This window comes from Paenibacillus sp. ALE3, assembly GCF_054113405.1.
The window spans coordinates 5,222,501-5,280,171 of the sequence record NZ_CM134214.1; the positions used below are offsets into that span (position 1 = coordinate 5,222,501).

Consider the following 57,671-nt stretch of genomic DNA (forward strand, 5'->3'; position numbering starts at 1 on the left):
TACAGAAACGAAGTAGCAGGACTGGTTCTAGTGGATGCTAGGCCTGAGAATGATGCTCGCCGGACCAATAAGATCTATGCCAAAGAAAGACCTAAGGGCAATCCCTCGCCACTCATATCCATTCTCCTAGAAAAAGCAGGGGCTTTCCGTCTGTTTCCCAATTTTATGCTAAACGGACGGGTGGAGTATCGAGATAGAAAATCTTTTGTGAATATTGTTGCTTCCCCTAAGTACTTCCGCTCTGTTGCCGAGGAGGGTGATCTGGCGAGCACTACCGAAGATGCCATACGCGGCCAGCATTTGGGTAACCTCCCTGTGCGTGTGATAGCCCGAGGCATTCAGCAAGATTTAACTCAGTTTGGTATTAGCAAGCGTGGAAATGATCAGATCGAACAAAGCTGGCAAATTGGGCAACGCGAGATGCTCAATATCTCTACCAATAGTAAATTTATTGTTGCCAAGAAGAGCGAGCATATGATTATTCATGATCAACCAGAGCTTGTCATTCAAGTCATCCGTGAGCTCATCTCCAATATCCATTATTCTCGGTCAACCGTTGCTAAAACAAACACTGATCATTAGAGGCACTACTCTCTGCATGTTGAGGATTTCATAAAATAAAAAAGACGCCCGGGTCCCTCCTATATATGAAGGAACCCGGGCGTCTTTGCTGCCCACTACTATTTTGTTGATTGTTCTCAGGACAAAATAGGTTTGTTTTTAGTTGAAGCTTCTGCAATTTTACCAAGTATTTCTCTCAGTACTTTAGCATTTTCCCCAACAAAACCGGAATCAAGCAGCACATCATGCGTTCCGATGACCCCGTATTCTTTGTATTGGCCAAGTGTTGCCTGTTGCCATAACAATTTATCTAATGATGTATCCGGACCAATACTATCATCCTCTGCAATCATAGCATGGATATTCGCATGAACTTCACCTGCGTTAATAAGCTCATCGCGGTAGGTGGAGTAAACCAACATTTTGTCCATGACTCGCTCCCTGTCCGCTGGATCTGCGAGGAATGCTTTGTACTGCTCTCTAATGCTGTCCAGCACTGTCTCGACAATCTCTTCAAGCTCCTCTGGTGTCGATTCATCCTTGGACATCTTTCTCATAGCATCTACCATAATAATGTCGCCAACATGGTGACCTCGGATTTCCATGGCTTTAGCTACCTCAAAGGCAAGATTTCCTCCAAGTGAGTATCCCAAGAATATATATGGGCCCTCTGCTTGAATATCCACGATGGCATCGATGTATCGATCCAGCATATCTTGACCCTGGAAACGGTCGCCGATAAATTCCATCCCGTACACCTCGCAAAGCCCATCCAGCTCCTTGGCCATCTCATAGTACCCCAGAGAGTGACCTACCCGAGGAGGGAAGCAAAATACTTTAAGCGTTCCTTTCCCTGGGAAGTGGATAATCTCCATCTCTTGTTCATCGGCAGCATTTGTTGCCTGCAGCTTGAAAATTTCATGTGCCATTTCTTCCACAGTCGGCAGATTAAACACGACCTGGAGTGGGAGATGGACGCCCATACTGGATGAGATCCTTTGGATCAAGCCCAACACTTTCAGGGAATGGCCCCCAAGCTCGAAGAAATGATCTCTGATCCCGATTTCCTGTACGCCGAGCACCTCGGACCAAATCTGAGCAAGCTCTACTTCTGTCTGCGTACGTGGCGCGATATACTCCGCTGTGCTCCGCAGAAGGGTTTCTGGTGCCGGTAGCGCTTTACGATCCAATTTGCCATTTGGATTCAGCGGCATTTGTGCGAGCTGTACGAAAGCAGACGGAATCATATAGCTTGGCAGCTCGCTGCCCAGTGCCTCGCGTAGAACGCCGGCTGCGAGCCCTTCCTCGGCTACAAAGTATGCGCAAAGCTGAGTACTTCCGCTGGAGTCAGCCAGTGCTAGAACAACCGCTTCTTGTACCGACGGCACCCTCAGAATTTGTGCTTCCACTTCTCCCAGCTCAATGCGGTAACCGCGGATTTTTACCTGGTGATCGATCCGTCCCAAATACTCAATATTCCCGTCTGGCAACCACCGGGCCAAATCGCCTGTTCGGTAAATCCGTTCTCCTGGCTTGTATGGATGAGGAATGAACTTCTCTGCCGTCAGGTCCGGCTGGTTGAAGTACCCTCTCGCTACCCCTTCACCTGCAATGCATAGTTCTCCCGGTACACCTACTGGTGATAACTGAGCAGCGCTATCCATCATCCATACTTGGACGTTAGCGTACGGTTTGCCGATAGGCACATGCGTTAGAGTCGCAGTCTCAGGACTCGTTGTATATCGAGTCGCATATACAGCCGCTTCCGTAGGACCGTAGATGTTCTCCAGTACTGCATAAGGAGACACTTTATAGTACTCTTCCACAAGCTTGGCAGGCAGAGTCTCGCCGCAGGCAAACAAATACTTCAGAGTAAGGAATCCTTGGGTACTGCTTTCTTTCAAATATTGAACGAGCACGCTGAGCATCGAAGGCACCAAATTAAGATGCGTGATTTGGTTCGTATCTACAGCCTCCAGCAGTGCCACCGGATCTTTGTCCACGCCCTGCGGCAGGATTACGAGCGTCCCCTGTCCAAAGAACCAGCAGAACAGCTCCGGCACAGAGAAGTCGAAGGTGAATGTCGTTTTAAGCAGGAATCGGTCACCTGCCAACATCGGATATTCAGCTTCCAACTGACTCAGTGTATGGACGGCGGAGCGATGCTCAATCATTACACCTTTCGGCTTGCCGGTTGAACCCGACGTGTAAATGATATACGCCAGATGCTCTGGCCCTGCAATTGGCTCCAGATTGGAGTCATCCGCATGATACGCCTGCGGATCATCCAGTGCCAGGATCGTGCCAGTGAATGGGAAACGATCTTTGAGATGGCTCTTCGTCAGCAGCAGCTTCGCTCCCGAATCCTCCAGCATGTGGCGAATACGATCCTCAGGGAATTCCGGATCAATCGGAACATAAGCGCCGCCCGCTTTTAGAATGGCATGGATGCCTATGATCATCTCAAGCGAACGCTCGACCATGATGCCGACTGGCTGATCCGGTCTGACCCCTTGCGCACGCAGCGTACGTGCGAGGCGGTTGGCCTGCTGATGAAGTTCTCCGTAGGTAAGCTCCGTTTCGCCGAAAATAAGTGCTGTATGATCCGGTGTGAGCACAGCTTTTTCCTCAAATATACCGTGAAGGGTCTTCTCACGCGGATAAGGAGCTGCTGTGTCTCCCCATACCTCTATAATTTGTGATTTCTCTTCTGGCGTAATCAGCTCCAGCTCATCAATACGGATAGCAGGTTGTACAGATACGCTTGTCAGAATTTTCGTCAAGTGTCCTTGAATCCGTTCCACGCTCTCCCGGTCATAGACACGAGCATTATAACGATACAAGAACTCTAGACTACGTCCCGGCAGCACAATGAGGTTAAAGTCATAATTCGTCTGTTCAAACATCTGAACATCCGTAATTTTGTATTCGGCCTCATCATTGGCAATTTTCTCTTCCAGATGCTCTTCTACCGGGTAATTTTCAAATACCATGATATGGGAAATCAAATCTTGCTTTTGTTCGCTCTGTGCCTGAATCTCATAGAGCGGATAGGAATCATAAGCATGTCCTGCCAAATATAATTCCTGCTGTCTCTTCATTACATGCGAGAACGATTCGCTTCCCTCGGCTTGAACCCGAACTGGAACTGTATTAATGAAGAGACCGATCATGCTTTCGATACCCGGAATCTCGGCAGGTCTGCCTGATACCACACTTCCGAAGACGACATCCTGGCTTCTATTATAGCGTTGCAACACGATTCCCCAGGCTGCTTGCATCAGTGTGTTCATCGTCACCTGGTGCTGCTTGGCCACTTGTTCCAGGCGCTCGGTCAATTCCGCATCCAACGTGAATACCAGCTTCTCTGACAAGTAGGCTTCTGCTTTGGCCGATGGCTGTGTAATAGCCTGTGGCAGCTTCGTCTGCTGCTCGTAGCCTTCCAGGTATCCTCTCCAGTAAGAGGATGCCTCTTCCTCGCCTTGTTTCTCCAACCATTGAATGTACTGGCTGTACGATGCTGCTGCAGGAAGCTCAGGTTCCTTTTGCTCACGTAGAGCTCCGTATGTTTCAAACACTTCCTGAAGCACAAGCGGCATACACCAGCCATCCAAAATGATGTGATGAGAGCTCCACAACAGATGGTAATGCTCTTTTGCAGTACGTAGAATAGCAACACGCAGCAAGGCTTCGTTCGCAAGATCAAAGCCTCTTGCTTTGTCTTGGGCAATGTAAGCTGCAAGACGCACTTCTATTTCACTGGATTCCAGCTCATGCAAATCCTCGTATACGAAATCGCATGCTCTTTCTTTGAACACAATCTGTATGGGGAAATCGCCCCATCCGGCATGGAAATTCGTTCTCAATATGGCATGCCGTTTCATCAGATGCTGTAAGCTGCGTTTGAAATCCTCAGGATAGAACACTCCCTGGATTTCAAATGTGGCCTGCTCAAAGTAGACCTCTGAATGAGGCTCCAGCAAGCTGTGGAACAACATTCCCTTTTGCATTGGTGTAAGTTTATACATATTTTCAATGCTACCGATGTGCCGTGTCTGCTCTTCCAGCTCCTCGATTTCCTCCAAGCTGATATCTTTGAGGAGTACATCGCTTGGTGTAAGTTCGGTTCTTTCCTTGCGCACACAGTGCCCAATAACTTCACTGAGACGCTCCTTCAGGATACCGACAAACTTCTCTACCGAATCTGCATGGAACTGCTGATGGTTATAGCTGACCGAAAGCTGAAGCTGTCCTTCGGTAATCAGCCCATTGATGTTCAATGCCTGATGCTGCACCATCTGCTCACTGACCTCAGATCCTGCCGAGTAAGGTGATACCTCCATCGTTCCCTCTGCAAGATCCTGGTCAAACTGCCCTAGGTAGTTGAAGATAATCTCCGGTTCTGCCGAGAAGGAGGAGCCAACCGATACGTCGCTCAAATATTTCAAAATACCATATCCTACACCTTTGTTCGGGATACGACGCAGATCTTCCTTAATACGCTTGATTCTGGCGCCGATCTCCATTTCGCCTCCCATCTCAAGGGCGACAGGATACTGACTTGTAAACCAGCCTATCGTGCGAGTGATATCCAATTCTGGTACTACAGGCTCCCGTCCATGTCCTTCCAGCAGGATGCCTACACGTTCGATCCCTGTCCACTCTTGAACTGCCATACCGAGGGCCGTCAAGAGCAGATCGTTAACTTCCGTATTGTAAGTGCGATTCGCCTCTTTCAAGAACTGCTCTGTCTCTTCTGCCGACCATGTTACCGTAACAGCCTCGCTGTCTTTTATAAGAAGAGTAACGTCCACCTTGTCTTTTGGAAGAAGGGCAAATCCCTCTCCTTCCACCTCTGCCCAAAAGCTGCGTTCTTGTTCAGCCGCCGGGCTGTTGGCGTATTGCGTGATTCCATCAACCCATGCACGGTACGAATCCGTCTTCTGTGGAAGTTTGACCGCTTCTCCACGTGCTGCCTGCTCGTAGCCTTCCTGTAGGTCCTCAAAGAGAATACGCCAGGATACGCCATCCACAGCCAAGTGATGAATAACGATCAACAAATGTTCGCCTTCCGTACAGCGGAACAGACCTAGTCTAAAGAGAGGTCCATCCTCCAGAGAGATGCTGCGCTGAATGGCTTCTGCACCTGCTTCTATTGCCAAAGCCGGATCTTTTTCATCCCGCAAATCGTGGATTTGGAGGCTGTACAGTTCACCTTCTCCCAAGCTACGGTTCCAGGCTTCTACTCCGTGCTCTCCTTGGCGGAACACCAGTCGCAGCGCATCATGGTGCTCTGCAATTTTTTGAATAACCTTGGCGAGCGCATCGGTATCAAAGCCTTCACGTCGGTACAGCATAACCGACTGATTAAAGTGATGTAGATCCTTTGACTGCTCTTCGAAAAATCTGCGCTGGGCAGGTCCTAGTTTTACCGTTCCGTGTACCTCGCGCTGATCTGCAATTCGGCTGACCGCTCTAACGCGCTGAGCCAGTTCAGCAATTGTTGGATAGCTGAACAAGTCCTTCATTTCCAGCTTGTAGCCTGCATGGAGAAGTCTTGATGAAACCTGAATCGATTTGATCGAGTCGCCTCCAAGTTCAAAGAAATTATCATGTATGCCAACAAGCGGCACGCCGAGCACACCTTGCCAAATCGAAGCCAAAATGTTCTCCACATCCGTCCGCGGAGCAGCAAAGGCAGCTCCTGCCTTCACACCCACGTTTGGTTCAGGCAGTGCCTTGCGATCCAGCTTGCCATTCGGTGTCAAAGGCATTACGTCCATTTGGACAAAGTAAGACGGAATCATATATGCAGGCAGTTCAGCAGACAGTTCATTTCTCAGCTCGCTGACAGACATTTCCCGATCCGCTACAAAGTAAGCACATAGAGACTTCTGTCCATTGGCATCTGCCCACGCAACAACGAGAGCTTCCTCAACAAGTGGCATATCCAGCAACTTGGCCTCAATCTCACCAAGCTCAATACGATAGCCCCGGATTTTGACTTGATGGTCAATACGCCCAATGTACTCAATGTCTCCATTAGGAAGGCGACGAGCTAAATCTCCGGTCCGATACATATTTCCTTCCGCGGCGAACGGATTCCTAATGAATTTTTCGGCGGTAAGATCCGGACGGTTCAGGTATCCACGGGCTACTCCGTCCCCGGCGATGTACATTTCGCCCTCCACACCTAACGGTACGAGACGAAGCTGTTCATCCAAGATATGAATGTATATGTTATCGGACGGCAATCCAATCGGTACGGATTCCCGTGTATCCTTCGCAGGATCGTACAGGTGAATCATGCAGCCGACGACGGTTTCGGTTGGACCGTATTCATTGTAAATCTTGATGTTGCCGCCAAAGAGGTCGGTAATCGTTTTTGACAAATGCGTGGTCAGATTCTCTCCACCCACAATGAGCTGCTGAATGCGACTTTCCGCTGGAATGGTCATGTCTTTTATGAGACTGAGATGTGTCGGCGTCAGCTTGAGAATATCGACCGCATTTTCGCGCAAAATATGCTGAACAACCTCCGCTTTATCTATACCATCATAAATCCGTACTATTCCTCCGTTTATTAACGGAGTAAACATTGACGTCATCGTTAAGTCAAACGAAATGGATGAATACAGCGGGAAGTCCGTTGGTTGCCCTGCACAATAGACTTTATTGGCCCACCAGATGTAGTTCACGATTCCTTTATGGTTAATCATGGTTCCCTTCGGATTTCCTGTTGTACCCGAAGTATAGATTAAATACACCAAGTCGTTTCCTCTCACAGGAACATTAGGATTATTCGCTCCAGTTCCGTAGATGTGCGGAGAATCCAATTCCATAACCATTCCCTCAAAGAAAGCTAGCTTCGTCAGGTGGCTCTGGGTGAGCAGAATCTCAGCGCCAGAGTCCTTCAGAATATACTGTATCCGCTCCTGCGGATATTCAGGATCAATCGGTACATAGGCTCCGCCCGCTTTGAGCACGCCCATAATGGCAACCAGCAGTTCCACTGATCGATCCGCCAATAGACCCACTACTTGTTCGCTCCGCAGTCCTTGGGCTATCAAGGTCGAAGCCAGTCTGTTTGCCCGCTCGTTCAGCTCCCGATACGTGATCTGGATGTCACCGCTTATTGCCGCAATCTTATCCGGCGTACGGGCAACCTGTTCTTCAAACAAGGTGTGCAGACCCTGATCACTTGGATAGACATGAGCCTTGCCACCCCAGTCTAGCAGGTTCGTCCGTTCCTCTGTTGTTACAATCTCCAGCTCCTGTATCGTTGCTTGCGGACGAGTAGCTACCTGATCGAGCATTTGCAACAAATGTCCTCCGATTCGCGCAATACTTTCTTGCTCGTAGACCGAAGCATTGTAGCGAATGCAGACCTTAATGTCCTCGCCTGGAATGACAACCAGGTTAAAGTCATAGTTGGTTTGCTCAAACATGGCGAAGTTGGCGACTTCGAGATTGTCCTCTGTTTGATTACCCGACTGTTCTACCTGTTCGTCAAGCGGATAATTTTCAAAGATCATAATATGAGAAATCAGGTCTTGCTTTTGAGTTGTTTTCCCCTGAATCTCATACAGCGGATAAGTGTCGTAGGCACGACCAGCCAACGAATGTGCCTGTGTACGTTTCATCACCTCGACGAAGGCCTCGTCTTTGGATGACTGTACACGGATAGGTACTGTATTAATAAACAGACCCACCATATTCTCGATCCCTGCAATCTCGGCAGGTCTACCCGATACAACACCGCCGAAAACTACATCCGAGCTGGCATTGTAACGCTGGAGAATCAGTCCCCAGGCTGTCTGCATGAGTGTGTTGACCGTCACATGATTGCGCTTCGCGACAACGTCCATTTTGCGGGTCAAGGCTGTACCCAAATGGAGAACATGCTCATTCAGAACGTAGCCCTCTACTTTAGCTTGAGATTTCGTTTTAGCTTCCGGCAATACGGTATTGCCGTCATAGTCTTCGAGATATTGGCTCCAATATGTTGAAGACTCTTGATCATCCTGTGCATCAAGCCATTCTATATAACGGCTGTAGGGCTGAGCCGGTGGTAGTACAGGCTGTACTTGCTGACGCAGGGCAGAATAATAATCGAACAGCTCCTGTGTAATAATCGGGATGCACCAGCCATCCATGACAATATGATGGAAGCTCCACAATACAAGGTGGCTTTGTTCTTTTTGCATGACAGTCACTCGCATCAGCGGATCTTCTGACAAGCTGAATCCCTTAGCCATATCTTCAGTAGTATAAGCCTGAATTTGGGCTTCTTGCTCCTGCAACGTACCGGCACGCAAATCTACGTAGTTCAGAGGGATTGGCCGTTGCTTAAAGACAACTTGCAGCGGTACATCAGTGATATTGTTGTAAAAGCCGGTACGCAATATGGCATGTCGTTGCGCCAAAGCCTGGAAGCTCTCGAAGAAGATATCTACATCGAAGCTGCCACGTAGCTCAAACGTTGCCTGCTCAAAGTATGAAGAGGAGTCCGGCTCCAGCAAGCTGTGGAAGAGCATGCCCTTCTGCATTGCCGTTAGCTTGTACACATCCTCAATCTCTCCAATATGGGTCGTTTGGGCTGTGAGTCGATCAAGCTGCTCCAGGGTCAGTTCTTGGAACAGAACATCACTCGGCGTAAGCTGCGAACGCTCCTGAGTCACACAATGCTGGATGACCTCGCTAAGACTTGACTGTAATAATTCAGCAAAATGACTTACCGTCTCCTTACGGTACTGCCTGTTGCTGTACGTAATCGTCAGTGATAGCTGGCCTTCGGCAATCATGCCATTCACATCCAGAGCATATTGCTGTGGTGTGTGATCACTGAGCGCCTTACCGACTGAATGTGTAGACAGGCTAAGAGCATTGCCTTCCAAATCCTGATCAAACTGTCCAAGGTAGTTGAAGGAAACCTCCGGTTCTACGCTGAATCGAGTACCTTTTTCCGGTGCCATATACTTCAGCAGACCGTAGCCGATGCCTTTGTGCGGAACTTCTCGCAAATTCTCCTTGATGCGCTTGATTTGGGCAGATACTTCCTGCCCACCTTGCACGTTCAGCAGAACAGGGTATTGGGTGGTGAACCAGCCCACGGTACGGGTAATATCCAGATCTGGTACGATCATTTCCCGGCCATGCCCTTCAAGGTTAACCAAAATCTGTTCCATGCCTGTCCAGCGCTGAATAGCTGCTCCCAGCGCAGTCAAGAGCAAATCATTCGTCTCCGTATGATAAGCCCGGTTTGCTTGTCGCAACAGCAGGTCGGTTTCTTCAGCAGACCACGTTACCGTAACCGACTCGGTATCCCGAATGGTGCCCGGCTCCTGATCCTGATCCTTTGGCAGTGGAGTCAGAATCGTCTCCTCAATCTGCTGCCAGTATGAACGTTCCTTGTCCAGAGCAGGGCCTGCTGCATACTTCGCCGCTTGCTCGGACCATACAAGATACGAATCGGTCTTTTGCGGAAGAACAATCACTTGTCCGTTCAACGCCTGCTCGTATCCTGTTGCAATGTCCTCAAACAGGATGCGCCAGGACACGCCGTCAACCAAGAGGTGATGAATGACAATCAACAAATGATCGCCATCCTTACAATGGAACAAGCCTAGCTTGAACAGAGGGCCGGCTTCCAAGTGGAAGCTTGCCTGTATGGCATCGCCCTGGGCTTGAACAGCAGCTGCCTCGTCATCTGCCTGTCGCATATCGGCGATGTCCAATGTGTAAAGTTCGCCTTCGTCAATTCCCCGATTCCAGGCCGCGTATCCAGCTTCTGTAGGCCGGAAAACCATACGCAGCGCATCATGATGGATCGCAATTTGGTCCATTGTTAACCGGAGTGCAGCCTCATCAAAGCCGTCTTTCCGATGGAGCATGACAGCATGATTGTAATGATGCGGCTCTGCTGTGTGGCGTTCAAAGAACCAGCGCTGAATTGGCATTAACTCCGCTGCACCTTTGATTTCACCCTGCTCTGCTGTGCGCCCAGCTACTTGAAGATACGGGCTTAGCTCGGCAATGGTCGGATATTTGAAGAGATCCTTCATCTCTAATTTGTATCCAGACTGGAACAATCTGGAGGATACCTGAATCGCCTTAATAGAGTCACCACCCAGATCGAAGAAATGATCATGGATACCGATCTGCTGTGCTCCCAGCACACCTTGCCATACGGAAGCCAAAGCTTCCTCAGCTGCGTTCCTCGGCGCTTCATACACCGCTCCAGTCTGCACATTGGCCTCTGGAGCCGGAAGCGCTTTGCGATCCAGCTTGCCATTTGGCGTCAACGGCATCTGTTCCAATTGCATAAAGTAAGATGGAATCATATAAGCCGGCAGTTCAGCAGCCAAGGCTTTTCTCAATTCGCCTACCGTCAGCATCTGATCCGCAGTAAAATAGCCGACCAGCACTTTTTGTCCAATTCCATCCTCTCGGGCAAGCACAACGGCCTCCCTTACAGACGGAGCATGGAGCAGCTTCGCCTCCACTTCGCCCAGCTCAATGCGGTAACCCCGAATTTTAACCTGATGGTCAATCCGTCCGAGATACTCCATGCTGCCATCCGGCAGCCAGCGTGCCAAGTCACCTGAGCGGTACATACGCTCGCCCGCTTCAAACGGATGAGCTACAAACTTCTCTTCCGTCAATTCCGGTCGGTTCAGGTAGCCACGCGCCAGGCCTTCGCCCGCCACATAGAGTTCACCCGGAATGCCAATCGGTTGTGGACGGCGTTGTTCATCCAGAATGTACGCACGTAGTGTCGGAATCGGTATACCGATATTGCTGCGGCCCTGTCCAATTTCCAGTTCCGTAATTTCCTTATACGTTACATGCACGGTCGTTTCCGTGATGCCATACATGTTGATGAGCTGCACTTGCGGATATTTCGCTCTCCAGTCCTTGAGCAAGGCCGGGCTTAATGCCTCCCCGCCGAAGATAATCATGCGAAGACTCAATTCTGCCGCGCGATGACTAAGTTCTTCTTGTAGTAACTGATAGAAGTATGTTGGCGTCTGGTTCAACACGGTAACCTTCTGGTCCTTAAGCAACTGCAAGAAACGCTCTGGGCTCTTCGCAGTAAGCGATGGAACGATGACTAGACGACCTCCGTTCAGCAATGCCCCGTACATCTCCCATACGGAGAAGTCGAAACAGAACGAATGGAACAGCGTCCACGTATCCTGAGGACCGAAATCAAACATATTTTTATCATTAAAGAGCAAGCGGACTACATTTTTGTGCTCGATCAGCGTTCCCTTTGGCTTGCCTGTCGTACCCGATGTGTAGATAACGTAGGCAAGATGATTCGGTCCAGCCGTAGGCTCCAGATTTGATACATCTTCCTTGTAGGAAGCCGCCTCGTCCAGATTAACGATGTCCCCGGTGAAGGAGATACGTGTCTCCAGATGCGCTTGTGTCAGCAGCAGCTTGGCTCCCGAATCCTCAAGCATAAAGCGAATGCGGTCCTCCGGATATTCAGGGTCGACAGGGACATAAGCCCCGCCTGCCTTCAAGATGGCCAAAATCCCAACGACCATTTCAAGGGAACGATCCGCCATGATTCCAACCAGACCATCTGGTTGCAGACCACGCTCGCGCAGTGTTCTGGCAAGTCCGTTGGCCCGCTCATTCAGCTCGCTATAAGACAGGGTTGCCTCTTCACATACGACTGCTATTGCATCCGGATTACGAACAGCCTGTTCCTCGAACAGTGCATGAATCGTTTTGTCACGAGGATAATCTGCTTTGGCTTCGTCCGCATCTTTCATCAACATCGATTTTTCCTGCGGTGTCACGATATCAAGGGATGACAACGACAATCCCGGATTGGCGATAGCTTCCTGAATAAGCTGTACAAAGTGGCCTGCCATCCGCTCAGCGGTCTCCCGCTTGTAGATTGCAGTCGCGTATTCCAGCGTGCAGTTCAATGTCCCATCCGCTTCGCTCACCGTCAGTGTGAGGTCAAACTTGGCAGCAGGATGTACATGATCGTAAGGAGTGAAACGCAATCCCTCGATTTCTTGTTCTCCCTGCTCGATATTTTGCAGAACAAACATGGTATCAAATAGTGGGTTACGACTTAGGTCACGCTGAAGCTGCAGCTTCTCTACCAGCTCCTCGAACGGATAATCCTGGTTTTCATAGGCCCGCAGGGCTGTTTCCTTCACTTCCTGCAAGTAAGCCTCGAAGGACTTTTCGCCCTCTGGATAAGTACGCAGTGCCACTGTGCCTACGAACATACCGATGAGACCTTCGAGTGTGGCATGGGATCTTCCCGCCACTGGTGAACCGACAATGACATCTTCCTGACCCGTGTACTTATGCAAGAGCGTCGTATAGGCTGCCAGCAGCACCATGAACAGCGTAGAACCTGTTCGGGTAGCCAGCTCCTGAAGTGAAGCGCTCAGAGAAGCATCAATCTGGAAGTCAATCCGATCTCCCGCAAAGCTTCGTACCGCAGGACGAACTTCGTCCACTGGCAAATCCAGCACTGGCAAGCTTCCGCGGAATGCATCCAGCCAGTAAGCTTCCTGGGCTTTGAGACGCTCTCTTCCGAGCTGCTCTTGCTGCCATACCGCATAATCTGCGTACTGGATTTGTAGCGCAGGCAATACGTCCTCTTCTTGGTAGAAACGGAGAAACTCCTCTATGAGAATATTCATAGAAACCCCATCTGAGACAATATGATGCATGTCAAACAACAGTAAATGGCGCTCATGTGCAATTCGAATCAGACCCACCCGCAGCAATGGAGCTTCACCAAGATCGAAAGGACGGACAAATTGCTGAAGGGTAGCTTCTGCCTCTGACTCGCTCAACTCCGCATATTCCACCGTAAACGGAACATCCGGTAGGATTTGCTGTACAGGTTCACCGTTAACGGTCACAAAACGGGTGCGCAGTGAACCATGACGACGAATCAGACGACGGAATGCCTGCTCCAGCCGTTCCCGATTCAGGTCTCCCTCAACCGTAAGGATACCTGGCATATTGTAGCTCAGCTCTCCACCTTCCAGCTGACTAAGGATAAACAGCCGTTTTTGGGCTGAGGACAATGGATAGTGCTCGCGTGCTTCGGCTGTAGGAATTTCTTCGAAATTCAGCGGTGTATAGCCTTCAATGGCCCGAGCCAATCCTTCAATGGTAGGCGACTCGAACACTTCTCTTAGACTAATCTCGCGATTCATCTCCTTACGAATTCGTGAGACTAGCAGAGCTGCACGCAGTGAATGGCCTCCAAAATGGAAGAAATTATCCTTTACTCCCGCGCTCTCTACACCGAGCACCTCTTGCCAGATTTCGGCTAATTGGATTTCTACAGGTGTCTGTGGAGCCTCAGATGAAGTCACTGCCCATCCACGCTCGCCTTGCAGCGCTTTTCGATCTATTTTTCCGTTCGACGTTAAAGGCATGTCCTCCAGTTGTATGAAGCGAGAAGGGATCATATATCCAGGCAGCATCTCCGACAGATCTGCTCGGAGCTCGGATACCTCAAGTTTCTGAGCAGCTACGAAGTAAGCGACTAGATCCTTGTAGCCGTCATCACTCTCCACAGCCAAAGCCACGACTTCCTGAACGGACGGCACTCTGAGCATATGTGCTTCGACCTCGCCCAGCTCGATCCGATAGCCACGAATTTTGACTTGATGATCTATTCGACCTAGGTACTCGATGGTTCCATTCGGTAACCAGCGAACCAGGTCGCCCGTCCGATACATACGCTCTCCTGGAGCATACGGATTGTCCACAAATTTCTCATCCATTAACTCAGGGCGGTTATGGTACCCCCGTGCTAACCCGATACCCGAAATGCACAGTTCTCCAGCTACGCCGACAGGCAGCAATCTGAAATGGTCATCCAAGATATACACACGATGGTTGGCAATTGGTTGTCCAATGGATACGATTCCTACGGTTTCTTCACTGTTCTGGGCATTCCATATGGTAGTGCATACGGAGTCCTCAGTTGGACCATATGCATTGAAGTATTGTACATGCTTTCTCCACTTTTCGATCAATTCGACCGATGTGGCTGACCCAGCTGTTAGCAGGCATCGCAGTGTCGGCAGACGCTCTGGCTCGAGATGGATAGCGTAGGCTGGTGGCAAAGTCGCTACCGTAATCCCCTTATCGTTCATGAACTGCTCGAACAAAGCATGATCCAAAATCTCTTGTGTAGAAGGAATACACAGAGTAGCTCCGTGGCTCAATGTCGTTAAAATTTCCGAAACCGATGCATCGAACGACAGGCTTGCAAACTGAACAATCCGATCCTGCGGTGTAACTTCGAAGAGTCCGCGGTATACGTCCGACAGATTTTGTAGTCCCCGGTGTTCCACTAATACGCCCTTAGGCCGACCTGTCGTGCCTGAGGTATAGATCACGTAAGCCAAATCATCAGGGTCGGCCGTATCCTTCAAATTCGAAGTGTCGGCATCATAGGTCGACGGTTCATCCAGCAACAGGACATTCCCCGTCCAGCCTCTATGCTCCAGCAGATGAGCTTGAGCAAGGATCATCTTCGTCCCCGAATCCTCAAGCATGTAGTTGATCCGCTCTTTCGGATACTCTGGATCAATAGGAACGTAGGCGCCTCCGGCTTTCATAATGCCGTACATCCCAACGATCATATCGGTTGACCGTTCAACAATCAGCCCCACCAGGTCTCCCGTTTTGACTCCTTCAGCGCGCAGTCTTCTCGCCAATCCATTGGCTTTTGCGTTCAGCTCGGCGTAGGTCAGTACCTCGTTCTCAAATACAATGGCCGTGGCGTCCGGCGTTCGACCTGCCTGCTCCTCCAACAGCCCGTGAAACGTAGTACGGTGTTTGGAACTGGCCCCCGTGTCTCCCCATACGTTCAGAATCTGCTCTCTCTCCTGTGGTGTAACCAATTCCAGAGCATCCACGGAAATTGCAGGATTCTCCACAATTTGTTCCATCAGGTGGAACAAGTGGCCCTTGATTTGTTCGATCGTGGCTGGATCATAGACGAGCGCATTGTATTGGAACAACAATCTCATCTCTTTGCCCGGTAGAACAATTAAGTTAAAATCGTAATTCGTTTGTTCAAGAAGCTCCGCTTCCTCAATCTCAAAGGCAGCCTCGCCACCTCCCAGACGTTCTACTTCCTCTTCCACAGGATAGTTCTCAAATACCATAATATGAGAGATGAGATCCTGCTTTTGGTCCGTCTGAGCCTGGATTTCAAACAACGGGTAGGTATCGTACATATGAGAAGCCATATACTGCTCCTGCTGTTGCTTCATCAGGACTGTGAAGGGGAGATTTTCTTCCGTCTTCACACGAACTGGAATGGTATTAATGAACAGACCGATCATCCGGTCAATACCTGGGATTTCAGCTGGTCTGCCTGATACCACACTTCCGTATACAACATCCCGACTACCGTTATAGCGTTGAAGCGCAACGCCCCAGATAGACTGCAGCAATATATTCATCGTAACATGAGCATCTCTGGCCACCTTTTCCAGGCGTTCAGTCAATTCCCTGCTGACAGGATAATTCAGCTTCTCTGCTACATAACCTTCTCTTTTAGCTGCTCCATCGACTTGAGGTAAAAGCGTCTGTTGTTCGTAACCGGCCAGATATCGGCTCCAATAGTCGGCCGCAGCTGCCTCATCCTGCTGTTCCAGCCATTCAATATACCGGCTATACGGCTGAACCTCTGCCAGCTGAGGCTCTCTTCCTTCCAGGAGGGCAAAATAGTGTTCAAACACCTCCTGTGTAATTAATGGAACACACCACCCATCCATGACGATGTGGTGAAAGCTCCACAAGAGACGGAAGCTCTCTTCATCTGTGTGCAGAATCGATACACGCAGAAGCTCATCTTCAGCCAGGTTGAAGCCCTGCGCTTTATCCTTAGCCGCAAATGTCTTCAGGTAAGCTTCACGCTGCGATGCATTCATCTCACGCAGGTCTTCATACACCAATTTGGCGCCTCTATGCCGGAATACAACCTGTAAAGGCTCACCGCCCCATCCGCTGTAGAAGTTCGTACGCAGGATAGCATGGCGCTCCACCACTGCATCCAGACTGTGTCCGAAAGCGGTCGGATCAAAGCTACCCTTAAAGTCAAAGGCGGCCTGTTCAAAATAAGCCCCTGTATGCGGCTCGAACATATCATGAAACAGCATGCCCTTCTGCATCGGCGTCAGACTGTATACATTCTCAATATCGCCTATGTGATTGGTCTGCTTAGAAAGCTCCTCCAGATCAGCAATACTCAGTCCCTTGGCAAGCACGTCACTTGGCGTCAATACAGTTCTTTCCTGGGTTACACAATGCTGAAGCAGCAGCCGTAGGCTTTCTTCGATATATCCAGCGAGCTGTTTCATTGTGGATGACTTATACTGTTTTCCGTTATAACTCATCGTCAGAGTCAAGGCTCCGTCTGTCACCATACCATTGATATCTAGCGTATAGGCTGACTCTCCCAGCAAGCTTTGCGCGCTTCCGGTTGGATAAGGAGAAACCTGCAACGAGCTTCCTTGCAAATCCTGATCAAACTGCCCCAGATAGTTAAAAGAAATCTCAGGCTGCAAGTTGAAACTGTCTGCGTCCTCCTGACTGGCCATCGTTTTGAGCAACCCATACCCGATACCTTTATTCGGAATACGGCGTAGCCCCTCTTTCACAGACTTGATCAAGGCTGACAATTCAGTATTATTTCCCATGTCTAAAATGACTGGGTACTGACTTGTAAACCAGCCGACAGTACGGGTAATATCGATATTCGGCACAATCGGTTCACGACCATGCCCTTCAAGATTCACAGCAATCTTGCCAATGCCAGACCACTTAGATACCGCCATGCCCAGAGCGGCCAATAGCAGATCGTTCGTTTCCGTTTGGTAAGCACGATGGGCTTTTCTCAACAGTTGATCGGTTTCTTCCACAGTCCACTCTGCTGTCACCATTTCGCTATCCTTCAGTAAAAGGCTTTCCACAGCCTCATCCTTCGGCAACTGCTCGAGCGGTTGATCCCCCAGTTCTCTCCAATACACCCGATGAATCTCGATTTCTGGGCTTTCCGAATAACGGGCAAGGGCATCTCCCCAGTCACGGAAGGAATCCGTCTTCTGCGGGAATGTCAGTGCTTGTCCTTGAATCACCTGCTCATAGCCTGCTGCGATATCCTCAAACAAAATCCGCCAGGATACTCCGTCCACCACCAAATGGTGGATCACAATCAGCAGGTGGTCGCCATCCTGACAATGGAAAAGCCCTAACTTCATCAGCGGACCTTCTGCCAGATTGATGCTGCGCTGGATGTCGTCCGACAGCGTTGTAATGGCTGCAACTGGGTTGGATTCGTTCCGTAAATCAGCAGTGAACAGACTATACAGCTCTCCTTCTTCAAGATCACGGTTCCAAGCCTCGTAGCCATGCTCGGTCTGACGGAAAACCATACGAAGGGCGTCATGGTGCTCGGCCAATTTTCTCAGCACATGATTCAAAGCCTTTTCCTCAAATCCCTCTTCACGATACAGCATGACCGCTTGATTAAAGTGATGAGGCTCTGCCTGATTCCGCCCAAAGAACCACTGCTGGACTGGAGTCAAGCGAGCCGCTCCACGCACAACTCCCTGTTCAGCCATATGCACAGCCGTTTGTATTTCTGCACCTAGCTCGGCAATGGTTGGGGATTTGAACAGTTGCTTCATCTCTAACCGATAGCCAGCCTGCAGTAACCGTGACGACACCTGAATGGCCTTGATGGAATCTCCGCCCAATTCAAAGAAATTGTCATGGATACCCACCTGTTCAGCACCCAGCACCCCTTGCCAGACAGACGCCAAAGCTTCTTCAGCCGGTGTACGAGGAGCTGTATACTTCCGTCCTGTATGCGCACCTACTTGCGGAGCTGGCAGAGACCTGCGGTCTACTTTTCCGTTTGATGTTAATGGCATACGATCCATCTGGATAAAGTAGGATGGCATCATATAGCCCGGAAGTACCTGCGATAGGGCAAGGCGTACTTCGCCTGCCGTGAGCGCACGGTCCGCCACATAATAAGCGCAAAGCTGCTTCTCTCCAAGCTCATCTGCACGAACGACGACTACGGCTTCAACTACTGACTCCACCTTGGCTAATTGAGCCTCGATTTCGGGGAGTTCGATACGGTAACCGCGTATTTTGACCTGCTCATCAATTCTTCCCTTAAACTCCAGGTTCCCATCTGGAAGCCAGCGAACCAAATCACCAGTTCGGTAGCAGCGTTCCCCTTCCTTAACAGGACTAGGGACAAATTTTTCTGCTGTGAGGTCAGGACGATTGAGATATCCGCGCGCTACACCTTCACCGCCGACAATCAACTCGCCCCAAGCACCAATGGGCTGTAATTGCAGCGATTCATTGACTACATAAGCGGTCGAGTTACTAATCGGGCGACCAATCGGCACGCCCCCTTCAACACGACCCGGAATCTTGTAGGTGGTGGAGAAGGTCGTATTTTCTGTCGGACCATAGCCATTGATAGGGACAAGATCAGGATTAGCCTCGATGACACGGTTTATATGAGATATGGACAGTACGTCACCACCTACCAGCAATGCTTTCAGTCCTCTGAACAGGTACTCATCCTGCAGTGAAAGCTGATTAAAAAGCGGTGAAGTAAGCCACATGGTTGTAATTCCGTATTTGGCAATAGCTGCTTTAAGCCGATCGGCAATTAGGATGTCATCGTTCTCCACAAAATAAAGCTGTCCGCCGTTAAGCAATGCCCCCCATATCTCAAAGGTCGAGGCATCGAAGGCCACGGCTCCTGTCTGCAAAATTCGCGTGGATTCGTTTAGTTCCACATAATTGGTTTCTTTGACCAGACGGACCACGTTCCGGTGTTCAACCATAACGCCCTTCGGTCTACCTGTCGTACCCGATGTATAGATAACATAAGCGAGTCCCTGTGGTCCCTGAACTACCTCCTCAGCTTGGACAGGCTCAGACGCATAAGCCTCTGCACTGCTGAGGTCAACAATCGGTAGACCGTAGTCTACATTTATAAGCTCGCCCTTTTGTACCAGTAGTAGCTTGGCATCGGAATCTTCGAGCATATAACGAACCCGATCTTCCGGGTAATCAGGATCGATCGGCACATAGGCTCCACCAGCCTGAAGCACTGCGAGCATACCAACCACCATCTCGATACTCCGTCCGCCCATAATAGCCACTGGTTGCTCCCTTAGTGTCCCCAAACGACGCAGTGTTTGGGCCAATCGGCGTGCCTTATCTTCCAATTCAAGGTACGTTAATCGGACATCGCCGAATACCAGTGCCGTCTGCTCCGGTGTACGCTTGACTTGTTCAGCGAACAACTCATGAATAGTCTTATCCCTTGGATAAGGAGTAGCTGTCGCGTTGAATACTTCAATGATCTGTACTTTCTCCTCTGGTGTGATCATCTCAATCTCGGCCAGTTGCAACTGAGGATTAGCCGCGACTGCATGCAGAACCCGAAGCAAGTGCGTTGCCAATCGCTCTACAGTTTCCCGCCGATACAAAGCCGTACTATACTCAAGGCCAAAGGCTAGTTCAGCACCCTTCTCCTCTACATTAAGGGACAAATCAAACTTGGCTGTGACGGTGTCCATTGGGTAAGGAGTAAAGTGCACTCCATCCATGTCCTGCTCTTCTTGCTCCGTATTTTGTAATACCAACAGGGTGTCAAAGATCGGATTGCGGCTCACATCACGTCCTACGCCCAGTTTTTCGACCAATTTTTCAAAAGGGTAATCCTGATGCTCGAACGCCTTGAGTGCTGTTTCCTTGACTTCCAGAAGATAATCCTGAAAGGTTTTCTCTCCTGCCGGGTAACTGCGCAAGGCCAGTGTATTGACAAACATCCCAATGATGCCCTCAAGCTCCGCCCGTGGTCTGCCGGCTACTGGAGAACCTACGACGATATCCTTCTGCCCCGTATATTTGTGCAGCAACACCGAATAAGCGGCCAGCAATACCATGTACAGTGTAGTACCTGTACTGGATACAAGCTCTTGTATCGCCTTATTGCCAGACTCGTCCAATGTAAAATCAATTCGGCTACCCTCGAAGCTCCGAACCGAAGGGCGCTGGAAGTCCGTAGGCAAATCCAATACTGGCAACTCTCCTTCAAAGGTTTGCAGCCAATACGCTTCAAGGTCTTGCCATTCTCTTTCCGACTGTTCCCGTTGCCATACCGCATAATCCTTGTATTGAATATGCAGTTCCGGTAGTTGTTCTCCTTGATATAATTGCGTGAGTTCCTTCACCAGTATTTGAATGGAAACACCATCTGAAATGATATGGTGCATATCAAACAGCAACAAATGACGCTCCTCCTGTAGCTTCACTAAGCTAACGCGAAGCAATGGAGCCTGGCTCAGATCAAAAGCACGGGTAAAGCTGTGAATGAGCGTATCCGTCTCCTCCGCCGAAGCCTCTGTGTAGCCCAACGCGAACGGAACATCCTTATGCACATGCTGAACAAGCTCTCCATCCTGCATATAAAAGCCGGTTCTCAGCGATTCATGACGCTGGATCAGTGCCTTGAACGCAGACTCCAGCCGTACGCGATCCAACGGCCCGTCCACGGTGAAGGCCCCCGGCATATTGTAGCTGAGCTCTCCCCCGTCCATCTGTCTCAGCACGTATAACCGCTTTTGCGATGAGGACACCGGGTATGCTTCGCTTTCTTCAGCCTGTGGGATGGACTCGTACACAGTTGGAATACGTTCTTTTACCAGTCGTGCCAGGGATTCAACCGTAGGCGATTGAAATACTTCACGCAGTGAAATGCTGCATCCCAGCTCTTTGCGAATCCGCGTAACGAGCAATGTTGCCCGTAGAGAATGACCACCGATCTCAAAGAAATTATCGCGGATGCCCACGCGGGCAACTCCCAGGATATCCTGCCAGATGAGAACCAATTGTGCTTCCACTGCAGTTCTTGGAGCCAGGTAATCCTCGCTGGATTGTACGCTGCCTTCAGGTGCTGGCAATGCACGGCGATCCAGCTTGCCATTAGGTGTAAGCGGCATTTGCTCCAGCCGGACAAAATATGAGGGAATCATGTAAGCTGGTAATTCCGTTGCCAACTGAGACCGCAATTCCCCCGGCGAAAGATCGCTGGAGGCTACATAGTAGGCGCACAGCAATTTTTGCCCCTGTTCATCGTCCCGCGCGAGGACAATCGTTTCCCGTACGTCCGGAGCCTTGAGAATTTGGGCTTCGACCTCGCCCAGCTCAATTCGGTAGCCGCGAATTTTGACCTGATGGTCGATCCGGCCCAAATATTCAATATTACCGTCAGGCAACCAACGAGCCAGGTCCCCGGTTCGATACAAGCGTTCACCCGCCCGATACGGATGTTCTACAAATTTTTCAGCCGTCAAATCTGGTCGGTTCAAATACCCACGGGCCAGACCGTCCCCCGCAATGTATAGCTCCCCCGGAACCCCGACAGGCTGCAGGCGTCTGTGCTCATCAAAGATATAAGCGCTAAGCGTTGGAATGGTTCTACCAATATTGCTTTTGCCTGCTTCAATCTCATGTTCTGTGATTTCCTTGTAGGTGACATGAACCGTTGTTTCTGTAATTCCGTACATGTTAATCAATTGCACACCAGGATACTTTGCCCGCCAGTTTTTCAGAAGAGATGGGCTCAAGGCCTCTCCGCCAAAAATAATTTTTCTAAGGCTAAGCTCTGTGGATGAGTGCGCTAATTCTTCCTGTATCACCTGATAAAAATAGGTCGGCGTCTGGTTCAAAATAGTAACTTGATTGTCTTTCAACAGCTCCAGGAAAGCTGCCGGGCTCTTGGCTGTAAGGGATGGGACAATTACCAGTTTCCCTCCGTAAAGAAGCGCTCCATACATCTCCCATACAGAGAAATCAAAGCAGAACGAATGGAATAGCGTCCATGTATCCTGGGAACTGAAATCAAATAAATTGTTATCATTAAAGAGCAGACGAACTACATTTTTATGCTCGATCAGCGTTCCCTTTGGCTTGCCAGTTGTACCCGATGTGTAGATAACATAGGCCAAATGACTTGGTCCCGAAATGCTCTCCAGATTGGAAGCATCTCCTGTATACGTTGCGGCTTCGTCCAAACTCACAAGCTTCCCGTCAAACGTGGTACTCTCCCATAGATGGCTTTGGGTGAGCAATAAGCGGACTCTTGAATCCTCTAGCATGTAACGAATACGTTCTTCAGGATAGTCAGGATCAATTGGCACATAGGCCCCTCCTGCCTTCAAAACCGCCAACATGCCGATGACCATCTCTAGGGAACGATCAGCCATAATCCCCACGAGTACATCTGCACCCACGCCTTCAGTGCGTAAATATCTCGCAAGCTGGTTAGCCTGCTCGTTTAGAGCTAGGTATGTAATGCTCTGCTCGCCCATCTGAACAGCTACATGGTCCGGCGTGCGCGCGGCTTGTTCCTCGAATAAGCCATGAATCGTTTTCTCACGCGGGTAATCCACTACATCACCTTCCGAAAGAGCCAGAATGGATTGCTCCTCTGCTTCTCCCAAGAGGTTTACCTCTGCGATGGTAAGCTGCGGTGTATGAATGATTTGCTCGGCGATCGTAAGCAGCTGGGACACCATGTCCGTTACTTCACTGCGTTCGAACAGCTTCGTCCGATAATCGATATCCAGTACCAGCTCGCCTTCATCCAAGATCTCCACGATATGAAGCACAAAATCATTCACTTCATCGCCGCAAAAATCATAATCCGTCAAAATGCGCACGTCATCCAAATCGACCCAGTTGATAAGGCGGTATTCCATGGAAACACCAAAAAGCCGCTGAATATCCTTGTTGCCGTGCATTTCTCTAAGATCCTGAATTAACTGATTGTATGGATATTTCTGATGTCGCAAGACTGACATTTGGTCCCTGGCTACATCCTGCAGGAAACTCAACACTTCTACATCCTTGTCAACGTAGGTTCTGGCTGCGGCCGTGCTGACAAACATACCGATCTTTTGCTTCTCTTTCTTGTTCCCCCGGTTAGCGAACGAGGTGCCGATCACCACATCCGGCTGATTCGTCACTTTGTGTATGTAGATATACATCGCACCCATGAAGAATTGGAACAGAGAAATCCTGTTTTGCTGGCAAAATGCCTGTAGCTCGCGATATAGCGCCTCTGGCACAGTAAAATGCTCCCGAACAGCTTGGGTACTTAGCGATAACGGATTATATGATTTCCAACCTGTCAGTTCAGGCAAATCAGAAAATTTGTCCAGCCAGTACGCTTTATCCTTCTGGTATCTATCAGAAAGCTCATAGGCGTTCTCATCTGCAATATATTCAATATAAGAGCAATCATCGCTCAGCTTAGGTTCATTTCCTTGAATTAAATCCATATAAAAGGCTATCAGTTGATTGCCATAGACCACCATAGAAATCCCGTCAGAAATGATATGGTGCATTTTGATATTAATCCAATATTCTTCCTCACTAATCTTTACAATTAAAAACTGGAAGAGTTCAGAGTCCAATAATGGCAAAGGTTTGCTTTTGTGCTGCTCAAGCAAGGCTTCGACCTCGGAAATGCTTTCGATGTGGGTAAGATCCAGACACTCCAACTGTCTCTCTTCATAAGGAACGACATACTGCTTAGGTACTCCATCCACTGAGGTAATACGAATGCGGAACGCATCATACTGTTTGATAATCAAATTGATGGACTGCATGAAGGCAGCGATATGAATATGACCCTTCATCTTGGCTGTACCAGATAGCTGTGATACGGACGTATCCGGGTAGAGTAATTCGGTATACCATATACGCTTTTGCGCATTCGTTAAATCAAATAACTGCATGTTATTCATCTCATTTCACTCCTATATCCGTGATGTGAAATCCTCCCGCTGCACCTTGGCAGTCAGGAGGACAAAAAGACAGTTTAACGCGCGCTTCCACTCCGTCATTGATCAAGTGAAACAATTTCCTCCGCCTCAGCCACCAGTCGATCGCCTACGGTAGCCCGACCACTTCCGAGAATATAACCACGCCGACGCTTGACCACTTCAAAATAGAGGTCAATTCGGTCCCCAGGCTTCGCGAAGCTATGGAAACGAACGCCATTGAGGTTGGTCAGATATGAAATACCCCTTTTGTCAATCGCAGCGAATGCCGCTAATTGTGCAAGCGACTCCACGATCAGCATAGGAGGCATGTATGGATTAGCCTCTGTAATAAACCACTCACTCCGGGTAACAAGCTTGTACCCCTTCGCCCATTGCGACGTTTCGTACCCGGTCACGCCATCGAGCAGAAGAAATGGGTACCTGTGCGGAAGCACATCCTCAATACGGATTAGCTCTTCGCTCACAGGCTTATACCCCCTCCCACTTACGAACGGCAAGACAAACGTTGTGCCCTCCAAAGCCAAAAGAGTTACTAATCGCCGCACGGACTTCACGTTCCTGATATACATGCGGTACAAAATTCAGTTCAGGGGCTTCGGGATTGTCGCAATTGAGTGTCGGTGGTACTTTGCTGTGGATCATACTCTGTACCGTTGCAATTAATTCGACTGCCCCTGCACCGCCCATTAAATGGCCTGTCATGGATTTAATAGACGATATCGCCAAACGGGGAGCATGCTCTCCAAATACTTTTTGAATAGCGTTAATCTCCATTCGGTCATTAAACGGCGTACTCGTACCGTGGGCATTGACATAGTCAATCTCCTGCGGTGTCAAGCCGCCATCTTGCAGTGCTATATTAATCGCTTCTGCCGGGCCGGAGCCTGAGGGATCTGGAGCCGTGATATGATATGCATCTGTTGTGCATCCGTAACCCGCCACTTCAGCCAAAATGGTGGCCCCCCGGTTCAAGGCATGTTCCAACTCCTCCAACACTAGAACCCCTGCTCCTCCACCGATGACAAAGCCATCGCGATCCGTATCAAACGGGCGACTGGCCTTCTGTGGCTCTTCATTACGTCTGGAGAGAGCGTGAATATTCGCAAAAGATGCCAAATCAAGCTGACTAAAGTTGGCCTCTGCTCCTCCAGCTACTACGACATCAGCCGTGCCATACTGGATCGTACGTAATGCTTCGCCGATGGCATTGCTTCCTGTAGCACAAGCTGTAACTACGGCAAACGAGGGTCCCTTTGCTCCAATAGCAATAGAGATTTCGCCAGGCGCAGAATTAATCATCATTGAGGAAACAAAATAAGGCGAAACCCTTTTAGGACCCAGATCTGTTAGTTTCCGGTAGTTCTCCTCTATGACATCAAGACCGCCTGCCCCAGAACCGACGATAACACCCACACGACCTGCATTCCGTTCATCAATGACTAACTTCGATTGCTCGACTGCCTGTCGGGCAGCCGCCAAGGCAAATTGAGTAAACTGCGCAACCTTTTGCGCTTCCTTTTTGCTCATATACTCCAACGGGTCAAAGCCCGTAACCTGCGCACCAATTTTTGTTGGTATATTTGCTGTATCGAAAACAGTGACAGGTCCGATTCCACTTTTTCCTTCCAGCAATGAATTCCAGAAATCTGTAAGATGAAGCCCGACCGGCGTTACGACTCCCTGTCCTGTCACTACAACACGTCTTCTCACCATACCCACGTCCTTCGCTGAAATTAATTCTTGGAAGCCTGTTGCTCGTAGAGAGGAAAGTCGCCATATACATGACTAATTTTCTCATGCACATCTGCAAGATCAGCAAATACCTCGACGACCACAAGCTTGTTCTCCTTGTACTTTTGCCAAGCAAGCTGAAGCTGTTCCCGAGCCTCCCCCTTGCTCCGGATCGCCAGACTTTCGACAAACTCATACTGGGGAATTTGGATTCCTGTTTTGACCGCCTCCGAAACAAATGGGAAGTCCTGTCCTGAGATATGCTTATAATTCATCTGATTTTGCAGCCAACCGTAGCCGCCATTATTAAGTACAAGATAAATTACTGGTATTTGATACTGTACCGCCGTCATAAAATCTGAACAAAATAGATTGAATGCACCGTCACCTACAAGCGCTACTACCGGGCGTTCTGTCGCCACACTTGCCCCCAGAGCAGCGGCCGCACCGAAACCGAGACTCGTTTGATCACTGGGAACAATCGAAAGTGAGCCTGAGGCAAAACGGAAATATGGATAAAAGTAAGACCACATATCCTGCAATCCGTTCTCTTGTAAAAGCACCAGGTCTTCAGGGAACTCTGCCTGAATCATGTCCAACAGCTCTGGAACGTGGATGCCGGGGGCCCTTTTCAGCTCTTCCAGATAATTAGCCCTCTGAGAAAAAGCCTTCTGTTTGCATCTTCCGATCGTTTCAAGCCATGCCTCATCAGGCTCTTGCCCGCGTCGTTCAAGCCATTGCTCCACTGCCGCATATCCGTCACCAAGCAACTTGATGCCCCTGAATTCGTGAGCGAAATCCTCCAGCTCTACATTGACTTGAATCAAAGGCGTATCCTGCAGCAAAATATCCCACTCGAACGTAGCCGTTTCTTCCAATCGGCTGCCCAGTGTAATAACTACATCAGATTCATTCCAGATTTGCCTCAGACTCAGATCGGTATAAAGCCCGGCAACACCACAGAAAAGTGCATGATCTTCATTAATTACGCTTCTTCCCGAGGCAGTCGCGAACAAGGCTGCTCCATGTTGGCTGGCGAACCGCTCAATGACATCACCTGTTCCTGACTTCATTCCACCCCCGACTAGAATGAGAGGCCTGCGGGCTGTCTCAATAATGCTCCATGCCGCATCCAACTCCCGAAGTGATGGAGAGCACGACAGCTTTTCTGGCGGGGCAAACTGAAGCTCTGTGGGCACAGGCTGGTCCATCAGGTTTTCGGGTAGTTCGATATAGACAGGTCCCGGTGCTCCATTGATAGCCAAAAAGGCAGCCCGCTCCATTGCCCATACAAGCCGATCCACATGCTCGACACGGTAAGCCCATTTTACGAGTGGCTTCACGAGTGAGATTTGATCGGCTTCCTGAAAGGATCGGGTACCCAGCTTGTCTCCTCCGGTGCCAAGCGCCAAAAGCAGTAGCGGGGCACCCAGGTTCTTGGCTTCCAGCAGCCCCGTAAGTGTATTACTAAGCGCAGGACCTTTCCCCACAACACACACGGACATCTGGTTAGTTGTGAGCGCATAGCCTGCGGACATAAATACAGCATTGCGCTGATCTTTGCAGAGAATAAAATCCATACCGGATGAGGGGAGTGACGCTACGATATTGAGATCGTCACTTGGTAATCCAAAGAGGTGCTGAACCCCAGCCGACTGTAAGTAGCCAATGATGGCATCCCAGGGGGATATACTTGCGGTCATACCAAACTCCTCTTTTCTGACAAATATTCTGCGACAATTTCCGAGATCAAGATCGGCTTCGAAACGAGCTTATAATCATAAAAAATATAGTTCGACATCGTGCCATAGCCACCAAAAGGCTTATTGCCTTGATCCACATCCTCAAGTGTTTGATTAATGGTCAATGTGTGCTTCTTTCGTAGAACATCAGTCAGATGCTCCGACCCGTATAAGCTGCAACCCATTGCCCGTTCGCTGAAATAACTGGAGGAAATGCGTTTGATCAATTGCTCGTCGTCTTGGTAGCTAACTACATTGAACACTGGTGAAAAATACTCAATAATCTCCAAGTTCTGATCCAATTCGCTATATACAACCGTTGGCTCCATCTTTTTCGTACGGAAATCAATGCCGCCGCCATAAATAATAAACTTATCGTTTGTATTAAAATATTCAGAAACCGAATATAGCGTGTCTTTATAGAATATAGGGGAGTAGTTCGCATTCGGGTCATTGTTGGCTCCAAATACGAGTTCGTCAAGCCGTTGAATCAGCAAGTTTTTGAATGGCTCACTCACCTCTTGATGTACCAGGATGATGTCAGGTCCCAGGCAGTCCTGTCCAGAGTTGAACAATCTCATGCGGATCACATCAGTAACCGCCAGCTCCAGATCGGCATCTGGCCCAATGATGAAAGGATTGATCCCTTGCCCATAAAAAATGTAGAGCTGATCTTTGCGGATCTGCTTTTTGATCTTCTCCGCATTGGTGTAGCTTCCGGTAAACACCACAATATCAGCCGGCATCACGGAGTTTTCCATGAACACCTTCTGGCTAACTTTACGAATATAGATGGGTAATTCATGTACAGCCTGAAGCTTTTCATGCAGCATATTGACGTACTCGTTTACGTGAGAAGAAGGGCGAAAGTCTATATTTTCAACGTACAGGGATGGAATCAAGAGGTATAATGCATAGGAGTACAAAATGACGTTGGAGGGCATGAATACAGCCATAGATCGTTGCCAGCTTGGCTGATGGGTCTGCACTTCTTGCAATGCACCTTGAAGTGTGAGGATCGTGGAGTCAATTTCTGCATTGGCGGCCCGATAGGATGAAAACTGCGTGAGAATATCCATCACTTCTTGCCGATTTTCAATCAAATAATTGAGGCATTTCAGAATAGATTCATGCCTTTTCAAAAACAGCGTGTTTTCTGCCATTTCTGGATTTATACTCATGGCACATTCTCCCTTTCCTATATGCGATTTTGATAAATATTTTGTTATGCTTTGCGAGAAGCAGCTTTCTCTAGAGCAGTTCGCTCCATCTCCAGACGATCTACTTTTCCATTGCGATTTAAAGGAAAATGATCGAGTGGAAGCAAAAGATCGGGAAACATGTAAGAAGGGAGCACCCGATTCATCTCTTTGCGGAGCACAGGTAAGACCTGTGGGGATTCACTTTCGATGAATGCAACAAGCAAAGTCCCTTTTGCCTCATCCTCCAAAGTAATCACGCAGGATCGGTAACCTAGCGAACCAATTCGGTCTTCGATATAGACTGGAGAAACCATGTAGCCCATCCGATTGACCGTCTTACCGCTGCGACCAATAACATACAGCATTCCGTCATCCAGATAGCCTAGATCTCCCGTCTTGAACCAGCCATCCTGTAGAACAGATTGTGTCAGGTCTGGACGATTCAGATAACCTTCCATACATCCGGCACTTCGTATCCACACTTCGCCTACGATACCGTCTGCCTGCTGGTTGCCTGTAGAATCAAGTATTTTCAAATCCACACCGGGTAATGGTTTGCCACAACCCTTCGGACAATCCAGCGTCCCCAGCGTAACGTTGCCCAGTTCAGAAAGGCCATAACCATTCAGCAGGGGCTGTCCAAATATGTTGTTAAATTTCTCTTCGAGGTCTTGGGTAAGTGGAGAACCGCCTACGCACCACATGCGGACTGGAGATTGCTTGATCAATTCTAGCTGTTCGGGTTTTCGGCTTAGCATACGCAACAAGGTGTAAAAAGCAGAGGGGTTAGCGTCTACGACCGTCGCCCGGTCTTTCGTAATACTTGCAATGACGCTCCAGAGGTTTTTTGGATTGCAGATGATGAGAGAACATGAGGTTAACCACCAGGAGAAGATAAGTGAAACTCCATAAAAATGAGAGAAAGGCACCACGGGGAGCATATGGTCAGACGGTATGTAGTTCATAGCGTGTATAGAATGCCTGATATTCTCCATAAAAGCTGAACCAGCTTTCACGATTCCCTTGGGTTTTCCCGTCGTACCTGAAGAATACAGAATGAGCGCATCAGATCTCTCGCACCACTTGTTAAAGTCGAGGGCTTCGGACTTTGGCTCTCCCACCCAATACGGATGTACTGCTTCTTCTTGAATGAGATCTTGAATCAGAATAACGAGAGCATGAGGAAGTTCTAAATCGGAATCCGTCAGGATGCAACAGGCACCTGCTTCATCATAGATTTGGGCCACCTCATCAATTACAGTCTGCTCGTCCACCACAGTTACCGAGACTGCCAGATGACACAGGGAGAACAGAGATACAACAAACCAATAGGAATTGGCCGCTTTTAGAATCACTCTACCGTCTTCAGGAATTCCTCTGAGAGTCAACATCCGTGAGAAGATCGCCACGTCCCGTTCCAGACGCTCCCTGCTCATAATTCCTTCAGGTGAGATAATACGGCAATCCGTATGCGTAATAAGCACAACGTTCCCTCCTTACATCCCCGTAATATGGTATCCAGCATCTACATGGATCACTTCACCCGTAATGCCTCTCGATAAATGGGAAAATAGGAATAACGCCGTATCTCCGACTTCGGACGTATCGACCGTCTTGCGCAGGGGCGTAGTTTCTTCAATATGCTTTAGCATTGTGTTAAAATCTTTAATGCCATAGGCGGCCAAAGTACGTATAGGACCAGCCGAAATTGCATTTACGCGAATGCCATAAGTACCCAGATCATTCGACAGATAGCGCATGCTGGCTTCTAGTGAAGCCTTTGCTACACCCATAATGTTGTAATTCTTGATGGCTCGTTCTGCACCGATATACGTCATGGTGACGATACTTCCACCCTCCGTCATCAGCGGATATACGCGGCGGGATACGGCAGCCAGAGAATAGGCACTGATTTCTTGAGCAACTGCGAATCCCTCGCGAGAAGTGTCGACGAACAAGCCCTCCAAATCCTCAGCCTTAGCAAACGCAACACTGTGGAAATATCCGTGTAAGACGCCTACCTTCTCCTTAAGAAAATCCGTCAGCGCGTCCAATTCTTCATCGCTCTGTACATTGCAAGGACAGACAATTGAACCCGGAATGGTTTCAGCGAGCTTTAGCACCCGTTCTGCAACCCTCTCATTTTCGTAAGTAAAAATGAGATTTGCTCCTTCCGCAGCTAAAGATTGGGCTGTCCCCCAGGCAATACTCCTGTTATTAGCTACACCCATAATCAAAATGTTTTTTCCACTCAGTAGTACTGCCACAGAAACCACCTTTCTTTTTTACATTTTTAAACATAATAACAACTTAATTGCGTTTGTCTACATATATAGACATATATAATCTTTCCTGGAATATTATCTCGTCAGTTGCCAAACTTATATAGGCGCCGTTTTAGGCAGATGCCAAGAATATTTTAAAAATTGTGAATGCTGTTTTTATTGTTCTGTGTCCAAATCGAAAGGAGTCCATGCGTGTGAAAAAAGTAGAGAGGCAACGATAAGATGACTGTAAAAGCGAGTTTAATATAAAAATATCATACTCTTATAAATATTTCCATTCCAACGATAGACTCATCCCATTATCGAAAGTAACCACTTCATTTTCACCAGCAATGACTCTCCCGATTTGAACATTCTGAGTGACCAGCCTGATTCGGTTCAAGCTTGAGGCTCTATTCTTCTTGGCTAAGCCTTATGTTTATGTTTTTTAGGAGCTACCGTATAGCTAAAGGAGACAACAAAGTCGATTGCCAGAACGATCGCCCATGTTTGCATAATGCCCTCCAAAGACGCCGTACGCTGTGGATCACCTACATATACAATGATGGCGAGCAACAAAGCGTTGCCTATAGCCCAGCCCAAGAGGTGAAGCAGCCAACCTATCCGCTCCTCTTTTGCATGCGCAGCACCATACTTGCGTTCAGGCTTGGGTCCCTTGCCAAACCAATGAGAGAACCGTACATCCGCCCACTTAATTAACCTATGACCAAACGCTACGGTAATACCAAAATAACAGGCTGCCAGGCCAGTAGCAGTCGTAATCTCCATGCCACTTCTCACCGTGATGAACACCGCAATCAGTAACAGGATATCAATAATTGGGGTAAAGAGTAAAAGAAGGCCCCCTAATTTCTTCAACCCAAACATATACCTTGCGACTAACCCTGCAACAACAAAAACCCAAAACAAAACCTCAGCACTAATAATAAATAAATACATAATGAACGATTCCTTTCAAATTTGAAATTGGTATTCCCCTAAGTCCCCCCTTCATGCCCACTATCATACAATATTATACATAATATTCCTAGTATTTTGTCTATAATTACATAAAAGGAAACAAATAGCCGTTTTTTTACAAAAGAATTTTGGTTATTTAGTCCATTTCCTCTTATTCTCAAATTAGGCATTTTTCACAATATGCTGCAAATAAAGGATTATGATATGTGCAATAAAAAAAGATGCACCCCTGTCATCAGCACGGGTGCATCTTTTATATAGATGAGCTATCCAATTACAATATGTCCTTCAGGACGACGATACAACGTTTTGGTCGAACGTGGGCGAATGGCATAGGCGATCGTAAGAGGACCAATTCGACCAATAAACATGGTCACACAAATAATCAGCTTGCCTGCGTCAGACAATCCTGGCGTCACTCCTACAGACAGCCCTACCGTTCCGATTGCGGAAGCCGCCTCAAATGCAAGAGAGAGAAATGGTGCATCCTCTGTCATTAAGAGCAGTATCACCACAATCGAGAATATAAATAGGGCTAGTACAATAATGGTCAATGCCCGCATCATGATATCTTGAGGAACCCTATGACGGAAAAACACAATCTCCTTCTGTCCTCGCATGACGGCGATTAACGCACCTACCATAAGCAGAAACGTAGTCGTTTTAATGCCTCCCCCAGTAGAGCCTGGGGAAGCACCAATAATCATCAGCAGCATAATAAAAAATTGACTGGCCTGTCTTAACCCGCTGATGTCGACGGTGCTTGTACCCGATGATCTCGTGGAGACGGATTGAAAGACAGCGGCATACACTTTGCCTTCCCAGTTCAGTCCACCCAAGGTTCGTGCATTGGTAAACTCAAAAATAAATATAACTAACGCACCAATTACAATGAGCGCTCCCGACACGCTTAGCACCATTTTAGAGTGTAAAGTCAGTCTCCGGGTACGACGAAAATCGAACAAGTCGCTAAGTACAAGGAAACCCAATCCTCCCGAAATCACAAGTACAGATGCAATCATATTGAAAACAAAATCCCCAGCGTATTGCTGGAAGCTGGTCCCGAACAGATCGAATCCCCCGTTATTAAAGAGGGATACGGAATGAAAAATCCCATAGTATATCGCCTGTCCGACCGGCATCTCTCGCATCCACCGCAAAGCTAAGACGACAGCTGCAAACGCTTCAATGGTAAAAGAAAAGATCAATACCTTGCGGATAATACGCACGATCCCTTCCATGCTATCGGCGTTAATCGCCTCCTTAAGCAGCAGCCGATCCTTCAACGATAGCCGTCGTCCCATCAACAGCGCAAACAAGGTCGCTAAGGTCATAAACCCTAGCCCACCTAGCTGCATCAGCACCAAAATGACGGTTTCTCCAAATACCGTATAGGTCGAATCGACATCAACAACGACCAATCCTGTGACACAAGCAGCGGAGACGGACGTAAAAAGCGAATCAATCCAATGCGGAGCATGTCCACCATGATTGGCAATAGGAAGCATCAGCAGCAAAGTACCCAATGCAATAATCAATACATATCCGATGACCAATATAAAAGGAGGCGATGCGAACCGACTAAGCTTGACGCTGCGTTTCATCAGAAGTATTCCTCTCCATCCGTTCTTATGAAAAAGAGGAACAAGACACGGGCACCCCGGCTGATCCTCTATATTCATAATGTTATGTTATTCTACTGTACGGTTACGCATATGCGGGAAAAGCAGCACATCGCGAATGGAAGGCGCATCTGTCAGCAACATAACCAAACGATCGATGCCGATGCCGAGCCCGCCTGTTGGCGGCATACCATATTCCAAGGCGCGGATGAAATCATCATCCATTTGATGAGCCTCATCATTACCATGCTCACGTTCCAGCAATTGTGCTTCAAAACGTTGGCGTTGGTCAATTGGATCATTCAGCTCAGTGAACGCATTCGCATGCTCGCGAGCGACCACGAACAGCTCGAAGCGATCCGTAAAACGCGGGTCCTGTTCGTTTTTCTTCGCCAATGGCGAGATTTCAACCGGATGTCCAGTAATAAAGGTCGGCTGAATGAGCGTTTCCTCTACGAACTGCTCAAAGAATGCATTCAGGATATGGCCAAATGTCATGTGTGGCTCAACCGCAACTTTATGCTCTTTCGCAAGGCGATGAGCTTCTTCATTACTCATCTGCACGCTAAAGTCTACGCCTGTTACTTCTTTAACAGCATCAACCATGGAGACTCTGCGCCATTGCGGCGTCAGATCCACTTCCTGGCCTTGATATTGAATGTGCTGTGTGCCTAGTACTTCTTGCGCAATATGTGCAACCATGTTTTCCGTCAATTGCATGATATCTTTATAATCAGCATACGCTTCATACAGCTCAATCATCGTAAACTCAGGGTTATGGCGGGTCGAAATACCTTCATTACGGTAAACACGACCGATCTCATATACTTTCTCCATTCCGCCGACAATTAATCGTTTCAAATGGAGTTCAATAGCAATACGCATATAAAGCTGCATGTCCAATGCATTATGGTGCGTAACAAATGGCTTCGCCGCCGCTCCGCCAGCAATGGAATGTAATGTTGGGGTTTCAACTTCCAAATAGCCGAGCGAATCGAGATAACGACGCATGGATTGAATAATACGGGACCGTGTAATGAACGTTTTTTGTACTTCAGGGTTCATAACCAGATCTACATAACGCTGACGGTAGCGCAATTCAACATCCTTCAGGCCATGATATTTCTCTGGTAGTGGATACAAGGATTTGGACAAGACCTCAATATCGAGCACTTTGATCGTTGTTTCGCCTGTTTTGGTCTTAAAGAGAACACCCTTAACACCAACAATATCGCCCAGATCCAAAATGCCAAATGCTTTATATTTGGATTCAGGTACTGTGTCTTGACGAACATAAATTTGAATACGTCCGCTAAGATCCTGTATATGAGCAAAGCTGGCTTTCCCCATCACTCGTTTGGCCATAATGCGGCCTGCTATGCTAACTTCAATATTTTTTTCTTCCAATTCTTCCTTGGTCAAGCTGTCATACTTGCTCAGTAGTACGCCCGCTTCAGCCGTGCGTATGTATTTGCGTCCAAAAGGATCAATGCCCAATGCGCGAAGCTCGTCCAATTTGGCACGACGAATTTGCAATAATTCACTTAATTCCTCGCGATTTTCTTGTAATTCCTGGTTAGTAGTTTCATCCGACATGGTGCTAAATCAGCTCCTTCAATATGAATAGACGGGCCGGGGTCCGTCTCGGGTGTAGAGAAAAAAAGCTTCCACAAGGAAGCTTTTACATTAAATTCCAAAGTCCGTGTTTTTATTTCTTGATATCCACGATTTTATATTGAATAACACCTGCTGGAACGGTTACATCTACAACAGTTCCTTTTTTCTTACCGAGAATAGCCTTGCCAACCGGGCTTTCATTGGAGATCTTGTTTTGGAGCGGGTCGGATTCGGCAGAACCTACGATAGCATACTCTGTAATATCCCCGAATTCCAAGTCTTCAACGGTTACCGTTGCCCCTACTCCCACAACATCGGTGTCAATTTCATCGCTATTGATAATACGGGCATTACGTAGCATCTTTTCTAAAGTAATTACACGGCCTTCAATAAAGGCCTGCTCATTCTTCGCATCCTCGTATTCGGAGTTTTCACTAATATCTCCGTATCCGATGGCTACCTTAATCCGTTCAGCCACTTCGCGGCGTTTGACAGACTTTAAGTTTTCAAGCTCATCTTCGAGCTTTCTAAGGCCTTCCTGTGTCAGAATGACTTCTTTATCGCTCATCTCAACCGATTCTCCTGTCATGGGAAAAGTTTAAAAGTGCATCGGAATGCACGCTTTCAAAACATAATATGCCACTCTGAGGGAATGAGAACATTTCCTGCTGTTGTCTTGAGAGCTGCATACAATTTGTAGTATACATCAAGATTTTATACTGAACGATTATAGGGCAAGCAATTGGAAAAGTCAATCGCGTGCACAAGCCGGAACAGCTTCCTTATTGCGCAACAGTCGTAGGAGAAGCAGCGTCTGTTGAAAGCCCTTCACTTTCCACCATGTGCAATTGGGATACAAACTGTTCCAAAATACGTACCATATCGTCGCGCTTTGTTTCTTCCATAATTACATCCTTAATGCGTGCAGAACCTTTAATCCCCTTGAGGTACCAAGCCAGATGCTTGCGCATTTCACGAACAGCTACGGCTTCGCCTTTCAGCCCCACCAGACGGTCCATATGCAAAATGGCAATACGAATTTTTTCTTCTGGTGATGGATCGGGCAACAGCTTACCCGTCTGCAAATACTCAATCGTACGGTACAGCATCCATGGATTCCCCAGCGCGCCGCGTCCAATCATAACGCCATCACAATGGGTCAAATCCAACATTCGGCGGGCATCTTCCGGTGTTACCACATCACCATTTCCAATGACAGGAATGGACACTGCTTCTTTAACTTCTTTTATAATATCCCAATTCGCATGCCCCGTATACAGTTGCTCCCGTGTACGGCCATGTACGCTGACAGCCTGACCTCCAGCACGTTCAACAGCGCGAGCGTTCTCTACTGCGTAAATATGCTCGCTATCCCAACCGATACGCATTTTCACGGTAACCGGCTTGCTCACCGATTCCACTACCGCTGATACCATCTCATAAATCTTGTTTGGATCGAGCAGCCACCGAGCACCTGCATCACATTTGGTCACTTTGGGAACCGGGCAGCCCATATTGATGTCAATAATATCTGCATTCGTCTCCTGGTCTACGACTTTCGCTGCTTCCACCAAAGATTTGCGGTCGCCTCCGAAAATTTGCAAGCTAAGCGGCTTCTCGCGCTCATCTACAAACAGCATCTCGCGTGTACGCTTGTTGCCGTGAATGATGGCCTTATCACTAACCATCTCTGCACATACCAAGCCTGTACCGAATTCCTTGGCGATCAAGCGAAAAGCAGGGTTGCACACGCCTGCCATTGGTGCCAGGACGACTTGGTTTTTCATTTCAACGTCGCCGATTTTCAGCATATCCGTTCCCTCCTTTACTCCTTCTTTATATATCGTATACTTATCTTCATTCCGTCAATTCCCGGACTTCAATCTCTAGCGTTTGGGCAATGATGTTCAGCATGTCTGAGTCTACTGTACGATTACCTCGCTCCACAGCACCTAATACAGTCAAAGATATGCCCGTTCGTTCTGCCAACTCCTGCTGGGTGAACCCTTTTAGCTTCCGAAAGGCGCGGAGTCGTTGCGCCAGCTGCAAGTTTTCCAAAGCTGTATGCCGTCCTTTCCATCCACAGAATTCAATGCTGTATGCACGATACTGTACAGACCGGACGAATCTTGGCTCGGAACAATGTCAGCCAGAGGAACCAGCACAAAAGCACGCTCCAGCATACGAGGATGAGGAAGTTCCAAATCTGGCGTAGCCAGTTGTGTCGCTTCCATCCACAACAAGTCCAGATCAATGGTTCGTGGACCGTTAGGAATATGCCTTACCCTCCCCAGACGACTCTCCACCTCTAGCATATAAAACAAAAGCTCCTCTGGAGCAAGTGTTGTAGAGACGGCTACTGTCATATTCAAAAAAGAAGGCTGATCCAGATATCCAACAGGCTCTGTTTCGTACAAACTGGAGCAGCGCACCACTCGTATCGCAGGATGTTCGTCCAGTGCGGTAATGGCTTCATACAGGGTATGCTCACGCTCCCCCAAATTAGCCCCTAAAGCAATATAAGCCTCTGATGCCTCAGAGGTCGAATGTGCATTCATGTATCGTTCCTACTTTCTTGCGCGATAAAGCTCAACCGTCACACCCTGAAAATGAATATCAAACGGCGGATGTGGCTTCGTCACTTTGACAGTCAGTGCATTGACACTAGTATAAGTGTCCAGTAGGGAAGATGCAATACGTTCGCCCAAAGCTTCAATCAATTGGTAAGATTCCTTTTCTACGATATCTTTCACGGTGTAATGCACCTCAGCATAATTAACCGTTTTGTCCAAAGCATCCTGCTCCCCTGCTTCACGCAGATCAAGCTCCAGTTCCAAATCAATATAGTAACGCTGTCCCAGCTTACGCTCCTCTGGAAAAACACCGTGATATCCGTAATACTCCATGCGATGCAATTTCATTTTATCCATCGTAGGTAAGTCCCCTTTTTTTTGATTTTATCTATATAAGCTCCACTTAAAAATTCAATATCGTGCCACTGCGATCGTAGAATCAAAGGATTCGTGAAGCGGGCTTCACCCACCATAACTCAGTGGATTTTTAGCCCCGTACACCATCGCATCACACATACGTACGGTGCGCTTGATCTGTGCCACATCGTGCACACGCACAATCTGGCACCCTTGAGCAATGCCAAAGGCCACGGTAGCCGCAGTTCCCTCCACCACATCATCCACAGGCAAGTCCAGTGCTGTACGGATAAATCTTTTGCGCGATGTAGCCAATAACAGCGGAAACCCCAGCTGACTCAATGTATCGAGAGAAGTCATAGCATGGATATTTTCATCGTAATCCTTGGCAAAACCGATGCCTGGGTCTAAAATGATCTGCTCCTTACGGACCCCTGCATCCAGCGCCAATTGGATACTTTCTTTTAAATCGGACAGCATATCAGAAACCAAATCGCTATAGTTACGGTCGTGACGATTATGCATCAAAATGACCGGACAATCGAATTCCGCAGCTACACGTGCCATATCGGGATCTGCCTTAAAGCCCCACACATCATTAATGATGTGTGCGCCTGCTTCAAGCGCCTGTCTGGCTACTTCGGCTTTGTAAGTATCCACAGACAATGGGATGTGCGGTGCAATCCGATGGATCGCCTGGACGACCGGAATGACCCTAGCCAGTTCCTCTTCCACACCTACTGGTTCATGACCTGGACGGGTAGACTCCCCGCCAATGTCAATGATATTCGCTCCATCCTCCACTAGCTTCAATGCATGTAAAACAGCAATCTCTGGATTATAATGTAATCCTCCATCCGAAAATGAATCCGGGGTCACGTTGAGGATGCCCATAATCTGGGTAGAATGTCCAAGTGTAAGCTCGGCCTCCCCCATTTGATAGCTGCGTTCATAAAGAGTTGGTATATTCACTTCATCCCTGCTTTCTGCCTATAATCGTGCAACAGCAAAGCTGTTATGGACTCGGTCTGCGCCAAAGGAACCGATAAATGGCTTTCCACTTCTCCCGGCTCCAACAATAAATCCACAGGTCGTATCTCTTGTATAGAGTTGGTCATAAAAATTTCATCAGCCTGTTTCAGCTCGTCCCAACGGTATAGCCCTTGCTCACATGGAATGCCTCGCAGGGTCGCCAGCTCCAAAATGAACTCACGTGTAATGCCTGGCAAAATTCCAGTCGACAAGTCAGGGGTATACAGCTTATTATTTCGCACAAAAAACAGATTGCTAACTATTCCCTCTGCCAGAAAACCGTTGGCCGTAAGCATTATTCCCTCAGCCTTATAATGGAGAGCCTCGGTATACTGCTGAAGTTCCCGCTTTGCAAGAATATTATTCATATAATGGAGCGATTTTAATCGAACCTCACCCTCCGGAGTGTTTCTGGGGGTTCGCAGCAACTGAAGCGCAGAGGATTGCCCGGTTTGTGTATTTGTAGAGGGCAGCGGCTTGGCGAACAAAATATGGTTGGGCCGCGTGTAGTCACCGGTTGGCAAGCCCAGTGCCTCTTCACCCGCCGATACGGTGTAGCGGATATAGGCTTCATCCAGCCCATTTGCCACCATCAAATGCTGGATGTGTTTTGTAAGCTGCTTCTTATCCGGTTGAAAAGGAATACCCAGCATGCGGCAGCCTTCCTCCAGTCGATGTAGATGCCGATCCAGCAAAAATGGAACACCCTTATAAGTTCGGAATGTTTCAAACAAGCCCATACCGTATAAAAAGCCGTGATCACTTACGTGAATCACGGCTTTTGCGGCTTCCGTGAGGACGCCATTGACTCCAATATATCTCATAAATCAGACGCCTACCTTGCGTTTTAGGAAATTGCGCAACAGTTGATGCCCGTAGTCCGTAATAATGGATTCGGGATGGAACTGAACTCCTTCTACGGCAAACTCTTTATGCCGCAAACCCATAATTTCACCCTCTGCGGTTTCAGCTGTAATCTCTAGACATTCAGGCAGGCTCTCACGCTCTACCAACAATGAATGATACCGGGTGGCTGTAAATGGAGAAGGCAGGCCTTCGAATACTGAGGTATTGTGATGGAGAATCGGTGATGTTTTGCCATGCATGAGCCGATTAGCGCGGATAACCTTACCGCCAAAAGCCTGTCCGATGGCCTGGTGACCGAGACACACGCCAAAAATCGGAATCCGGCCCTTGAAATGGCTGATTACATCCAGCGATATTCCCGCTTCATTCGGTGTGCATGGACCTGGCGAGATCAAAATGTGCTCTGGTGCCAGCTCTTCTATGCCTTTCACATCAATCTCATCATTCCGTTTTACGGTTACTTCTTCGCCAAGTTCACCCAGATATTGAACAAGATTGTACGTAAATGAATCATAATTATCAATCACCAAAATCATTTGACTCACCCTCCTGTGATACCGCTCCTGTTCAAAGCGGCTTCTTCTTCCCCACATTGTACCGCCTTCATGACAGCTCTGGCCTTGTTCCGACACTCCCGATATTCCCTGTACGGGTCTGAATCAATGACGATACCCGCACCTGTCTGTAAATAGGCGGTATTGCCCTGAACAGCTAGTGTTCTTATTATAATATTTAATTCCATATTACCATTATAGTCAATCCATCCAAGGGACCCCGTATAAGGACCCCGACGGACGGGCTCCAATTCCTCAATAATTTCCATCGTGCGCACCTTAGGAGCTCCGGTAATGGTTCCGCCCGGGAAGGTAGCAGCAATTACGTCTATAGCTGTACGACCCGAGGCTAACTTCCCCTCAACCTGAGAAACCAAATGCATAACGTGCGAATAGTATTCGACAGTCAGCAATTCAGGAACATGCACCGATCCGTATTCAGCAATTCGTCCGATATCGTTACGCTCCAGATCAACGAGCATAATATGCTCGGCGCGTTCTTTTTCACTTGATAGAAGCTCTGCAGCCATAGCGGCGTCTTCATCAGGTGTTAGCCCCCTTCTTCTCGTACCTGCAATAGGTCGAGCGCTCACACGTCCATCCTCCAGCTTCACCAGCAATTCCGGTGAGCCACTGACGATCCGTAAATCTGGCATACGCAGCATCCCCATATAAGGGGATGGATTCAGCAGACGAAGCCATTCATATATATTCTCAGGAAGGGCTGCAAGCGTACGTTGCTGGCGAATCGACAAGTTAACCTGAAATACATCCCCTTGGGCAATATATTCCTGCACACGTTTCACGGCATGTTCAAAATCTTGTTGACTGAATGCCGTTTTCCAGCCTTCAGATTCTTGATGAGCAGCCTCTAATCCTTTTTCAGACAGCCGAGCACAACGACGAGGATGAGCTGGATCAGTCTCTCCCGCATGTATGATGTCCTTCCACTGAGTCAGCATGCGTTCTGCACGTTGGACCGCTTCCGCATAAAGCTTGCCAAGTATCGATGTAGTCTCATCCACCAAAAGCTCATTCGCCAAATCAGTCTGGCTACTGAATTCACCGGAGCGGGCAGGATTAGGCATATGAACAGCACAATATAGGTATGATGTTTCGTGATCATAAATCCATAGCTCATTCACCCGCATCCACACATAATCAGGTATATCCGTGTCGTCTGCAGCTTGAGTTGGCAAACGCTCCAACGAGCGAGCTACATCGTAGCCTAGATAACCCGCAAATCCCCCAGAGAAAAAAGGCATGCCAGGCACACGCGGCGCACGGTAAGAAGCGATCCAATCGTTCATGACTGTCAAAGGTTGTCCATGTATATCACCATGCTCCCCGCTTTGCAAATCAGTCCAAACTGCTTGTTCTCCCTTGCCTTCCAATATAGCAACCGGATTCAAGGCCAGATAGGTATACCTTCCACCTTTAGCGCTCTCCAGCAAGAAGGCATATGGCGACGAATCCTCCCAAGCCCTCCGCCACGATGAGGGTAAACCGCCTACGGGCAAAGGGTACTCAACAATATAGGGAAGTACATTCCAGCCTTCCTTCTGCCAGGTTTGCCACTGCGCCTCCGTCACTCTAGCTGTCCATTTCATCTGTGTGTGCTACCCCTTCCCTTACTATGCCAAAAGTCTACAAAGAAACCCTCATCCCCCCGGTTACAGGGAAATGAGGGTTTCCTTACGTATAGTATACACAATTACGACATAATTACAGCTCGAAATTGTATAGTGGTGTACTCAGGTAACGTTCGCCATTACTTGGAATAATGACAACAATCCGCTTACCCTTGCCCAATTGCTTAGCAAGCTTCAAGGCCGCATGAACAGCCGCACCAGAAGAAATACCGGACAAAATGCCCTCTTCCTTGGCCACTCTACGCGCTACCTCGAAAGCTTCATCGTTTTCTACATGAAAAATTTCATCATAGATATCGCGATTTAGAATTTCAGGAATAAAGTTTGCACCCAGCCCTTGAATTTTGTGAGGTCCTGGCTTGCCGCCTGCTAGCAATGGGGAAGAAGCGGGCTCTACAGCCACGATTTTAATATCAGGGAATTCTTTTTTAAGCACTTCTCCAGCACCGGAAATGGTTCCACCAGTCCCTATACCTGCTATAAAAGCATCCAGCGTGCCGCCAATGGAGCGAATCGCTTCTACGATCTCAGGACCCGTCGTTTCACGGTGAATTTTGATATTGGCTTTGTTCTTGAACTGCTCGGCAGCGAAATAATCCGGGTTTTCGCTCAATAGCTCTTCCATTTTTTTAACAGATCCGTTCATACCCTCTGAGCCAGGTGTTAACACAAGCTCGGCTCCATAAGCACGCAACAAATTACGACGCTCTATACTCATCGTTTCTGGCATAACAATTACTGCTTTATATCCCTTCGCAGCAGCAACCATAGCCAGGCCGATTCCTGTGTTACCGCTAGTTGCTTCAATAATGGTACCGCCCGGCTTAAGCAGACCTTCACGCTCAGCTTCTTCCACCATACTAATCGCAATACGGTCTTTTACACTGGAGCCCGGGTTCTGATATTCCAGTTTCAAATAAATTTCGGCGCTATCTTCCGGTACGATCCGGTTGAGGCGAACGAGGGGAGTCTCCCCGATAAGGTCGGTGATGTTATTAACAACTTTAGCCATGATAATTCCTCCCTGACTGTAGATGATATATTAAAAATTGCGAAAACATATTGTAGATGATTCTAGGTAAATCTATCTTAGTTTTATGCCGTTCATTTAATTTCCGATAAAAATAGTTGGTTTTATACGCTAATCATAACAATCTTCAATTCCAATGTCAATACAAGTAAATAAGCCAATAGGCTGTTCTCCCGCGTTATCGGCACCGTATCTTCATCAAAAGCAAGATCCTTTCACTATGCTAAAGAGAAGCAGAGGGTGCCTCTTTCCCAGATAAAATACGAGCTCCATATTTATCACGCAGACTCTTTTCGACCTCGTCCAAAGGAGCGGCTTGTGCAAGCGCAAGAGAGCGGCGGATTTGCTGACGAATTTGCTGCTTATCGGGAGAATTCTTTAGTCTGACATCCTGTACATAAATGACCGCATAGCCATCATTAACAGAGATGGGACCTGCAACATCCCCGGAGCTTAGTTCTCTCGCCGCCTTCATGACTGCCTCTGGTTGAAATGGATCATATTCATCCAACCATCCCAACTGTCCGCTGTGATCCTCGCCAAGAGGGTTACCTGAGACTGAATGCTCCCGAAGCAGCATGTCGAAGCTTTCTCCTTGCTTGACCCGATCGAGCAACGTCTCTGCTTCCTCTGCTTTAGCCACATAAATAGCTGCAAGTTTGATCTGCTTACCAACGGCAAACTCTTCGGGGTGCTGTTCCCAATACTCGTCAATCTCCGTTTCCTCAACCTGAATACCTTGGGTGGCTATTTTCTCCAAGCCAATCCGGTACTCCGCTTCATTCCGCAAGTCAACCGGATTTAAGCCAAACTGTCGCTGCATTTCCTCAAAGTAGGCATGTTCTGAGTCGTACCCTTTACTATCCTGCTCCAGCACTTGCTGTAAATCCTCTTGGGTGATCTTAATACCGAGACGCTTGGCTTCAGCCTGCACGGCTTTACGATTCAACATTTGCAACAGCGTATTCGTTCCATATCGCTTTTTCAGTTCCGCTACCCACTGTTCCTCCGATATGCCTTCCTGACCCATCTCCGCCACAGTATGATCGCCGTCATCCTTGCTTACATCACCCGGCTTTAACAGCCCCCGAAGCATGATAAGACCACCCAAGGCGGCGACGCTAACGGTCAGAATAATGACAGCTGTCCATAATCCCTTTTCCCGTGTAGTCATCGCTTGCACCGCCCATCCGGTTAGGCCTTGGCTTGATCTAACAGATTTTGCAATTCATCCTTATTAAACTGATAAGCCTCATTACAAAAGTGACACACGACCTCAGCCTGTCCTTCTTCCTCAATTAATTGCTTTAATTCACTTTCTCCCAGACTGATCAATGTTTTTTCCACGCGCTCGCGTGAGCACTCACATTGAAAATGGATATCCATTTCATCCAGAACTCGAACGTCCGGCAGCATCCAACGCAGCATTTCATCAAGCTCCAGCCCTTGATCCAGCAGAGCGGTAACGGGTGGAATTGAGCCAACTGCATTTTCGATAGCAGTAATCTCATCATCATTCAGACCTGGAAGCAATTGAATAATAAATCCGCCGGCCACAATAACGGAGTTATCCGTATCTACCAGCACACCCAAACCCACCGCTGACGGAGTCTGTTCGGATTTGGCAAAATAATAGGTAAAGTCCTCACCGAGCTCACCGGAAATAATCGGGATACTACCGCGGTACGGTTCCTTTAACCCCAAATCCTTGATAATATGAATGAATCCCTCTGTACCTACGGCACCCGCTACATCCAGTTTGCCCATACTATTGCTCGGCAAATGCACGTGTGGTTCAGTAACATAACCCCGCACTTCTCCTACAGCATTGGCATCAACGACAATTTGCCCAATCGGTCCATCGCCTTTGACTTGAATGGTCAATCGTTCTTTGCCTTTTAGCATAGAACCCATAATTGCACCCGCTGTGAGGGTTCGTCCCAAAGCAGCGGTTGCCGTAGGATAAGTATCATGTCTTCTCCGCAACTCCTCTACCAATTGAGTTGTCCGAACTGCAAAAGCTCTGACCCTTCCATCCATGGCTGTGCCGCGAATAAGTCGATCCTGTTTATTTTCCATTTTGATATCCTCCCCTATTATCCAAGGCAGCCATGCTGCTTATTTTCGTTAGTATTCCCTCATCCTTGAAGCATCATTTCCTACTATATAAACAACCTGCATCTACAGATCACGCGAATTGTTCAAAAACGTAACATATTTCAGTATAGACGAAAAACGCCGCTAATCCAAACCGATAAGATCGTCGGCTTGACTCAGCGGCAACTTATATCTACTTTTTATTCGGCGTTACGTTGGTAAATGATGCGTAATCCTTCGAGCGTCAACATCGGCAACACTTTCTGAATGCTCTCTGTCTCTGATGCGATTAGCTCTGCAAGACCTCCGGTGGCAATAACCGTGGGTTCCACCTGCATTTCTTCCTTAATGCGCCTCACAATGCCATCCACTTGTCCAGCATAACCGAAAATAATCCCGGCTTGCATGGCGTGGACTGTATTCCGACCAATAACCTTTTTGGGTTTTTCCAACTCAATACGAGGGAGCTTGGAAGCCCGTTGATACAGTGCCTCCGTCGAAATGCCGATACCGGGCACAATGACTCCACCCAGGTAGTTTCCCTTATCATCAATACAATCAAACGTGGTCGCTGTTCCAAAATCCACCACAACGAGAGGTCCACCGAATCGTTCTACAGCCGCAACAGCGTTCACGATCCGATCCGCGCCTACTTCACGCGGATTCTCATAACGCAGATTAAGACCGGTCTTGATTCCCGGTCCGACGATTAACGGCGTTTTGCCTATATATTTATCGCACATTTCCTCTAATACACGGACCAATGGCGGAACGACAGAGGAAATAATAACTCCCTGAATGTCATCCTTTAACACGCCGCCCATACTAAAAAGATTATGTATGAGTACGCCGTATTCATCTGCGGTTGCCTGTCTGGAGGTGCTGATCCGGTAGTGATGCAACAGCTCGCGCCCTTCATAGATCCCCAGAACAATATTGGTATTACCTACATCCACTACAAGAATCAATGGGTGTCACCTATCTTTCTTAGCGTTAAGGTCAAGGCTGATATCCAGATTATGAAAAGAGTATGTCAGCCTGCCTACAGAAATCACATCTACGCCGCTCTCAGCCATCTCACGCACTGTATCCAGCGATACATTGCCTGAGGCTTCTGTCTTGACGTGTGGGGCCTGTTCACGAATGAAGCGAACGGCTTCCTTCATATCTGGGACGGACATGTTATCCAGCATAATAATATCCGCCCCAGCCTCCAGAGCTTCCCGGACTTGCGTCATGTTTTCCGTCTCTACTTCAATCGTCATTGTATGCGGTATGTGCGCGCGCGCTCGGCTCACTGCCTGTGCAATCCCACCCGCGCCCTTAATATGATTATCCTTAATCATAACAGCATCGTATAGACCAAAGCGATGATTCGAGCCGCCACCTACACGCACAGCATACTTCTCCAACAGTCGATGCCCTGGTGTTGTTTTACGTGTGTCCACCAAGCGCGTGGAAAGTCCGTGCAATTGATCTATAAAAGTTCGCGTCCGCGTTGCAATACCGGACATCCGCTGGAGTAAATTTAACGCCAATCGCTCCCCGGTCAAAATCGCATGAGTACTTCCACTCACTTCTGCCAAAACGCTCCCCTTTTCAATCCACTGACCATCGGTCACCAACGGAGTGAACGACAAGGAAGGGTCCACTACTCGAAATACAATTTCCGCCACAGGTAAACCCGCAATCACGCCGCTCTCCTTGGCATGAATGACAGCCTTGGATTGGTGGCTCGGCTCAATCGTCCAACGTGTGGTCACATCGCCAGAACCTGTATCTTCTCGCAGCCAGCTGCGAATTTGTGCCGTCAGTTCCTCCTGATATCCGCTAAACTCTCCATAAAGCTCGCTGTTAGATGTCATGAACGCTCTCCTCCGTTATGCCTTGCTCACGTCGCTGCTGAACATGCTTTCGCCACTTGCAATCATCTGTCTCAGGGAAGTCCTCACGATAGTGTGCCCCCCGACTCTCCTCACGCAGCAACGCACCATCTGCTACTAATAAAGCACAGGTGAGCAAATTGGCGAATTCGATCTCTTCCCGACTGGTGATCACAGCCTGAAAGGCAGTCACTAGCCCGCGCAGCTCTTCTAAAGCTGCTTGCAGCCCTTCACTATGCCGACGAACTCCAGCATAATGAACCATCGTTTCTTGCAGCTTATACCGCTGTTCCGCGACGGATGAAGCCTGAAACTCTGCACGGTTATCATTGTAAGATATCAAAGTATGGCCAACCAGCGGTGGCAATGAATGCAGCCGCTCGATAATCCTGCTGGCGAACACAATAGCTTCAGATAACGAATTGCTCGCCAGACGATTAGCGCCGTGAACACCTGTGGAAGAGGTCTCACCACAGGCGAACAAACGCCTAATGGAGCTTTCCCCGTATAGATTAGTCTGGACACCACCCATCATATAATGGGCAGCAGTAGCAATGGGAATCCAGCCTGTCGTCATATCCAAACCATATGACAGACATGTCTGATAAATCGTTGGAAAGCGTTGCTTTACCCGCTCAGGCGGCTCGTGTGTAATATCCAGGTATACAAACGTAGCCTGGGTGCGTTCCATCTCATGGATGATCGCACGAGCTACGATATCTCTGGGCGCAAGCTCCTGCCGGGAATCATACTTGTCCATGAAGCGTTCTCCATGCATGTTGCGTAACACGGCACCTTCTCCCCGTACGGCTTCGGAAATTAGAAACCTTGGAGCGCCCGGATGGCACAAGGCCGTAGGATGAAACTGTACGAACTCCATATCCCGTACAACCGCCCCAGCACGATATGCCATAGCAATACCGTCCCCAGTTGCGATATCCGGGTTAGTCGTATAACGGTATAATTGCCCGCTACCTCCTGAACACAAAATGGTTGCATTGGCAGTGATATACGACCTTTCTCCATCTGGCATTTGGACGAGGGCTCCAATACACTCACCATGCTCAGTCAGCAGGTCAATGACCATACACTCTTCCCACACCTCGATACCGGGATGGGCAGCAACCTGCTGTGATAAGGCACGCACGATTTCATAACCGGTGGCATCTCCATTTGCATGCAAAATGCGACGATGACTATGCGCCCCTTCTCGGGTCAGCGCTAGTTCACCATCCACACGGTCAAAGGCTGTCCCCAATCGTATTAACTCTTTAATACCGTCTGGGCCTTCATGAACAAGCGTTCTGACCGCCTCGGGTTCACACAGACCTGCACCAGCAATCAGAGTATCTTGCATGTGATAAGCTGGTGTATCCTCGTCCGATGTGACAGCAGCAATGCCGCCTTGAGCATAACGTGTGTTGCTTTCCATTAAAGTTTTCTTGGTAATCAGCAACACTTTCCGATTCTCCGCAGCCTTAATCGCCGTATATAAGCCCGCAATGCCGGAGCCGATAATCAAGACGTCGGCTTCGTATTGGGTCAATTCCGCTACATCAAAATCAACTAGATATCTTGGAATCATGCCTTCACCTGATTTCACAGAAGAATAGCGCACACCATAGATTGTACAGTATGCGCTCACGGAATATGTTCAAAATGATAGTAAGTCGATTGCAACGACTGTTGGCCTTTTAAGCTAAGAAGGCTAAAGCCGTTTATTTAACAATAAATGTACACAACGTTCCTTTGTCTGTCAAATCACGTTAGCAATAATCTTCCATATTTAAAAAAGCTCCGGAAAACCAGTAGGATCTGGTTCCCCGAAGCTTACATATATGCTTATTCAACTATCCATCAGATGATCAGGTTGTTGTCGGTGGAGTACCACCGGAATTGCCTGAATTGTTATCATCCTCTGGCTTTTTCAGATTAGGGATATCGTTTGGTTGATCCGTTGTATTCTTAGGTTCGTCATCCTTACCTTGAATACGTACACGAACATCTCCGATATTATCGATCACAGGTTCACCGTTTTCTGGTGTTCCTTCTCCCTCATTCGTATTGCCATCCAAAGAACCTGTCTCGATCAAACGTTTGATTTGTTCAAGTTCCAGAGTTTCTTCTTCCAGCAATGTTTGAGCGATCAAATGAACCTCTTTGGAATACTTCGTCAAGAGTTCTCTAGCACGCTCATAAGAGTCAGTGATGAAGCGATTCATCTCCTGGTCAATCTGATAAGCGATCTGATCACTGTAGTTCTGCTCATGACCGATATCGCGTCCAAGGAATACTTGACCTTGGGAAGTTCCAAACTGCATCGGGCCGAGCTTCTCACTCATACCATATTCTACGATCATACTACGCGCAATGCTTGTCGCTTGCTGGAAGTCACTATAAGCCCCTGTTCCGATCTCACCAATAAACAGCTCCTCGGAAACACGTCCACCCAGCAATCCAGTGATTTTGTCCAGCAATTCCTGCTTGGTTGTCAGCATGCGGTCTTCCTTCGGAAGCATGATGACATATCCACCTGCACGTCCACGTGGAATAATAGTTACCTTGTGAACCATATCGGCATTCTCTAGGAAGTAACCGATAATCGTATGCCCTGCTTCATGATAAGCTACAATTCGTTTCTCGCGGTCACTGATTACGCGGCTGCGTTTTTCAGTACCTACGATAACGCGGTCGATCGCTTCATCTACTTCTCGCATCGAAATATCTCTGCGGTTGCGACGAGCCGCCAGCAAGGCAGCTTCGTTCAACAGGTTTTCCAGATCAGCGCCCGTAAAGCCTGTTGTACGTTTCGCAATGACGTCCAATTTAACATCCTTCGTTAATGGTTTGTTGCGTGCATGTACATGCAATACTGCTTCGCGACCTTTAACATCTGGACGGTCAACCGTAATTTGACGGTCAAAACGACCTGGACGAAGCAAGGCCGGATCAAGAATATCCGGACGGTTAGTAGCAGCAACGATAATGATGCCTTCGTTTGCGCCGAATCCATCCATCTCTACGAGCAATTGGTTGAGCGTTTGCTCACGTTCATCATGTCCGCCACCCAATCCGGCGCCACGTTGACGTCCAACGGCATCAATTTCATCAATGAAAATGATACAAGGTGCGTTCTTCTTCGCATTCTCGAACAAGTCACGAACACGGGAAGCACCGACCCCTACGAACATTTCTACAAAATCAGAACCCGAGATACTGAAAAACGGCACTCCGGCCTCACCTGCAACAGCTCTCGCCAAGAGTGTTTTACCCGTACCTGGAGGGCCTACTAACAAAACCCCTTTTGGAATACGAGCACCCACAGCTGCGAACTTGCGTGGGTCCTTCAAGAATTCTACGACTTCGACAAGCTCCTGTTTCTCTTCGTCAGCCCCTGCTACGTCTTCGAAGGTAACTTTCTTCTTCTCTTCGTTATACAGACGGGCTTTGCTCTTGCCGAAGTTCATTACTTTGCCGCCACCGCCCTGTGCCTGATTAAACAGGAAGAAGAACAACAGGAACATGATCACCAAAGGAATGATAGAAGTCAAAAATGTCAGCCAAATACTTTCGCCTTCCATTTTCTTCTGCACGTATTCAAACCCGTTCGTTTCGCTGGCATTCACCAGTTCACTTAGTGCTTGATCCGTTGGCGGAACGTATACGGAAAAATTGGTTGATTTAGCATTAGCCGGCTGCTTCTTATATGCACCGGTTACAAGATAGGCGTAACCGTCAAATTGGACCGTTACTTTAGAGATGTTATTAGCTTTAACCTCTTGCCGTAATTGGTCATATCTAGGGAGATCGGAGGCTTCGTTACTGTTGCTAACAAACTGAACGATACCCACCACAACTAAAAAAAGAATCAAATAAAAACCAGAATTCCGGATGAACCGATTCATCCCCTACCTCCTCTCGAGACACTTAAGTTATTTTACCATAGCCTGTAAGCCCTTCTCAACAAAGGACCCTATTTAGTCCTAGGACTGGAGGCTGAGATTAGCTGGTGTAGATTTCCGGCTTCAAAATCCCTATGTATGGGAGGTTCCGGTAATGCTCGGCATAGTCCAGACCGTAGCCGACAACAAACGCATCCGGAAGTGTAAATCCGGTGTAATCAGCTTCAAGATTAACGGTCCGGCGTGCAGGCTTGTCGAACAAAGTTACGACACATACCGAATTGGCATTACGATTCTTAAGCAATTCAATCAAATGTGTCAGCGTCAGACCACTGTCGATAATATCTTCGACAATCAGAACATCGCGTCCTTCCACTGAAGCGTCCAAATCTTTAATGATTTTAACAACGCCCGATGATTTGGTGGATACTCCATAACTAGATACAGCCATGAAATCAAGTTCCAACGGCACTGTAATGGATTTAACCAAATCTGCCATAAAGATAAACGCACCCTTCAGCACGCAAATCACCAATGGATTTTTTCCTTCATATTTCACGCTAAGCTGTGCGCCCAATTCCTTGATTTTACTCTGAATCTCTTCTTCACTGATCAATACTTCCTGAATATCATTTTGCAACGGTGTAAACCTCCTAAGTTTATACTATGAAAGCCGTTCCTGCGCAATTACTGGTGCCCCGGACTCTCTCGTCTTTGCCATGACATATATATAACCGAAGACGTGTGCTTTTGCACCGCAGCATGTACAGAACGTCGTACGCCCGGAATCCAGAGAACAACTCCAGAGTGGTCGCAGACGATAGGAATAACGGAACGCATTAAAGGAGGTATTTTTTCATCAATAAAAATATCTTTAACCTTTTTTCTTCCGTTTAATCCCATTACATACATGGTATCTCCAGGTAATCGCGAACGTACAGTCAACGGCAAAGTCAATTCGTCTGCGTCGAACCATGCTTCTTCCTCATTCGCCGGATGGTGTCCATCCCAATAGGAAGCTCTTCGCCACCGGAGTATACCACCCGCTTCAGGCAACTCCAGCTCACCGGAAATAGGCAATACGCTCAGTCCATAGCTCCATTCACCCATAACGACTTGCGTACGGTCAAACAAAACCGCCTGGTCATATTCACGGACTCCAACCGCACCGCCGCCCAAGTCCAAGCTCCACGTAGAAGATGCCTCTTGGAGAAGTCTTAGTCGAACGGTCTCAATTTTACGAAAATCAAAATTTTCACTGCCCGAAGGCAGATAATTTAATATTAGTTTAATCAACCTCCGTTGTAAAGCAACGGATAGCTTACGATATGAAGCGATGGAAAACATGTACCTGCCATTATTGAAGTGCACCATTTTCTCATATGCTGACAGTGTAGCTGCCTCCATAAAATCATTTTCGTCAGCCATCGTTTCGGCCAGCCGATTCAGGGACGGTGTCAGTTGCTCATTATATTGCCCCAAAAAAGGGAGCACATCCATGCGGATAGCATTACGACGGTATTTAGACGATAAATTAGTGCTGTCTGTCACATAGGAAAGACCATAAAAGTTGCAATACGCAATCAAGTCAGTCTTGTACATACGAAGTAGCGGGCGAATGAGTTGCACATTTTTTTCATTGCGTGCCAAACGCATACCCGCCAAACCCGCTGGTCCGCTACCGCGCAGCAAGTGCAAGAGAACTGTCTCCGCTTGATCATCGCCATGGTGAGCCATAGCAATATGCTGTGCCTCCCACTTCGTAGCCGTATCATGTAAAAAGCTGTACCGTAGCTCACGGGCGGCTTCCTGTGGACCCTTACCGCTCTCCTTCATATAAGCGGGTGCATCCACCCGAATCATTTCAAATGGAAGCTTGAGCTTTCGGGCAATATTGTGTACCTCTTCAGCCTCCGCATCCGATTCCTCTGGCCTGAAGCCATGATGAACATGAGCGCAGACGAGTTGTAATGGCATATGTATAACGGATATTTCATGTAAAATGTGCAAAAGGGCCACCGAATCCGGTCCACCGGATACAGCAACCACAATGCAGTCTCCGGGGCTCCACAGTGAATGTTCTCGCGCCAAAGCGAGTACTTCCTGTACAACACCGGTCGGTTTTGTTGTTCCCATTTACGACCCTCTTTTCTCCCGACCGTAAAAATGATGATCCTCTGTTATCTTATGTAAGTCATGCTGCTACCTTAACGCAATCCAGAGCGCTCCGGCAAGCAGCAAAAGCGATACCGTAAAAGCATATCCCAGCCAGCGTGGATTTCCTCTTTTGACAGATGATTGCCTGACATGTGCGGAAGCCAGACGCGACCAAGCTCGGGCCGCTGCACGAGTATCGGAATATTCTCCGCGCACTGCACCCAGCAGCCATTCGGCGTAGGGGCGCAATATACGGCTGCGACGAATGATGACTGTCAATTCTACCGTATTACGTAGCTGTGGTAGCCTGCTCGCAGCTGCCTTTAACGATTCGCTCTCTAATATATGAATCGTTAGAAGAGCAAAGGCAAACAGGTCATACTGGGGATCAGCATTTCGGCTACCAGCATTCCAGAATCCCCTGTCGTACCATTCTGTAAATTGTTTAACACTCCGACCTGCAAGGGACACCCCGCCATAATCAATCAACTCAGCCTCTCCATAGGCATTGACCAATATATTTTGAGGCTTCAGGTCGCCAAACACCCATCCTGCCTGATGGAGATCGGCCAGACGATTCAGTATGCCAGTTCCAGCCACACCATACCACTCAGACCCTTTGGCTGCCACAAATTTATGAAGCGGATCTCCTTTGACGTATCGCATAACATAAAAGGGGATCTCCCCACTACGTAACACTACATCATCCACCTCAAACAAGAAGGAAGGATTTCCATTACGCTGGAGGGCAGCCTGAGTCCCTTGAGACTGTAATGTGGTCAGCACATTAATCTCCGATTGCAGATCAAGCGTGTTCTTTCCCATTTTGAGAGCAAATTGCCGATCGGCCTGTGCTTCTTTTACCAAATATACAGTTCCGTTCGCTCCCCGGCCCAGCAAGCGCTGGATGACATAGCTACTCCGCTTCCACTTGCCCTTGATGACCGTTCCGGGTGCAAGAACGGGATCAGACGACGTAGTCACCGAGCATCCCTTCTCCTTTGCTATAGGATTCTTCCAGATCTTTCTGTTCCCCTAGTGTAACATATCGGTAATAATCAATCACTTGTAAAATGGCCGGTCCTGTCGGTGTCGCTCCTTTCATCCGCAAGCGTCCGAATATCGATTTGATCTGGTCAAGCTCAGAGGTCCACCCGATATCCATGACTGCGTCTTCTCCCATTCGTCCGCCCGGGAAATGAAATACAGATATACGGCTGAGTCCGCTTCTGGACTGTAAGCTGAGCAGCAAATCGCGGATACTGTCCTCTACAGCAGGTAGCTTGGGCTTCATGCTTGCACTTGCATCAATGAGTAAAGCAATTTCCAGAGGGCTTGTTTCTGTCAATTCATCCATTACCTCAACTACCTGGGCTCGTTTGGCCGGAGGCAGTTCACCGATATGCCGGGCACCGCCCTCACCCAAAATGTGCGTTAACTCTCTATTAACCGCCTGCTGAATCGTTTGAACCACTGTTTTGCGCGTCATCATCTGCATGGTTTGCGCTAACTGCTTCGTACCGACGATTTGGCTAAACCCTCCCCCTGCTTTAGCAATTTCCTGAATCTCTACGCTCCCAAGCTCGCCGATGGTTCCGTAGTCTATGACTCCAGCGACGTTCACTGTAATTCCCTCCCGTAAAGCTTGGGCAGCCGCCATAACTGGGCTAACACCTACGTTAGAGCATCCATCTGTAATGATCAAAATTTGCTTCATCGCTTTTTGACCTCCGCTTCCTCTTAATCTATTCCGATAGATTCTATCTTTGCCTAATCCGGAACGATTCAAACGAAGGATGCGGATTTTTAAAAATGTATAAGGAATTTCCCGGGCAATGTCAGTCTAGCTCACCGTCCGTGGACGTTCTAACCACCTCATGCCGGGTACATGGAGAGTTGCCCACTCTGGGTGAAAATGATCTATTTTACTAACAACTACAGTCATATCATCATAGATTTGATTTTGTTGGTATCGAATAACCCGTTCTAGCAAACAGTCAGCCAATTGCTGTGGATCTTCACTTTCAATTTCCTGAATCATGCGTTTCATCCATATCTCTTTATTGACTGCATAACCCGGTGAATCGTATATACCGTCTGTAATCATAATGAGAATATCCCCCGGCTGGAGTTGCAGCGAAACCAAATCAACTTCGATATCCTGTATAATGCCAATCGGTAAATTGCTGGCAGATACGGGAATGACCTCCTCTCCTCTTTTAATAAAGCTCGGTGTAGATCCAATCTTCATAAAGGTTGTCCGGGCCGTATACTGATCAATCAGCGCCATATCCACCGTAGCATACATTTCCTCAGGTGATCGGAGCATCAGGACAGAGTTAACCGACTTGATCGCCAATTTTTCGTCCATACCCGATTGCAGTAGTTCTTCCAAAATGTTAAGTGCTGCACTGCTCTCTTGCTGCGCACGCTCTCCGTTCCCCATACCATCGCTTAAAGAGACTGCGAAAGTCCCATTCCCTAGCTCCATCATGCTGTAGCTGTCTCCTGAGAAGAAATCGCCTCCTTTGGCGGCACTAGCTACTCCTGTAGCAATCTCATATGTTTTGGCAGAGCCGAACATGACTGTAGCCAAGCCTTGGCGGCGATCTGCCGCCGTTTCGCGCATGACAGCTATATGCTCGTCTAGTATGTCCGACAGCAGTGGAGCAATAATTTTCCGACATTCATCAAATCCCCTTGTATAGGCGTGGACAATCTCAATTTCAACCTGGCCTGCATCCAGGCTAATAATTTCGATGGATTGGATGGACAAGCCCAGTCTATCAAGAGCCTCTCGGATTTGCTCTTCCTGCCGATGCATGGTCTGCCCTTCCCGCTGAATTTCCCGCGCTAAATCCTCCATAATTTGCGATACACCGGATAGCTGGTCAGCAACAAGCTGACGACTATCGTATACTTGGCGCTTCCACTGCATATTATGCTGGTAGAGACTATACTGCTGTTTCATTACCTGCAGGACAGCGCCCGTTTTGGCACATGCCTTGCTCCATTGCGGCGGCATCTGCTCTGGCTCTAATTCAGGATTGTCCTCAATGGCACTCATCATTTCCGTCATATACTGATGGGTTTGCATAAACTTGCCGTCCCAACACTGCTCGCACTTAAAGCAAGAGGCACATGTTCCTTCCGCCACCGCATTCATAAAGTGTTCGATTTCTCCGTCCGGTTTTGCCCCCTCACTCGCAGATATTTGATGAAAGCTGCGGGATAGCTGGCTGAATACACGGGAAAATTTCGTCACCCGCTCGGCGGTGAGATCACGAACCCTTTTGGCATATTCATGCTGTGACTTGGCGTGATCCTGCGTACCCGGGACATAGGTAGAAACCGCTTTAAAGAAACTTTTTGGAGTCATTAAAAATAATAGGATTGCCGCGCAGCTCTCCCAGGTTGATGTCAGCACGTCCCCAGTCCCATCCAAATAGATCGTCAGAATGGAAGAGCCCAGCAGCATGCCAAGTGCCACTGCACCTTTTCTCCCTTCACGCAGCATCCCTGCCAGCAAACCTGCAAAAGCAAGTAGACTCATTTGCACAATTGCAGACATATTGGCCAGGCTCAAAATTAAACCGGTAATCACACCGACCGAAGCACCCAGGGAAGCACCTCCCACCAAAGCAAACACCAAGACCAAGTATCGTGAAAGTACATGATCGACAGACAGTGAATGAACGGTCCATCCTACTGCTCCCGTCATCACAGAGGCTAATAGAATAATAAGACACAAAATTTCTTCATTTTTGAGCTGGCTTGCCTTCTTGCGGTACGTAAACAGCGGTATGGCCTGGGTGAACACCAATGTAAGCATAAAACTGAGTACCGCATCCGTTCCCACAATGACAAGCTCATACCATGTAAAAGCCGGAGCCATCACGGCGTTAAATAAATTGACCATAAACACAGACAAGAAGACCATA

32 protein-coding genes (2 of these 32 running past the window's edge) are annotated in these 57,671 nt (G+C 48.2%); 1 reads left to right on the forward strand and 31 read right to left on the reverse strand.

Annotated features, from left to right (window positions below; genetic code table 11):
* Positions 1 to 582, forward strand: partial view of an alpha/beta hydrolase gene (locus ACXHJ2_RS23495; protein ID WP_013368720.1) — the 3' portion only. Its footprint begins 453 nt before the window's first position; 582 of the gene's 1,035 nt are visible here — the last part of the coding sequence; its start codon lies off the left edge, out of view; it ends in the stop codon at positions 580 to 582.
* Positions 583 to 698: 116 nt separating this feature from the next.
* Here ACXHJ2_RS23495 and ACXHJ2_RS23500 read toward each other — a convergent pair whose 3' ends face one another.
* The 31 genes from ACXHJ2_RS23500 to spoIIE form a co-directional block, all read right to left on the reverse strand.
* Positions 699 to 24,428, reverse strand: coding sequence for a non-ribosomal peptide synthase/polyketide synthase (locus ACXHJ2_RS23500; protein ID WP_165083865.1), 23,730 nt, complete (start codon positions 24,426 to 24,428; stop codon positions 699 to 701).
* Between the two features lie 95 nt (positions 24,429 to 24,523).
* Positions 24,524 to 24,931, reverse strand: coding sequence for a 3-hydroxyacyl-ACP dehydratase FabZ family protein (locus ACXHJ2_RS23505; protein WP_013368718.1), 408 nt, complete (start codon positions 24,929 to 24,931; stop codon positions 24,524 to 24,526).
* A 4-nt stretch (positions 24,932 to 24,935) separates the two neighbouring features.
* Complete coding sequence (gene fabF, locus ACXHJ2_RS23510) at positions 24,936 to 26,180, reverse strand: beta-ketoacyl-ACP synthase II (RefSeq protein ID WP_080771878.1); 1,245 nt, start codon at positions 26,178 to 26,180, stop codon at positions 24,936 to 24,938.
* A gap of 20 nt (positions 26,181 to 26,200) precedes the next feature.
* Entirely contained in the window at positions 26,201 to 27,901 is a 1,701-nt protein-coding gene (locus ACXHJ2_RS23515; RefSeq protein WP_058710660.1) for a thiamine pyrophosphate-binding protein, read from the reverse strand.
* Positions 27,898 to 29,121 (reverse strand): aldehyde dehydrogenase family protein, encoded by a 1,224-nt coding sequence (locus ACXHJ2_RS23520; protein ID WP_058710661.1) that lies wholly within the window; start codon positions 29,119 to 29,121, stop codon positions 27,898 to 27,900. The genes ACXHJ2_RS23515 and ACXHJ2_RS23520 overlap by 4 nt, the downstream gene beginning before the upstream one ends.
* A 44-nt stretch (positions 29,122 to 29,165) precedes the next feature.
* Entirely contained in the window at positions 29,166 to 30,626 is a 1,461-nt protein-coding gene (locus tag ACXHJ2_RS23525; RefSeq protein WP_013368714.1) for a class I adenylate-forming enzyme family protein, read from the reverse strand.
* A gap of 12 nt (positions 30,627 to 30,638) precedes the next feature.
* Positions 30,639 to 31,409: an enoyl-ACP reductase FabI gene (gene fabI, locus ACXHJ2_RS23530; RefSeq protein WP_063208412.1), complete on the reverse strand. Its 771-nt coding sequence runs from the start codon at positions 31,407 to 31,409 to the stop codon at positions 30,639 to 30,641.
* A gap of 423 nt (positions 31,410 to 31,832) precedes the next feature.
* Positions 31,833 to 32,366 (reverse strand): hypothetical protein, encoded by a 534-nt coding sequence (locus tag ACXHJ2_RS23535; RefSeq protein ID WP_165083867.1) that lies wholly within the window; start codon positions 32,364 to 32,366, stop codon positions 31,833 to 31,835.
* 287 nt (positions 32,367 to 32,653) lie between these two features.
* Positions 32,654 to 33,991: a TrkH family potassium uptake protein gene (locus ACXHJ2_RS23540; protein WP_165083869.1), complete on the reverse strand. Its 1,338-nt coding sequence runs from the start codon at positions 33,989 to 33,991 to the stop codon at positions 32,654 to 32,656.
* An 87-nt stretch (positions 33,992 to 34,078) separates the two neighbouring features.
* On the reverse strand, positions 34,079 to 35,605 hold the full coding sequence (gene lysS / locus ACXHJ2_RS23545) for a lysine--tRNA ligase (RefSeq protein WP_165083871.1): 1,527 nt from the start codon (positions 35,603 to 35,605) through the stop codon (positions 34,079 to 34,081).
* A gap of 112 nt (positions 35,606 to 35,717) precedes the next feature.
* Complete coding sequence (gene greA, locus ACXHJ2_RS23550) at positions 35,718 to 36,194, reverse strand: transcription elongation factor GreA (RefSeq protein WP_013308160.1); 477 nt, start codon at positions 36,192 to 36,194, stop codon at positions 35,718 to 35,720.
* A gap of 214 nt (positions 36,195 to 36,408) precedes the next feature.
* Entirely contained in the window at positions 36,409 to 37,437 is a 1,029-nt protein-coding gene (gene dusB, locus ACXHJ2_RS23555) for a tRNA dihydrouridine synthase DusB (protein ID WP_165083873.1), read from the reverse strand.
* 46 nt (positions 37,438 to 37,483) lie between these two features.
* The gene (locus ACXHJ2_RS23560) at positions 37,484 to 37,684 is read right to left on the reverse strand and encodes a helix-turn-helix domain-containing protein (protein WP_031462560.1); all 201 of its coding nucleotides are present in this window, start codon (positions 37,682 to 37,684) and stop codon (positions 37,484 to 37,486) included.
* Positions 37,636 to 38,184, reverse strand: a complete 549-nt coding sequence (folK, locus tag ACXHJ2_RS23565) for a 2-amino-4-hydroxy-6-hydroxymethyldihydropteridine diphosphokinase (RefSeq protein ID WP_013368706.1) — start codon at positions 38,182 to 38,184, stop codon at positions 37,636 to 37,638. The genes ACXHJ2_RS23560 and folK overlap by 49 nt, the downstream gene beginning before the upstream one ends.
* Positions 38,185 to 38,193: 9 nt before the next feature.
* Entirely contained in the window at positions 38,194 to 38,556 is a 363-nt protein-coding gene (gene folB / locus ACXHJ2_RS23570) for a dihydroneopterin aldolase (RefSeq protein ID WP_013368705.1), read from the reverse strand.
* A 105-nt stretch (positions 38,557 to 38,661) separates the two neighbouring features.
* Positions 38,662 to 39,528 (reverse strand): dihydropteroate synthase, encoded by an 867-nt coding sequence (folP, locus tag ACXHJ2_RS23575; RefSeq protein WP_165083875.1) that lies wholly within the window; start codon positions 39,526 to 39,528, stop codon positions 38,662 to 38,664.
* Positions 39,525 to 40,412 (reverse strand): aminotransferase class IV, encoded by an 888-nt coding sequence (locus ACXHJ2_RS23580; protein WP_165083877.1) that lies wholly within the window; start codon positions 40,410 to 40,412, stop codon positions 39,525 to 39,527. The genes folP and ACXHJ2_RS23580 overlap by 4 nt, the downstream gene beginning before the upstream one ends.
* A 3-nt stretch (positions 40,413 to 40,415) precedes the next feature.
* Positions 40,416 to 40,991 carry an aminodeoxychorismate/anthranilate synthase component II gene (gene pabA, locus ACXHJ2_RS23585; RefSeq protein ID WP_165083879.1) on the reverse strand — a complete coding sequence of 192 codons (576 nt, stop codon included), beginning with the start codon at positions 40,989 to 40,991 and terminating at the stop codon, positions 40,416 to 40,418.
* A 5-nt stretch (positions 40,992 to 40,996) separates the two neighbouring features.
* The gene (locus tag ACXHJ2_RS23590; protein ID WP_165083881.1) at positions 40,997 to 42,619 is read right to left on the reverse strand and encodes an anthranilate synthase component I family protein; all 1,623 of its coding nucleotides are present in this window, start codon (positions 42,617 to 42,619) and stop codon (positions 40,997 to 40,999) included.
* 115 nt (positions 42,620 to 42,734) lie between these two features.
* A complete protein-coding gene (gene cysK / locus ACXHJ2_RS23595) occupies positions 42,735 to 43,673 on the reverse strand; it encodes a cysteine synthase A (protein WP_016818901.1) in 939 nt (312 codons plus the stop codon).
* Positions 43,674 to 43,914: 241 nt separating this feature from the next.
* Entirely contained in the window at positions 43,915 to 44,865 is a 951-nt protein-coding gene (locus ACXHJ2_RS23600) for a peptidyl-prolyl cis-trans isomerase (RefSeq protein WP_013368699.1), read from the reverse strand.
* Positions 44,866 to 44,885: 20 nt separating this feature from the next.
* Positions 44,886 to 45,770 (reverse strand): Hsp33 family molecular chaperone HslO, encoded by an 885-nt coding sequence (gene hslO, locus ACXHJ2_RS23605; RefSeq protein WP_025674491.1) that lies wholly within the window; start codon positions 45,768 to 45,770, stop codon positions 44,886 to 44,888.
* A 218-nt stretch (positions 45,771 to 45,988) separates the two neighbouring features.
* Positions 45,989 to 46,756, reverse strand: coding sequence for a type III pantothenate kinase (locus ACXHJ2_RS23610; protein ID WP_013368697.1), 768 nt, complete (start codon positions 46,754 to 46,756; stop codon positions 45,989 to 45,991).
* 6 nt (positions 46,757 to 46,762) lie between these two features.
* Complete coding sequence (gene nadC, locus ACXHJ2_RS23615; protein WP_165083883.1) at positions 46,763 to 47,653, reverse strand: carboxylating nicotinate-nucleotide diphosphorylase; 891 nt, start codon at positions 47,651 to 47,653, stop codon at positions 46,763 to 46,765.
* Positions 47,643 to 49,256, reverse strand: coding sequence for an L-aspartate oxidase (gene nadB, locus ACXHJ2_RS23620; RefSeq protein WP_165083885.1), 1,614 nt, complete (start codon positions 49,254 to 49,256; stop codon positions 47,643 to 47,645). Before nadB ends, nadC begins: the two co-directional genes overlap by 11 nt.
* 280 nt (positions 49,257 to 49,536) lie before the next feature.
* Positions 49,537 to 51,576 carry an ATP-dependent zinc metalloprotease FtsH gene (gene ftsH / locus ACXHJ2_RS23625; RefSeq protein WP_013368694.1) on the reverse strand — a complete coding sequence of 680 codons (2,040 nt, stop codon included), beginning with the start codon at positions 51,574 to 51,576 and terminating at the stop codon, positions 49,537 to 49,539.
* A 97-nt stretch (positions 51,577 to 51,673) separates the two neighbouring features.
* A complete protein-coding gene (gene hpt, locus ACXHJ2_RS23630) occupies positions 51,674 to 52,213 on the reverse strand; it encodes a hypoxanthine phosphoribosyltransferase (protein ID WP_013368693.1) in 540 nt (179 codons plus the stop codon).
* A 47-nt stretch (positions 52,214 to 52,260) separates the two neighbouring features.
* A complete protein-coding gene (gene tilS / locus ACXHJ2_RS23635; RefSeq protein WP_165083887.1) occupies positions 52,261 to 53,709 on the reverse strand; it encodes a tRNA lysidine(34) synthetase TilS in 1,449 nt (482 codons plus the stop codon).
* Positions 53,710 to 53,775: 66 nt separating this feature from the next.
* Positions 53,776 to 54,714 carry a protein kinase domain-containing protein gene (locus ACXHJ2_RS23640; RefSeq protein WP_165083889.1) on the reverse strand — a complete coding sequence of 313 codons (939 nt, stop codon included), beginning with the start codon at positions 54,712 to 54,714 and terminating at the stop codon, positions 53,776 to 53,778.
* A complete protein-coding gene (locus ACXHJ2_RS23645) occupies positions 54,698 to 55,447 on the reverse strand; it encodes a vWA domain-containing protein (protein WP_165083891.1) in 750 nt (249 codons plus the stop codon). The genes ACXHJ2_RS23640 and ACXHJ2_RS23645 overlap by 17 nt, the downstream gene beginning before the upstream one ends.
* Positions 55,448 to 55,573: 126 nt before the next feature.
* On the reverse strand, positions 55,574 to 57,671 hold the 3' portion of the coding sequence (gene spoIIE / locus ACXHJ2_RS23650) for a stage II sporulation protein E (RefSeq protein WP_165083893.1). It continues 410 nt past the right edge of the window; only the last 2,098 of its 2,508 coding nucleotides appear in the window; the start codon falls outside the window, past its right edge; the stop codon is at positions 55,574 to 55,576.

What these genes read in the sequence shown, in the direction of transcription:
- folK (WP_013368706.1), bottom strand. Translation starts at nt 38,184, where the DNA reads ATGAATGCACATTCGACCTCTGAGGCATCAGAGGCTTATATTGCTTTA.
- dusB (WP_165083873.1), bottom strand. Translation starts at nt 37,437, where the DNA reads ATGCTGAAAATCGGCGACGTTGAAATGAAAAACCAAGTCGTCCTGGCA.
- hslO (WP_025674491.1), bottom strand. Translation starts at nt 45,770, where the DNA reads ATGGAAAATAAACAGGATCGACTTATTCGCGGCACAGCCATGGATGGA.
- ACXHJ2_RS23520 (WP_058710661.1), bottom strand. Translation starts at nt 29,121, where the DNA reads ATGAGTATAAATCCAGAAATGGCAGAAAACACGCTGTTTTTGAAAAGG.
- nadB (WP_165083885.1), bottom strand. Translation starts at nt 49,256, where the DNA reads ATGATTCCAAGATATCTAGTTGATTTTGATGTAGCGGAATTGACCCAA.
- folB (WP_013368705.1), bottom strand. Translation starts at nt 38,556, where the DNA reads ATGGATAAAATGAAATTGCATCGCATGGAGTATTACGGATATCACGGT.
- ACXHJ2_RS23515 (WP_058710660.1), bottom strand. Translation starts at nt 27,901, where the DNA reads ATGACCGCAAGTATATCCCCCTGGGATGCCATCATTGGCTACTTACAG.
- ACXHJ2_RS23540 (WP_165083869.1), bottom strand. Translation starts at nt 33,991, where the DNA reads ATGAAACGCAGCGTCAAGCTTAGTCGGTTCGCATCGCCTCCTTTTATA.
- cysK (WP_016818901.1), bottom strand. Translation starts at nt 43,673, where the DNA reads ATGGCTAAAGTTGTTAATAACATCACCGACCTTATCGGGGAGACTCCC.
- tilS (WP_165083887.1), bottom strand. Translation starts at nt 53,709, where the DNA reads ATGGGAACAACAAAACCGACCGGTGTTGTACAGGAAGTACTCGCTTTG.
- ACXHJ2_RS23580 (WP_165083877.1), bottom strand. Translation starts at nt 40,412, where the DNA reads ATGAGATATATTGGAGTCAATGGCGTCCTCACGGAAGCCGCAAAAGCC.
- ACXHJ2_RS23645 (WP_165083891.1), bottom strand. Translation starts at nt 55,447, where the DNA reads ATGAAGCAAATTTTGATCATTACAGATGGATGCTCTAACGTAGGTGTT.
- pabA (WP_165083879.1), bottom strand. Translation starts at nt 40,991, where the DNA reads ATGATTTTGGTGATTGATAATTATGATTCATTTACGTACAATCTTGTT.
- ACXHJ2_RS23590 (WP_165083881.1), bottom strand. Translation starts at nt 42,619, where the DNA reads ATGAAATGGACAGCTAGAGTGACGGAGGCGCAGTGGCAAACCTGGCAG.
- ACXHJ2_RS23600 (WP_013368699.1), bottom strand. Translation starts at nt 44,865, where the DNA reads ATGACTACACGGGAAAAGGGATTATGGACAGCTGTCATTATTCTGACC.
- ACXHJ2_RS23535 (WP_165083867.1), bottom strand. Translation starts at nt 32,366, where the DNA reads ATGTATTTATTTATTATTAGTGCTGAGGTTTTGTTTTGGGTTTTTGTT.
- nadC (WP_165083883.1), bottom strand. Translation starts at nt 47,653, where the DNA reads ATGACATCTAACAGCGAGCTTTATGGAGAGTTTAGCGGATATCAGGAG.
- ACXHJ2_RS23500 (WP_165083865.1), bottom strand. Translation starts at nt 24,428, where the DNA reads ATGAATAACATGCAGTTATTTGATTTAACGAATGCGCAAAAGCGTATA.
- fabF (WP_080771878.1), bottom strand. Translation starts at nt 26,180, where the DNA reads ATGGTGAGAAGACGTGTTGTAGTGACAGGACAGGGAGTCGTAACGCCG.
- ftsH (WP_013368694.1), bottom strand. Translation starts at nt 51,576, where the DNA reads ATGAATCGGTTCATCCGGAATTCTGGTTTTTATTTGATTCTTTTTTTA.
- greA (WP_013308160.1), bottom strand. Translation starts at nt 36,194, where the DNA reads ATGAGCGATAAAGAAGTCATTCTGACACAGGAAGGCCTTAGAAAGCTC.
- lysS (WP_165083871.1), bottom strand. Translation starts at nt 35,605, where the DNA reads ATGTCGGATGAAACTACTAACCAGGAATTACAAGAAAATCGCGAGGAA.